Raw genomic sequence first — 56,948 nt, 5'->3', positions numbered from 1 at the left:
GAATTCTTCGTCGGCGGCGGGGCTGCGGGTCTCGACTGCAATGGCGACCGCAAGACGGATCTCTTCATCGCCGGCGGAAAGAACCCGGCAGGCCTTTACGTCAACCGCTCGGCGACCGGCGGCGAACTCAAGTTCGAGAAGGTCGACACCGGGCTCGATGATACCGTGATGACCAATGTCACCGGCGCCTATCCGATCGATCTCGACAATGACGGCCACAAGGATCTCGTCGTCCTTCGCGTCGGCCGCAATGCGATCCTGAAAGGCGGACCGGGCTGCACGTTCACCAATGCCTCGCGGCAGTTCGCCTTTGACGGCGGGCGGGAATGGACGACGGCCTTTGCCGCCACCTTCGAGGCAGGCGCCACCTTTCCGACGCTCGCCTTCGGCAATTATGTCGACCGCTCGGCGCCGGGATCGCCCTGGGGGACCTGCCACGACAACGACTTCTTCCGTTCGCAGACCCAGGAGACGGACAGCGCGCCCGACTATTCGCTGCGCACCGCGCTTTCGCCGGGCTATTGCGCGCTCTCGATGCTGTTTACCGACTGGGACCGGAGCGGCAAGGCCGATCTGAGGTTCACGAATGACCGGCAATATTATCGCGGCGGCGAGGAGCAGCTCTGGAAGATGGATCCCGATCGTCCCCCGCGCCTCTACCGGTCGTCGGAAGGCTGGCGGCACGTTACGATCTGGGGCATGGGAATCGCGGAAGCCGATCTCAACGCCGACGGTTATCCCGAATACGCCCTGACCTCGATGGGCGACACCAAGCTGCAGACACTCGACGAGGATGCCGAGGAAGGCCGCCCGGTCTATCGCGACGTCGCCTTCGAGAAAGGCGCGACCGCCCAGCGTCCCTATGTCGGCGAAGCCATCCGCCCATCGACCGGGTGGCATGCGGAATTCGACGATTTCAACAATGACGGCAATCTCGATCTCTTCATCGCCAAGGGCAATGTCGAGCAGATGCCGGATTTCGCGTCCTTCGACCCGGACAACCTGCTGCTCGGCACATTCGACGGCAAGTTCGTCGAAGCGGGCGATCTCGCCGGCGTCGACAAGCCGACCAAGGGACGCGGCGCCGTTGTCGCCGACTTCAACAATGACGGAATGCTCGACCTGCTGGTGGTCAATCGCGGCGGTCCGGCAAGCCTTTTCCGCAACACCGGGGGCCGCGCTCCCGACGGTGGCGCGGCGCGGCAAATGGGCAACTGGCTCGAAATCGAATTGAAGCAGAAAGGCGCGAACCAGGACGCGATCGGCGCGCGGGTTTCGGTCAAGAGCGGCAACGAGACGCGGGTTCGCACCATCGCCGTGGGCGGCGGTCACGCTTCGGGACGGCTCGGCTTCGTCCATGTCGGGCTGGGTGTCGCCGAACGCGCGCAGATCCGCGTGCAATGGCCGGACGGGGAATGGAGCGCACCCTATCGCGTTTTCGCCAACCAGTTCGTCCGCATCGACCGGGATGCGCCACAGGCCAGGTACTGGCTTCCCGAATAGGGCGCCCCATATGCGCAGAGACGTATTCTCCAGCGGCGACAGTCAGGACCGGCATGCCCCAGACGAGACTTTCCATTTCGACGCGCGGACAGGGCCTTTACGAATTCACCCGCGCAGCCGAGGATTTTGTCGCGGGCCACGGAAGCGGGGACGGGCTATTGACCGTCTTCGTGCGCCACACCTCCTGCTCTCTGCTGATCCAGGAAAACGCCGATCCCGACGTGCAACGCGACCTGAACGGCTTCTTCTCGCGGCTCGTGCCGCCGAGCGATGACCCCTCGATGAACTGGATCGTCCATACGATGGAGGGCCCGGATGACATGCCAGCCCACATCAAGGCGGCACTCACCCAGGTGTCGCTGTCCGTCCCGGTGACCGGCGGGCGTCTCGCGCTCGGGACCTGGCAGGGGATCTATCTCTTCGAGCACCGCGACCGGCCGCACCGGCGCGAGATCGTGCTTCATCTGTCAAACTGAGAATGACGCCTAGCGCCGATGCGCGGCGAAATGGGTGAGCTTCGCGCCCAATTCGTAATAGGCCGCTTTCGCACCGGTCAGACGTTCCTGATGGCGCCTTACGGGCGCCACCGGCAAGCCGCTTTCCTCGCCGCGCAGAAGCGCTTCGGCCGTGGCCGCGCCGAACACCGTTCCCGGCGAGATGCCGCGGCCCGAGTAGCCGAAACAGGCATAGGCATTGGGCCCGAAGGAAACGATCTTCGGAATGTGGTCGCCGGTCATGGCGATGCGCCCGCTCCAGACATGCTGGAAACCGATCTCTCCCAGTGCGGGATAGAGGGCGCGCAGCTTTCGCCGCGCCCAGGCCTCGTGCAGGCCCGCGCCGGCATCCTCGACGCTGCCGACACCGCCGACGATCAACCGGCCGGCCCGGTCCAGCCGGATCGACGACATGACCATCGCCGTGTCCCAGCATCCTTCACCGCCGGGCAGGAGCTTTTCGCGCTGGCTTTCACTCAAGGGTTCGGTGGCGAACTGACAGTAGTTGAAGCGGACGAATTCGGGGCGGAAGGGATCCTCGAAGCCCGCATGATAGGCGTTGGTCGCAATCAGCAGCCTCTTCGCCCTGACCACCTGGCCGTTTGCGCGCGCAGCCCAGACGCCATTGTCGTGGCGCAGTTCGGCGACGGGCGTGTTCTCGCAGATCATGGCGCCAGCCGCCTGCGCCGCACGGGCCAGGCCGCGGCAATAGGCCAGTGGCTGGATGGTACCGGCACGCGGATCGAAGAGCGCGCCGTGGAAGGCGTCTGTCCCGGTGCGCCGGGCCGTTTCATCGGAGTTGAGGAGGCTCAGGGGCGCGCCATGACGATTGCCCTGGCGGTAACGGTCCTCGATGTCCCTGAGCCCGTCCGGCGAATGGGCGAGATGGAGCGTTCCCCTGCGCGTCGCCTCGCACTCGATCCCTTCCCGCTCGATGATCTCGAAAACTCTCGCGGGCCCGGCCCCGAGTGCATCGACGAGCTTGAGACCGGCCGCCTCCCCCATCGCCTCGATCACCTTGTCGGGTGGCAACCACAGACCGGCATTGACCAGGCCGACATTGCGGCCCGAACCGCCATGGCCGATCGTTTCGGCCTCCAGCACGACGACCGAGGCCCCCTCGCGGGCCGCGTGCAATGCCGCAGAATTGCCCGTGAACCCTCCGCCGATCACGAGAAGATCGACATCGAGATCAGCGGTCAGCGGCGGGGCGGCAAATGTTTCCTCCGCACTGTGGTGCCAGAGATTGGAAGTATGAATGGCATTCATTGCAAGGCAGGTCCGGGCTGATTTCCCGAGAGTTGTAACCGGTTTGTCGTGCCGACGCACTCGGCAAAACGTGATCGCGGCATAAGCGGCCCTGTCCGCAGTCATCTCGACCGACAGGCAAGCCGTTGCCCTTGCAGTTCGGGGCGATCACGGGTCGGAGCCGGAAGCTGCGGCCGGCCGTCACCGCGGAGCCCCCCGTTCAAGAAGGAGCCCCCAGTATCCAAAGGGATGATTGCATCAGCCGGCTGGCAGGAGCGGGCGATTGGTCCCGAGCCGGAACCTTCACCTGAGCGACGTCCATGTACATGCCTCGGGTGGAACAGGCACAAGCACGAGCCCGACACCCAAAGGCTCGGCAACTTCATCTTTTCGATTGAGAAAAAGTGGTGCCCGGAGGCGGATTCGAACCACCGACACGCGGATTTTCAATCCGCTGCTCTACCAACTGAGCTATCCGGGCATCCCGCGGCGAGAGCCGCTTTCAGCGTTTTCCGAGGGGTCGCCCCGTCGGAAGCGAGCGCGTTATACCATCTTGTCCGGCGGTGGCAAGCACCCTGCAAAACCTTTTTCGCCGTCGCCCGGGATAAGGCCAATTTTCTTTGTCGCGCCATAGGCTTGGAACGGCGCGAGGCGGCGCGAAGCGTTCAGCCGCGATCGTCCGGGTCGTCCTCTGTGTTCTCGCCCGTCTCGGACACCGGAATAGCGTAGCTGCCGGTGAACCAGCGATTGAGATCGAGCGACCGGCAGCGTTCGGAGCAGAAGGGATAGCTGTCGCGCGTCGACGGCTTGCCGCATTCCGGGCAAGGCTGCGGCTTGCGCAGCGGCGTGACGTTGTTCTCGGACGTCATGTCAGCGCGCGCCTTCCGCCCACTTGAAGTGGACGTCGTAGCCCTCGCCGGTCAACAGCGAGATGGTTTCGTAGAGCGGCAGGCCCACCACGTTCGAGTAGGAGCCGACCATCTTGACGACGAAGCTGCCGGCAATGCCCTGGATGCCGTAACCACCCGCCTTGCCGCGCCATTCGCCGGAGGCGAGATAGCTTTCGATCTCGGCCCGCGAAAGACGCTTGAAGCGGACGCGGGTCTCCACGATCTTCTGGCGGAACTTGCGGTCGGGGGTGACCAGACACACGCCGGTGAAGACGCGGTGCGAGCGGCCCGAAAGCAGATAAAGCCCGTTGGAGGCTTCGTCGACCAGTTCGGCCTTGGGCAGGATGCGGCGCCCGACGGAAACGACGGTATCGGCCGAAAGCACGTAGGCGCCCGACCAGCCGTAATCGCCCTTGAGGGCTTTGACCGCAGCCTCGGCCTTCTCGTGGCTCAACCGGCGGGCAAGCGAGCGGGGATGCTCGTTCTTGCCGGGTGTCTCGTCGATATCCATCGGCATCAGGCGGTCGGGCTCGATCGCCGCCTGCGCGAGAAGTTCGACGCGGCGCGGAGAGCCCGAGGCCAGAATCAGTTTTTGCGATTTCGCCATATCCGGAAACGGTCTGCCTGGCTGTTGGATAAGGGGTCGGACGACAGGCCTAGCGGAAGCGGTAGGTGATGCGGCCCTTAGTCAGGTCGTAGGGGGTCATTTCCACCTGGACCTTGTCGCCGGCGAGAACGCGGATGCGGTTCTTGCGCATGCGGCCGGCGGTGTGAGCGATGATTTCGTGGTCGTTTTCAAGCTTCACGCGGAAAGTCGCGTTGGGAAGCAATTCAACGACAGTACCCGGGAATTCGAGAACTTCTTCTTTTGCCATGTGCGTGTCTATCGTCCTTGAGATAAGCGGCGTCGGCAGTTTGCCGCGCCAAAAATTGCGCGGAACCTACACAAAACGCATTCAATTGTGAACACAGGAGGTTCGCTGGTCAGTGGTTTAATATAGCATCTAGTCTGTCGGCGGCTCAATTGCAAAGAGCTTGCGCAGCCGGAGGGCAAGCATGTCGCGCACGTCCCTGTAGGATGCGAGGATCTGCTCGCGGGTTCCGGCAGCCACGGAAGGGTCGGGCGTGGGCCAGTAGACGATGTCGACGGCATTCCCCCGGTTCATGTCGAGAGCCCTGTGGTGGGCCTCGGGCGCCAGCGTGACGATGAGATCGAAGAAGTCGTCCTCCAGTTCATCGAGCGATTGCGGCTCGCGATTGCCGAGATCGAGCCCGACCTCCGAGAGCACCGCATCCACGAAGGGATCGCGCTCGCCGTGACGCACGCCCGCCGATGCGATGTAGGTGCCCTTGCGGGCCAGCCCCCGGGCGATCGCCTCGGCCATCGGCGAACGTATCGCGTTCATGCCGCAGACGAAGAGAACCGAGCCCGGCGGGCCGTTCCCCTCTTCCCCGGTGCGTGTTTTGGCCTCCCCGGACACGTCGCCTCCGCCTAACCGCGCCAGTGCAGCACGCAGACGAGAGTGAACAAGCGGCGGGCGGTGTCGAAGTCGATATCGATCTTCCCCTCGAGCCGGTCCTTGAGCGTCTGCGAGCCCTCATTGTGGACCCCGCGGCGGCCCATGTCGATTGCTTCGATCTGGCTCGGCGAGGACGAGCGGATGGCCTCGTAATAGCTCTCGCAGATCATGAAGTAGTCCTTCACGATGCGCCGGAACGGGGTGAGCGACAGAATATGCGTGGCAACCGGCTCCCCCTTCTCGCCGGTGATCGAGAAGACCAGCTTGGAATCGACGAGCGACAGGGCGAGCTTGTAGGGTCCCTTGTCGTGGCCGACGGGGGCGAAGGAGTTTTCCTCCAGCAGATCGAAGATCGCCACCGCGCGCTCATGTTCGACATCGGGCGTGGCCCGGCCGATCGTTTCGTCCAGGACGACGTCACACAGGCGCTTGGTGGCGTCGGCCGTCATCCACCCGCTCCGCCGGTGTCGCCCTGGTTCAGGCGAATGCCGACCGAGCGCGCATGGGCCGTCAGCCCTTCGGCTTCAGCCAGCGTGATGGCCGCAGGCGCCAGCTGGCGCAACTGTTCGGCACCCAACTTCAGAACGGAAGTCCGCTTGACGTAATCGAGCACCGACAGTCCGGAGGAGAAGCGGGCCGAGCGGGCCGTCGGCAGGACGTGGTTGGAGCCGCCGACATAATCGCCGATCACTTCCGGCGTATGACGGCCGAGAAAGATCGCGCCGGCATTGCGGATGCGGTCAGCGAGCGCCTCGGGGTCCCCGGTGGCGATTTCCAGGTGCTCGGCGGCAATACGGTTGGCAAGCGGAACCGCGGCGTCCCAGTCCGGCACCAGGATGACGGCGCCGAAATCGCGCCAGCTCCGGCGCGCGGTGTCCGACCGCGAGAGCGTATCGAGCTGGCGCTCGACGGCCTCGACCACGGCATCAGCAAATCCCGCGTCGTCAGTCACCAGGATCGACTGCGCGCCGGTGTCGTGCTCGGCCTGGGCCAGAAGGTCGGCGGCCACCCAGTCGGGATTGTTGTCGCCATCCGCGATGACCAGAACCTCGGAAGGGCCGGCGATCATGTCGATGCCAACGATGCCGAAAACCTGGCGCTTGGCGGCAGCCACCCAGGCATTGCCCGGGCCGACGATCTTGGAGACGGGCTCGATCGTTTCTGTCCCGTAAGCCAGCGCCGCCACGGCCTGCGCACCGCCGATGCGGTAGATCTCGTCGATGCCTGCGATCCTGGCGGCAGCAAGTACGGCCGGGTTGAGTTCACCTTCGCGCGCCGGCACCACCATGACGATGCGTTCGACGCCCGCGACCTTGGCCGGCACAGCATTCATCAGCACCGAACTCGGATAGCTCGCGGTGCCGCCCGGCACGTAGAGACCCACCGCCTCGACCGCGGTCCAGCGCGACCCGAGACCCACGCCGAGCGCATCCTCGTAAAAATCGTCCTTCGGCATCTGGCGGGCGTGGTGAGAGGCAATACGGTCGTGGGCGAGCTGCAGGGCCGCGATCACCTTCGGATCGGTGGCCTCATAGGCTGCGGCAATCTCGGCCTCGGTCACGCGCAGGCCGGCGGCACGGGTATCGAGCCGGTCGAATTTCAGTGTGAGATCGTGAAGCGCCTCGTCGCCGCGCCGGCGCACCTCGTCGATGATCGCGGCAACGTCGGCGTTCACATCGGCGGAGACTTCGCGTTTCGTCTTCAGAAACGCGTCGAAGCGGGATGCGAAATCCTCACTGGAATGATCGAGCCTGAGAACCAATCCTGTCTCCCTCGGGGTGCACGTATCAGGTCAGAGGGTGACGGGGCTTGAATTCCGTGCCCCATGAGCCGCTGACGTCGGTCAGTTGTACCTCGATGCATTCGACATCGAGAAGAATGGAGGCCTCTCCGGAGAGAACAAGTTCGAGCGTGCCCGCAGGTTCCTCGGTTTCGGCCTGAAAGCGGATCGCCAGAAGCGAAAGCACTTCGTCGGTCCTGGAGCGATCAAAACCGCGCGACTTCACCGCGGTCGCCCGCTTGACCGCGAGCACCGCGCGGCGGCGCTCCCAATCCTTGTTGCGGTCGCGCTTCCTGTCACCGGCTTCCCAGACGAAACGGTTGAGCTCGAGGGTCAGCACCCCGGCCTGTCCCTTCCAGGATATGTCGCCCACCTTGAAGACCGCATCCTGCAGATAGGCGGAAATAACCGAGAGATCCTCCTCGTCGAGGGCCATCAGTTTGAGCCTGTCCATGAAACCTCCAGTCAGCCGCGCCGGGATTGGCGGATCGCGCGGCCTGTGCTGCACCGCAAAATAGGATGCCGTGCCAGCCCATGCAATGATCCGATGGTCATAGCATGGGCTGGCACGTGTCTCATCCTACTCGCTGACACGCTCGACAATGGCGCCGCAGCGGGTGAGCTTTTCCTCGAGACGCTCGAAACCACGGTCGAGATGATAGACGCGGTTGACCACCGTTTCGCCCGAAGCGGCGAGCCCGGCGATCACCAGGGACACAGAAGCGCGAAGATCGGTCGCCATGACCTGCGCGCCCTTGAGCTTCTCGACACCCGTGATTTTCGCCATCTGGCCGGACAGCGAGATGTTCGCTCCGAGACGGGCGAGTTCCTGGACGTGCATGAAGCGGTTTTCGAAGATCGTCTCGGTGATGTGCGAGACGCCGTCGGCGCGGGTCATCAGCGCCATGAACTGCGCCTGAAGGTCTGTCGGGAAACCCGGGAACGGATCGGTGACCACATCGACAGGACGGATGCGCTCGTCGCCGTTCATGCGGATGCGGATGCCATTCTCGACCTCGGCCACATGCGCGCCGGCATTGCTGACTGCCGTCAGCGCATTCTCCAGCAGGTGCAACGAGGTGTTTTCCAGCACCACGTCGCCACCGGTCATGGCGACCGCCATGGCATAGGTGCCGGTCTCGATGCGGTCGGGCAGGACACGATGGCGCGCGCCCGAAAGCGAGCTCACCCCCTCGATCCGGATGGTGGGCGTGCCCGCGCCGGTGATCCTGGCGCCCATGGCCGTCAGGCAGGCCGCCAGATCGCTGACTTCCGGCTCGCAGGCCGCATTCTCGATAATGGTCTCCCCCTTGGCCAGCGTGGCCGCCATCAAGAGGACGTGGGTCGCGCCGACCGACACCTTCGGGAAGACGAAATGAGCCCCCTTGAGCCCCTTCGGCGCCCTTGCGTTGGCATAGCCGCCATCGATTTCGATCTCGGCGCCGAGCGCGCGCAGACCGTCGATGAACAGGTCCACCGGCCGGGTGCCGATGGCGCAGCCGCCCGGCAGCGAGACCTTGGCCTCGCCCATGCGCGCCAGGAGCGGACCGATGACCCAGAAACTCGCACGCATGCGCGAGACCAGTTCATAAGGCGCGGTGGTGTCGACGATGGTGCGGGCGGTGAAATGGAGCGTGCGGGCATAGCCGGCATCCTGGCGCTCGCGACGGCCGACCACGGAAATGTCGACGCCGTGATTGCCGAGGATGCGCTGCAGCTGCTCGACGTCGGCCAGATGCGGCACGTTTTCGAGCGTCAGCGTGTCATCGGTCAGAAGCGATGCGATCATCAGCGGCAGGGCCGCGTTCTTCGCGCCCGAAATAGGAATGGTGCCGTTGAGCTGGTTGCCCCCGACGATCCTGATGCGATCCATGAAGTCCTCGCAAGGTTGCTGCGATTGGTAAGCGGTGCGTGAATGCAGCCGGTGACCGGCCGGAATGCCGATGCTTTGTGGCGCTGTTTAGACGATACGCGCGGCGGCGGCAACTCGGCAGGAAGACCACGCGAAAGCAAGCCCGTTTCAGCTCTCGGACTTTGCTTCCCCGGATGGCCCCTCTTTCGGCGGCCCCTCTTTTGGCAGCGACGCAGGCAGCCCCTCGGTTTCGTCGGCCTCGCCCGAACGGCGCGCCCGCACCTGCGCCTTGCGGCGCTGGAGGTTGGCACGCAACTGCTCGGCCAGCCGTCGCTCCCGCGCGTCCTTGCCGTCGTTTTTCTTTTCCTCGGTCATCCGGTTTTCTTTTTCGCGGTGAACGTCTCAGGCATCCCGGCCAGATAGCGCAGAAAGATGCGCACGAAAAGCGCGAATGCCGGGCGGCCAAGCCCTTGCAGGGAATTGCCGGCAAACCATGTTTTCCCCACCCCGGGAGAAATTGGCCGCGTCGACGCGAAAAGCGCGACAGGCGGGCTTGCGCTTGCGGAAAACCTATGGCAATAGCGGGCCGCCTTCAGCAGGTCAGCGGTCTTCCATGTCACCGATCGCAAGCGGAACGCGAAAAGCGCCCGCCAACCGGCTAAACGCAAGGGCTGCCGTAGCTCAGGGGTAGAGCACTCCCTTGGTAAGGGAGAGGTCGAGAGTTCAAATCTCTCCGGCAGCACCAGAACAACCCACTGAAATAATTTGAAAACTGACAGCAAGATTTTGCCGGGCCCGGGCAAATTCGTGACAGTCATGGAGCATTCGCTCCATGCGGCAGTATTTTCGTGGGATGGGACCGGCGGCGCTCGACAAAGGACCGCGTCAAATTGAAAGCGCTGCTCCGAAAGCTCATCGGAACAGCGCAAAAGGCTTAGCCAAACCCGGCCGGACGGATCAATGAACCGCCGCGCCGGTCAATCAGAAGCGCCGGTTCAGGCCGACACGGGCGATACCGATATCCTTGGTGGATACATTGACCGGAATACCAGATTGATAGGCAAAATCGTCCAGATCGACATACAGGCCTTCGAGTTTGGCGGATATCTTGTCGGACAAGGCCATTTCGATACCCGCCCCGACCGTCCAGCCGGCAACCCAGTCCCGGCTCCCGACCTTAATGCCAGCCTGTCCGCCTTCCATCTCCGCAAACGCCAGGCCTCCGGTGGCATAGGGCATCACTCGATCATAGGCGTAGCCCAGCCGCGCACGCAGGGTGCCGAAATTATCGATATTGGTGAAGCAAGACGAACAGTTGATTTCCGTATTGCCGGCGATGTCGGCGAGGGAAAAGTCACCTTCCACACCATATGTTACGGAACCCCATTGCCAGTTGTAACCGACGGTTCCGCCAACCATCGCGCCTTCGATATCGTAAGGGCCTGTGGTGTTAAGAAAAGTATCCGTGTGATCACTTTCCCCCCGGAGATAGCCTGCGACGAAGCCGACATAGGCTCCGCTCCAGTCATAGGCGGTCGCGACCGGGCCATATGAGGGGGAGGCAGGCGCCAGGTCGGCCGCGAAAGCGGTGGACGACAACAGGCCGGCGACCGCTGCGCCCATGATCATTCTCATCATCTGCAAGTTTCCTGACTTCGCGGGCTTATGCATCCGAACGTCACCTTATTTTAGTTGAATCTATGTTAGAGATATCTCATCTATATGTGATTGCTCGGCATCTGTCATGTCATCTCTTGCTGCTCACGACGATCATTGACCATGAGAAGCGAAAGCGTCAGACGCCCTATCCGACACGCGCCGGCGGATGGATGCAAAGGCCCCGCCAAGCGGTAGCGAAAGGTCAATCAGAAACGCCGGTTCAGGCCGACACGGACAACACCGACACCCTCAGTGGTGACATCGATCGGGTTACCCAACGAGGTATAGGTTATATCGCCCAGATCGACATAAAGGCCTTCGAGCTTGAAGGTGACCTTGTCGGACAAGGCCGTTTCGACCCCCGCCCCGAGCGTCCATCCGGCAACCCAGTCACGGGTGACCGACAGGGTGCCAAATTGCCCGGCATGAATGTCCGCGAATGCAACGCCGCCGGTGACATAGGGCATGACCCGATCATAGGTGTAGCCCATCCGCGCGCGCAGCGTGCCGAAATTACGGATATCGGTGCGGAAATTTGCAGGGAGAACCACATTGCCGCTCATGTCGGCCAGGGAAAAATCACCTTCCACACCGTATATGATGGACCCCTTTTGCCAATTGTAACCGACGGTTCCACCCACCATCGCGCCGTCGACATCATAAGGGGGGCGTGTCCCAAAACCGGGAGGGGCCTGGTGTTCACCCTCTGCCAAGAGATAGCCTGCGACGAAGCCGACATAGGCTCCGCTCCAGTCATAGGCGGTCGCGGCCGGGTCATATGAGGGGGAGGTTGGTGTCAGGTCGGCCGCAAAAGCGGTGGACGACAACAGGCCGGCGACTGCGGCGGCCATGATCATTCTCATCATATGCAAGTTTCCTGACTTCAATTCAATTTCGACACGCATTCGGTGACGTTTTAGAGATTTCTACATTATAGGCTACTCACTCGCCCAGCGCTGTTGCACAATTACCACGCATTTCCTTTTTATTTAGTAAAATATAATTTTATGTCATAATTCCTCGGTAAGGACGACTGTTCGAACGCTCAAACCGCCTGCTTGCGCCGCAGCGCTGCCTGCGCCTCGGAGGCGCGGATTGCCTCGCCGAGCGTCGATACGCCGGCAGCGGCCAACGGACCGAGGAGAGCCAGAAATACCCTTGCCGTGGCGAGTGAATCGCCAAGCGCGGTGTGACGGACCTCTTCGGGCAGGTCCACACGGTAGATTTCGGCCAGGTGGTCCAGTGTGAGGCTGTCGGCGGCCCCGTGGACATGGGCGGCCAGCAGCACGGTATCGAGCACGGGATTGTGCCAGGTCTGCCCCGTTTCGGATCCGGCCATAGTCAGAAACCGCATGTCGAAGGGCGCATTGTGCGCAACGAGCACCGCATTCTCGGCAAAGCGCGCAAAACGGCGGACCACGTCGCCTGCCGGCGCGGCGCCTGCGACCATCTCGTCGGTGATGCCGTGCACCTCGGTCGAGCGGCGCGGAATGGCGCGGCCGGGATCGACGAATTCGTCAAAAATCTCGTTGTCCAGAAGCCGTCCGTTGACGATGCGCACGCCCGCGATCGAAATCATCCTGTCGCCGCGGGAGGGCTCGAGGCCGGTCGTCTCGGTATCGAAGACCACCATTGTGAGGTTCCTGAGCGGCGTGTCAGCCAGTTCAGCCGGCGGCTTTTCATCGAATATGTCGAAGTCGTAGACCGGCATACGCTCGATCTGGCGCGCGGTGATCACCGGCAGGCGCGACATGTCGCGCATCTGCAGCGGAATGCGGAAGCGGGCGCGCCCCGGCGCATCGGGCACCCTGTCCGACCAGATGTCGGAACCGTGCCGGGCAAGCACGTCGGCGGCGGTCACCGGCCCGAGATCATGATCGAGCGCCGAACGCAGCCATCGGTCAATCGAACGGATGGAGACGGGTTCGCCGGACCATTCGATATCGAGAAAGCCGGTCTCCTCGCCCGGATCGGCCTTCAGCAGCAAAGCCTCGCCACCGCGCTTGGCCACCCATTCGCACAGCCGTGCCGAGAGCGCCGCGATGGCGGCGCTGTCGCACAGGATGGCGATCTGCTTCGGGCAGCGGGTTTCCGGCGGGAGCTTCATGCGGACGCGATCGCGAACAAGGGCGAACAGCGTGGTGCCGAGCACCGGCCCCATCGGCCAGGTGCGCGAAAGCTCCTCCACGGCGAGACGGTCGAGTTCGTCGCTGGTTTCGGCGAGCAGCCGGATCTCGTCCATGATCGCGGCGGTCAGATCGCGGGCGCGGCCGTCGAGCGCCGGATCGGCGGCAAGCATCTCGCCGACCAGATGAAGCGAACCGGCATGTTCGCGGATACGTTCGGCAAGGGCAATCACCTTGCGTTCGGCTTCCGCCGAAGCTGCCAGCATTTCCGTCTCGTCGCTGAAGGCCAGGACATAGCCTTGCGGCTCCTGGCTCCCCGGCACCAGCGTCAGCGTCATCGTCGCCTCGAGCATGGTCCTGCCGTCCGCGCCGAGCGCGGCGAAGGGTTGGGACAGGCCCAGATCATGCGTGTCGTGGCGACCGTCGCGAACCCGCTTTTCCAGCCGCGCAAGATTGTGGCGGACGGGCTCCGGGGCGAGAACCTCGAAGACCGAGCGCCGAAGCCCGATCCGGCCGATACCGGAAAGAATTTCAACGGCGGCTGGATTGTAGAGCAGAACCTCGTGTTCGCGATTGCAGATGAGGATACCGTCGGAAAGATCCTGCAGGATGAATTCGAGACGGGCCTTCTGTCGCTCGGCCCGGGCGGTCGCTTCCTCGACTGCCGCCTCGCGCTCTCCGCGCGCCTTTTCGAGGGACCGGGAAAGATCGCCGAGGGCGGGCGCCAGATAGCCCAGAAAGCGCGCCTCGGGCATGGCGGCCTCCGACAGCCCATCGCCATGGGCCGTGGCGCGTGCATAGCGCCCCAGCCGCTCGATGGGCCGGGCGACATGGCTGTCGAACTGATACCAGATCGCGGTCAGGATACCGAGAATCCCGAAGCCCGAAACGATGCCGGCGCGAAGCACGAACGGGCGGTCTTCCACTTGCGTCGCCGTCAGCGCGAAATAGCCGGCCACCCCGATCAGCGCGATCGAGGCAAGGGCTGCGAGAGCAAAGAAGAGAAAGATCCGGAGCCGCAGCGAGAGTTTTCCGGCAAGCCGGTCGACGAGGCTCATGACGCCTCGCATCTTGCATTGATGAGATCATCCAGGTCAGCCAGCCTGAAGGGCTTGGCTATATAGGCATCGGCGCCGGCGGCAAGCGCCTTGAGACGGGCGACGTTTCCGGCGCGGGCCGAGGCGCAGACGATAAGGATGCCCGGCAGCTGCTTGCGGATATCCTGGATCAGCGCGAAGCCGTCACCCTCGCCCAGAACGGCATCGACGATCGCCGCATCCGGCGGGGTCTCGGTCGTCGCATCGAGGCAGGCCAGCGCGGCCGCCTCGTCGCCGGCGTGGGTCACGTTCCAGCCGGCCGCTTCGAGATGGCCAGGCAGCCAGGCGGCCATCACCGCTTCATCGACGACAACGAGAATTCGCCTTTCCATCACACTCCTCCCGCGGACCGGCGACGGCGACATGGCGAGCGAGGGTCCATCGGATCAGCCGTCCGCCCGGCAGAGGGAGGCGTAGAGCGGCTCGTTTGGACCGACATCGGACCAGCTCAGGTCTTCGGGCAGGCCATCCTCGGCGAACCTGGTATCGGGCGCCAGCGCGGCGATGCGGCCACTCTCGCAATCCGCCACCTGGAGAATGCGCGCCGTCGGCGTATGGCGCTGGAACAGCAGGATCTCGCCGATCTTCATACCCGGCAGCGACGGATTGGTCTGGACCGAATTGCGGTCGATTGCCGCAAAGCGGACGATCTTCGGCACCGCGAGCGTCCACGGTTCGAGAACGTTTTTCGAGGTGCCGGTCTGGATCACCTCCACGCCTTGCGGCAGGCGCGAGACGAAACGGTCGAACCATGTGTATTCATTGTAGAGGTGAGCGGCCAGTATGCCGATTGCGGCACCGGCCGGCAGCGCCCAGCGGGGCAGCGGCACGCGCAGCACTCGCTTGGCGAACAGCAGCATGCCGGCAATGGCGATTCCGAAAAGTACCGGGCCGAGAAGGTTGAGGATATTTGCCATTCAGATTGTCCGTTACGCGAATTACAATGTGATCAGACGCGGCCGTAGCCGAGGCTGGACTGCAAAGATTTGACGACGGCGAAGGCGTCGCGGAGATGGTTGCGCTCGAGTGCGGAAAACGTCGAGGGGACCAGGAAATTGTCCGGCGCCGCACCGTCACGCACCTGCCGGGCCTGGTGCTGCAGGCGCACCATGGAGATCAGGTCGAATGCATCGAGAAGGTCCGCTCCGCCTGATTCCGAGAGAACGCCGCGACGGGTCGCCTCCATCAGCCGCTTGCGTGTATTGACGACCTCGATGGCGCCCTTGAGGGCATAGACGCGCCCGAGATCGACGATCGGCACGACACCCGAATGCTTCATGTCGATGGTGTTCTTGTGCTCGCCGCCCCGGATCAGCGCGAAACCGCGAAACAGGCCCAGGGGCGGCTGGTGCTTCAGCGAATTTCCGATCATGTGCGACTGGAAAATCGAATCCTGCCGGGCCGCTTCGAGCGTCTGGCCCTGAAGCCCCTCGTAAAGGGTGAAGTCGCCGTCGATGGGCCTGAGATCGAACATGACGCTGGCCAGCATCTGCGCCATCGGCTCGGGCACTCGGATCCACTTCTCGAAATAGCCGCGCCAGACGGATACCGGCTGCCGCCAGCGCGGATTGGTCGCCATCATGTCGCCGGGACAATAGACATAGCCGGCGGCGTTCAGTCCGTCGGACACATAGTGCGCGAATTCGGAGAAATACGCGCCATGCCTGCCCTCGTCATAGGCGTCCGAGAGAAAGAGGCAGTTGTCCTGGTCGGAGACGCCGGTCTGCTCCTGGCGCCCCTGGCTGCCGCAGGCGAGCCACAGCCACGGCACCGGCGCAGGGCCGAGTTTTTCGGTCGCCATCGCGATGAGACGGCGGGTCACCGCATCGGCGATCGAGGTGATCATGTGTCCCACCTGATGGGCGGGCACCCCCGCCCCCACCAGATGCGCAAGCAGGCTCGGGATGTTTGCGGTGACTTCGGCCAACCCCTCATAGTCGGCCTTGTGGGCTATATCGCGAATGAGGAAGACCGCCGAGACCGAGTGCCTTCGAACGAGATCGGTCTGGGTGAGAATGCCGACCGGCCTGCCATCCACGACGACCGGCAGATGTCCGAAGCCGCGCTCGCTCATGGCGACGACGGCGTCGAAACCAGTCTGATCAGGGGACAGCGCGAAAGGATCGCGCGTCATGACCGCAGAGACGAGCGCATCGCCGGACCGGCCCGCGGCCACGATCCGGGTCATGTCGCGCGCCGTCAGAATGCCTTCGAGCACTCCGCCGGGGCCGACTGCGAGAACACAGGAAAAGCCGCGCTCGTCCATGAGGGCCGCAGCTTCGCGCACCGGCATGTCGACCGGGCAGGTAAAGGCCGGCGTCGACATCAGGGCGGCAAGGGGACGAGCCAGCCAGCCTTCCGCCGCAGCCGGCGCACCCGTCGCGGTGGCGCGGCGCTTGCCGGCACGATTGTAATAGGCGTCCACGACCGGGTGATCGCGCACCAGCCGCAGGAACGTCTCACCGGGAATATCGAAGAGAACGAGATCGCTCGCCGCCTCCACCGAGTGAACGGCATGGCCGTCGCCGAGCAGCGCCAGCGCGCCGAAATAATCGCCTTCCCGAAGCTGCGAGATCAGGGTTCCCTCGCGGGAAACCAGATCGACCGTGCCTTCGACAATGAGTGAGAAATCCGCAACCCGCTCGCCGGAGGCCAGCAAGGTGGTCCCATTCTCCACCTCGCGCCGGGTCACGACATCGGCGAGCTGGTCAATCGCCTCCTCACCGAGCGCATCGAAAGGATGGAGCCGGCGGACGAATCCGGTGAACGCTTCTCGCATCGAATACTCCCCCCTTTGTTGCGGCCATCCTCTCCAGAAACAATGAACCCCGGCAAGGCCGGGGTCCATCTTTTTCGAGTTCGGCCCACATGTGGTCCCGGGAAGGGACTTCAGTGGGTCGTGGCGGTACCCGCACCGCGCGGCACGCGGACCGATTCCACGAGGTCCCTGATCTCCGCCGGCGGCTCTTCGGTCGCATTGGAAACGAAGTAGGCGACTGCGAAGTTGATGACCGCGCCGATCGCGCCGAACGAGGTCGACTTGATCGAGAGCAGAAGCGGGTCGGCATCGGTGAAGGAGTTGGTCTCAGGAATGAAGAACCAGCCCTTGTGCAGGAAGATGTAGATCACGGTGATCAACAGACCTGACAGCATGCCGGCCACGGCCCCCTTGTTGTTGATGCGCGTCGAGAAGATGCCCATCATCAGTGCGGGGAAGATCGATGCCGCAGCGATACCGAATGCCAGTGCCACCGTCTGCGCTGCAAATCCCGGAGGATTGAGGCCCAGATAGGTCGCCACCGCGATCGCCACGCCCATCGAGATACGTGCGGCCATCAGCTCGCCCGCCTCGGAGATGTTCGGGTTGATCGCCCCCTTGATGAGGTCGTGACTGATCGCCGAGGAAATGGCGAGCAGAAGTCCCGCGGCGGTCGACAGTGCGGCGGCAAGACCGCCGGCTGCGACAAGCGCGATGACCCAGCCCGGAAGGTTGGCGATTTCCGGGTTGGCCAGAACGAGAATGTCCTGGTTGAAGGTGGTCAGCTCGTTACCCTGCCAGCCCCGTTCGGTTGCGGTCTGCATCACCGGCGAATCTGCCGGGGACTTGTCGTTGTAGAACTGGATCTTGCCGTCGCCGTTCTTGTCTTCGACGGCGAGAAGTCCGGTCACCTGCCAGTTGGCGAACCACTGCGGAAGGTCGGCTTCCGAGATGGCTTCCCCCTGAACGCCGTTCGGCCACATGGTGGTCATGATGTTCAGGCGAGCCATCGCACCCACTGCCGGAGCGGTGAGATAGAGGACTGCGATGAACACCAGCGCCCAGCCGGCGGAGGTGCGGGCGTCGGCCACGCGCGGCACGGTGAAGAAGCGCACGATCACGTGCGGCAGGCCGGCCGTACCGATCATCAGCGACATGGTGAACAGGAACATGTTCAGCATGGAATCGTGACGCTCGGTGTAGGTCGTGAAACCGAGGTCGCGGAGCGTTGCTTCGAGCGTCGCCAGGATCGGCTGACCGCTGCCCACATGGTCGGAGAACAGGCCGAGCGGCGGGATCGGATTGCCGGTCAGCTGCAGCGAGATGAAGATCGCCGGGATGGTGTAGGCGAAGATCAGCACGCAGTACTGGGCGACCTGGGTGTAGGTGATGCCCTTCATGCCGCCCAGAACGGCGTAGACGAAGACGATCGCCGCGCCGATATAGAGGCCTGTCGCCGAATCGACTTCCAGGAAGCGCGAGAAGGCCACGCCGACACCGGTCATCTGACCGATAACGTAGGTGACCGAAGCGACGATGAGGCAGACCACCGCCACCATGCGCGCCGACGACGAGTAGAACCGATCGCCGATGAACTCGGGAACGGTGAACTTGCCGAACTTGCGAAGATAGGGTGCAAGCATCATGGCGAGCAGCACGTAGCCGCCGGTCCAGCCCATCAGATAGGCCGAAGCGTCATAGCCGCCGAAGGCGATGATGCCGGCCATGGAAATGAACGATGCAGCCGACATCCAGTCGGCAGCCGTTGCCATGCCGTTCATCACCGGGTGAACGCCGCGACCGGCGGCGTAGAATTCGCTCGTCGAACCCGCACGGGCCCAGATGGCGATGCCGATGTAGAGCGCGAACGACGCGCCGATCACCAGCAGGTTCAGGGTATATTGGTCCATGTCTCCCCCCTATTGCTCGTCGACGCCGTATTCCCGGTCCATCTTGTTCATGCGGAACGCATAGAAGAAGATCAGAACCAGGAAGACCAGGATCGAGCCCTGCTGGGCGAACCAGAATCCGAGATCGGTTCCACCGATCGAAATTCCGGCCAGAAGCGGCCGCAGCACGATGCCGAAGCCGAACGATACGAGCGCCCAGATGATCAGTAGCGTGATCATCAGGCGCACATTGGCCTTCCAGTAGGCCTCACCATTACCGTTATTCATGTGTTCCTCCTCAACACTCCGATGGCGGCAGGAAGCCACCTGGAGCGAAGTTCCAAAAAAGATGCGGAATGGGCATGAGACCCGAAATTCACGGAGAACCCGACGGTGCTCCAGCGCGGAATGCCGCGCCTGTCCTCCCCACATCTCCCCCGGCTGCCAGGCTCTTCGAACAAGCGCTCCGATTTCGTCGCCCGGGTCCTCATCCGGTTCGATTGCGACGTCGTCAGGGCGCCCGAGCCCATTCAACCGTAGCGAAAGGTATCCCAATCGCAGCTGATCTCAAACGGGATATTAGGGAAATCCCATGATAACTTCGGAGTACAACTAAAGTCGTAAAAGTGCTTCTTCAGGCTATACTTTGCCCGACGGAGGAAGCGTTCGGACTTTTCTCAGAGGCTGGAAATGTAGGCCGACAAACGACCTGCAGCTTCCTCGACCTGACCGATGCGGCGCAGGAAACAGGCGCGCATGAATTCCTCACCGCCGGGGCCGAAGGCCGTACCGGGCGCAAGCCCGACATTGGCGCGATCGACGATGTCGATGGCTGCGGGACGGGTATCGGTCAGCCCGTCGATCCTGAAGAAGGCGTAAAAGGCGCCGGCCGGCTTCTCGATCACCACGCGATTGGTGGATTGAAGGATGTCGCAGAACAGATCGCGCGCCCGCTTGGCGAGGGCCACCTGTTCGTCAACGAAAGCGTCGCCCTCCGTTATCGCCTTCAGGGCGCCCTTCTGCATGAACTGCGCAACGCCGGAGGTGGAATACTGCACGAGATTTTCGAGCGCCTGCCCGATAGCCGGCGGAGCGACGATCCAGCCGACGCGCCAGCCGGTCATGGCCCAGTTCTTGGAGAAGGAATTGACGTAGAGGATGAGATCGTTGTCCTCGGACACGTCGAGGAAGGAGGGCGCGCGGGCTCCCTCATAGAAGAACCGCGAATAGATCTCGTCGGCAATGATCCAGAGATTGTGCTTGCGGGCGATAGCGAGGATCGCCTTGAGATCGTCGATTGCAGCGACCCAGCCCGTCGGGTTCGACGGAGTATTGATGAACAGCGCGCGGGTGCGCGGGGTTACCGCCGCCTCGAAACGCTGCATGTCGATCGACCAGCGACCGTCCTCGACATCCATGACGAAGGGCACGGGCTTGCCGCCCGACAATGCGAAAGCCGCCGGCAGATTCGGCCAGGAGGGGGAAAGGTACAGGATCTCGTCGCCCGGGCCGGAGACGGCCTCGATGGCGAGCTTGATCGCCTGCATCCCGGATCCGGTCACGGTGAAGGCATCGACGGGACGCGTGACGCCGAACTGGCGGCGATAATAGTCCGCGAGCCCCTGGCGCAATTCCGTGATGCCGCGCTGCTGCGTGTAGAAGGTTTCCCCCGCCATCAGCGCATCGGCGCCGGCCTGACGGATGAAATCCGGCGTCGGACGGTCGCCCTCGCCGGCCCAGAGCGGAATGAGCCCCTGCTTGCCCCAACCGTGATTGAGCACCTCGACGATGCCACTCTCAGGCGAGAGCCGGGTCCGTTCGGACAGGTGATCGAATGCAGACGAAACGGTGGACATGGGCAAACTCCTTCGCCTCATCGCGATAACGGAATTTGCCGCGCTGTCCAGCCGTTCCGATCGATGGATCAATCGATTTTCCTGATGGATGCCAGTTTCCTCATGGATACCCGGCCGGGCTCACTTCTTCAGGATATCGCGGATCTCGGTGAGCAGGCGCACATCGGCGGGCGGCTCGGCCGGCGTGGTATCCGGTTTGGCCTTCTCTTCCGCACGGATGCGGTTGACCGCCTTGACCATGAGGAAAATGATCCAGGCAAGGATGAGGAAGTTGAGCACCACGGTGATGAAGTTGCCGTAGGCGAAGACCGCGCCCTGCTCGCGGGCAGCTTCGAGCGTGTCCGCGGTCACCGACGAGGACAAAGGCAGGAAGTAGTTCGAGAAATCGAAGCCTCCGAAGATCGCCCCCACGATCGGCATGATGATGTCGTCGGTCAGCGACTTGACGATGAGCCCGAAAGCCCCGCCGATGATGACGCCGACGGCCAGATCCATGACATTGCCCTTGGCGATGAACGCCTTGAATTCTTCGATCATGATGAAATGTCTCCCTCGGGTGCCTGACAGCGGCGAGCGGTTGGCGCACCCCGTCTCTCCAACCGGTCGCGTCACGATGAATTACGGGTGGGCTTTTAGCAATCCGCTCCGTGCCCGATTACCCACCTAAATGCCGAGACGAATCCATTTGGGCGATACCCGTCGCCTCGTGTAAAACGGCCTTTGGGGACGCGAAAGGGCCGGAGGGAGGACACGCAATGCTGCCTGGCTGGCTGATCTTCGGATCGGCGCTGTCGTACATGCTGCTTCTGTTCGTGATCGCCGCCTATGGCGACCGCGCCGGAACACGGCGACTGCGGCAGAGTGTCGGGCGGCCGATCATCTATTCGCTCAGCCTGGCGATCTACTGCACCTCGTGGACCTATTACGGCGGCGTGGGGCTCGCCGCGAGCCAGGGCTGGGAGTTCATCGGCATCTATATCGGCCCGGTCCTGATGTTCACCCTGGGCATGCCGCTGATCACCCGCATCGTGACCCTCGCCAAGGCCGAGCGCATTACCTCGATCGCCGACTTCATGGCCGCCCGCTACGGCAAGAACCCGACGGTGGCGGCCATCGTGGCGCTGATTGCGGTGATCGGCTCGGTTCCCTATATCGCGCTGCAGCTGAAGGCGGTGTCGAGCTCGGTTTCCACGATGATCAACATCGAGGCCTTCGAGCTTCTTACCGACAATTTCCTGTTCGCCGACATCTCGCTTTTCGTGACCTTCCTGCTGGCGATCTTCGCAATGATCTTCGGCACGCGGCATACGGACGCCACCGAGCATCAGGACGGGCTCATCCTGGCAGTGGCAATGGAATCGCTCATCAAGCTCGTCGCCTTCACGGCAATCGGGCTGGCGGTGGTCTTCATCCTGTTCGACGGGCCGATGGATCTTCTCACCGCCGCACGCAGCAATGCCGACGTTCAGCGCTCGCTGGCCTACGAGACCGGGCCGACGCGATGGGCGCTGCTGATCGGATTGTCGGCGGTGGCGATCATTCTCCTGCCGCGCCAGTTCCACGTGATGGTGGTCGAAAACCGAACTGCGGCGGAACTCAAGCTCGCACGCTGGTTGCTGCCGCTCTATCTCGTCGCGATCAACCTCTTCGTGCTGCCGGTCGCCATGGCCGGCCTGATGCAGTTCGGGCCCGAAGGCACGAGCGATCTCTTCGTATTGTCGCTGCCGCTCAACAACGACATGCCGCTTCTAGCGCTCGCGACCTTCCTGGGCGGGTTTTCGGCAGCCACGGCGATGGTCATCGTCGCCTCGGTCGCCGTCGCCATCATGGCGTCCAACGACCTGATCGTGCCGCTGGTGCTGCGAAACCGCGACAAGCGCATGCCGGGCGGCGATTTCCCGCGGACGATCCTGTGGATCAGGCGGACCGCCATCGCCGGCATCCTGTTTCTGGGCTTCGCCTATTACCGTTCCATCGACACCAATGCGGGGCTTGCCTCCATCGGTCTGCTTTCGTTTGCCGCCATCGCACAACTCGCGCCGGCCTTTTTCGGCGGGCTTTTCTGGCGGCAGGCGAATGCGCGCGGGGCGATTGCGGGCCTCATCAGCGGCATTCTGGTCTGGGGCTACATCCTGCTTCTGCCGAGTCTCGGCGGGCCGGACAATTCTCACATCGCGGATGCGGTCCTTTCCTTCCTGATCCCCGGCATCGACAATACCGGCATCAGCGGCGACCCGCTGTTCACCGCAGTGCTACTCAGCCTGATCGTCAATACCGTCTGCTACATCGTCGGGTCGCTGTCGCGCCGCGCGCGGTCGATCGAGCGCGTGCAGGCTGCCGTGTTCATCCCCGAAGGCCGCAGGCAGAAACTGCCGCGGTCTGGCTGGAAGACCAAGGTCACTGTCGGCAATCTCAAGCAGACGATCGGGCGCTATCTCGGCCCCGAACGCACCGAGCGCTCCTTTCACTCCTACGAGCTTTCCCTCGGCCACTGGATCCGCGACGAGGACCCGGCCGACATGGGGCTGTTGCGCTTCGCCGAACAATTGCTCGCCAGCGCCATCGGCTCGTCATCGGCGCGGCTCGTTCTCACCCTCCTCTTCCAGCGCGCCGACGAACTGCCCGGCGACGCCGCCCGGCTTCTCGACGAGGCATCCGACGCGCTGCAGTACAATCGCGACCTCCTGCAGACCGCGCTCGGCCAGCTCGACCAGGGCATTACGGTCTTCGACAGTTCGAACCGCCTCACCGTCTGGAACAGGCGCTTCCGCGCGCTCTTCGACCTGCCCGAGCAGGTCGGCCAGGTCGGCACCTCGCTCGAAAGCATCCTGCGCATTCTGGCTGACCGCGGCGACATCGAGGAAGGATCGGAAAGCGAGACGCTCAGGCAGTTCCTGACCATGGACACGCCCTTCACGATCACTGCGGGCAATCCGCAGCGGATCATCGAAATCCGCTCGAACCCGATGCCCGACAACGGCTTCGTGACGACCTATGCCGACATCACCGAGCGGGTCGCCGCGGACATCGCCCTCAAGCAGGCGAACGAGACACTGGAACAGCGGGTGGCGGAACGCACCGGCGAACTGACGCGCGTGAACAAGGAGCTGGAAAAGGCTCAGCAGGCCGCAGAAGATGCCAATATCGGCAAGACCCGTTTCCTGGCGGCCGCGGGCCACGACATTCTCCAGCCGCTCAATGCCGCGCGGCTCTATTCTTCGACGCTCGTCGAGCGGCTCGGCGATTCGGCCAATCAGGACGTGGTGCGCAATATCGATTCCTCGCTGGAATCTGTGGAGACCATTCTCGGCGCGGTGCTCGACATTTCCCGCCTCGATACCGGCGCCATGAAGCCGAGGATCGCGAGCTTTCCGCTGCAGGACGTGCTCAACCGCGTGCTGACGGATTTCGCCCCCGTCGCGCGCGAGAAGAACCTGAGCTTCACGGTGGTGCCGACCAGCGCCTATATCCGCACGGATCCCAACCTGTTGCGGCGGCTGATCCAGAACCTCGTCTCCAACGCCATCAAATATACCCGCGAAGGCCGCGTGCTCATTGGCGTGAGGCGACGCGGCAAGACCGCGGTGCTGCAAGTCCTCGACACCGGGATCGGCATCCCCTCGACCAAGTTCCGCACCGTGTTCCGCGAATTCGCGCGGCTGGACGAAGGCGCACGCACCGCCTCGGGCCTGGGCTTGGGCCTTTCGATCGTCGATCGCATTGCACGCGTGCTCAATCTCAACGTCGAGATCTCCTCGGAACCCGGACGGGGCACGCAATTCCGGGTCGCCCTGCCGATCGAGACCAACGTCAAGCGGCTTCAGGCCATCGCACAGCCTGCCGACGCGCAGCCGATCAAACCGCTCGACGGGATGCGGGTGCTCTGCATCGACAACGAGCCGAAAATCCTCGAAGGCATGGCATTGCTGCTGACCGGCTGGGGCTGCAGCGTATCGGCCGCCGCCTCAATCGAAGAGGCGCTCAAATGCGAAACCCTGCCTGACGCGATCCTGGCCGACTATCATCTCGACGAAGGCTTCGGCACCGATGCGATCATGGCGGTCCGCGCGAGCTTCGGCGCGGACATTCCCGCGCTTCTCCTGACAGCCGACAGGACGCCGGAGGTTCGCGCGCTCGCGGAGGCCGAACGGATCGCGATCCAGAACAAGCCGGTCAAGCCGGCCGCACTCAGGGCATTTCTCAATCAGGTCGCCGCCGTCAGGAAGGCCGCGGCAGAGTAGCCAGGACCAGACCCTATTCGCCGGTTGCGAGAACTTCCGCGCCGATCTTCTGCAGCTGGATAACGGCCTGGGTCCTGCTGTCGACGCCGAGCTTCTGCAGCACCGCCGAGACATGCGCCTTGATGGTGGCTTCCGACACCGACAGCTCGTAGGCGATCTGCTTGTTCAAAAGCCCCTCGGCGAGCATGTTGAGCACCCTGCCCTGTTGCGGCGTGAGCGTATTGAGGCGGTTGATCAACGCGGTGATCTCCGGATCGTGCTCGGCACCCAGGTCAATTCCATACGGGGTGTAGACGTCGCCGTCCATGACGGCACGGACACCGGTGCGGATTTCCTCGATACTGGCGGACTTGGAGATGAAGCCTGAAGCGCCCAATTCCAGGGCACGGCGGATGGTGGCGGAATCGTCGGTGGCGGAAACCACGACCACCGGCAGGCTCGGGAATTCCGCGCGAAAGGCGATCAGGCCGGACAGGCCGGAGACGCCGGGCATGGCGAGATCGAGCAGGATGAGATCGCAGTCGGGATGATCGGCGGCAGCCTTGCGGGCGTTGTCGAGATCGCCTGCCTCTATGATGGCCGGTTCCTCGCCCGTTCCTTCCAGCGCCTGTCGCATTGCGCCGCGGAAAAGCGGATGATCGTCGGCGATAATGAACGTCTGTTGCGTCATGTCTCGCATTCCCCCCAAGAGTTCCGAATAGTCCGGAAATACAGGCTTGGCAAGAAATTGCTTCGACATGCTGGCGGAGCATGGCCCCGTAAATGTGACTAAGTGCGCCCTAGCCGGCGGGCCATTTCCGGCAGCCGCAGGACGAACCAGACGGCCGTCCAGACATTGCCGAGAAAGGGTATCGGAAAGATCCACAGGGCCGCCACCCACCATCTGCGCTCGAAGAAGAAGATCACGGTCGAGGACAGCAGAAAGCCGAGATAGAGATCGGCCATGCTGACCAGTCCCCACGGCTCGCTCACCAGCCAGGCTCCGGCTTCCGAGAAGGTTCCCGTCCCGATCGCCCAGACGATGAGGACGGCAAAGGCGAGTGCGAGAACGGCGATGAGAAGGCGCAACGGGGTCATTCATTTTCTCCGGATCAATCCATGACCACCCAACGGCGCCAGGAGGCTTGGAGTTGCACCGCTCAGGTCTTGCGCGGGAGATCGTCGCCTTGCGGATCGAGCGGCCCGGGCTCTGCCGGCCTCTCCTTGCGTTCGTCGAGGTCCTTGAAGACATCGAAGAAGCGGTAGATGAACTTCTCCATCATGTTGAAGGCCTCATCGAGCTCCTCGTCGCTCGGCAGCGTGTTCTTCCCATCTTGCTCGCCGGGTCCCGTCCCGAGTGCAGCTACCCGTTTTTCGAGACGCTCGATCCTGGCTTCCAGTTCGGCGATATGCTCGTTGACCGCGCGACGTTCGTCGGCGGGCAGCTTGCAGACCACCTGTTCCGATTTCTGTTCGCAGACGGACATTTCTCCCGTCAGCGTATCGAGACGGACGAGACCTTCATCGGTCCGTTCGAGAACATAACGGCCTGAAGCAGTATCGGCACTGTCCTGCGCGCTGACAGGCGCAGAGCCGCAGGCAAGCATCGCGCCCGCAAACAGCATGGGGACAAAAGACCTGTTCATGGCAACCTCCCTTTCAAATCGCCTCACCCTCGCATGCAATCCTGCCGGAAATCGGGTAAGGCCCATTACCGAATACATAGCAGGCAATAACGGGCGGACAAATGAACCCCATCATCTACAAGATCGCGACACGCGATCTCTGGCGCGAGGCCGAGGAAAAAGGCGTATTCGAAGGCGCACCGATCGACCATGCCGACGGCTATATCCACTTCTCGACCGCCGAGCAGGCGGAAGAAACCGCAGCCAGGCATTTCAAGGGCCAGGACGATCTCCTGCTGGTCGCGATCAATGCCGACCAGCTGGGCGAGGAACTGGTCTATGAACCCTCGCGCGGGGGACAGTTGTTTCCGCATCTCTACGCGGCGCTTCCGCTTTCCGCGGTCCGCTGGATCAAGCCGCTTCCGATGAACGAGGACGGCAGCCACACTTTCCCGGAGTTCGACGCGTGAGCAATTCATTCTACGATTTCGGTCGCGACCTTCTCTTCGCCCTGCCGCCAGAACAGGCTCACAACCTTGCCATCAAGGCCCTTTCCTCCGGCTACGGGCCGCGGCCCGACATCCCTTCGGGTGCCGGTCTGGCGACGACGGTCGCAGGCCTCCAGTTCGCCAATCCTCTCGGCATGGCCGCAGGCTTCGACAAGAACGCCAAGGCCGTCTCCGGCCTCTTCCGGCTGGGTTTCGGTGCGGTCGAGATCGGCTCGGTGACGCCAAAGGCGCAGGACGGCAATCCCGCACCGCGGATCTTCCGCTTGCCCGGTCATCGCGGCATCATCAACCGCATGGGGTTCAACAATGACGGCCATGCGGAAGTGCTCTCGCGGCTCAACGGCCGCAGCTTCAAGGGCGTGCTCGGCGTCAATATCGGAGCCAACAAGGACAGTGACGACCGGATCGGCGACTACGTTGCCGGCATTACCGCCTTCAACGAGGTGGCCGACTATTTCACCGCCAACATCTCCTCGCCCAACACACCGGGGCTCAGGAGCCTGCAGACCCGCGAGAGCCTCAAGGAGCTTTTCGAGCGTGTGCTGGAGGAACGCGATCGCCAGTCCGTCCGCCGGCCCGTCTTCCTGAAGATCGCGCCGGACCTCGGCGAGGAGGAGATCGATGCCATCGCCGAGGAATGTGCGGCTCACACGATCGACGGCATCGTGATCTCCAACACCACCCTGTCGCGCCGGGACGTGGAAGGGGCTCGCAATGCCGACCAGGCCGGAGGGCTGTCAGGCCGCCCGGTCTTTCTGCGGTCGACCATCGTGCTCGCAAAGATGCGCCAGCGTGTCGGCCCCGACATGCCGCTGATCGGCGTCGGCGGCATCGAGAATGCGGAGACGGCAGCCGAAAAGATCCGTGCGGGCGCGGACCTCGTCCAGATCTATTCGGGCTTCATCTATGGCGGGCCGCTGCTGGCGGTGCGCATCCTCGAAGGATTGAAGGATCTGTGCGCAGCCGAGGGGCTCGACAACATTTCGGAGCTTCGCGACAGGAAGACTGCCGATTACGCCAGCCGCTCGCTGCCCGCGTGACATGCAACGAACGTCTCCCGCGTACGGCGCGGGAGCACGATCATCAGAAAGACGCCCCGGCCAGCCAGGAAGATGTTGAGCGCCGCCCATAGTCCGTGATTGCCGAAGGCCTGGCCCAGGAAATGGGCGGCCAGAACGAAGAACGGCAGCACGATCAGCATCATGTTGCGCATGTCGCGCGACCAGGTTGCCCCGATGAACACGCCGTCCATCTCGAAGGCCAGCGCTCCGGTGAGTGCGGTGAGCGCCGCCCATGGCAGATAGACGCTCGCCAGCTCGCGGACTTCCGGGACCGTGGTCAGCATCGTGATCACCCGGTCACCGAAAACCAGAAAGAGAAGCGTGGTGACACCGGCGCAGACGAAGCTCCAGAGCGTGGTCAGCTTGATGGCACGGATGAATGCCGGTCGATGATTTGCACCGACGGCACGACCGACGATCTGTTCGGCCGCGTTCGCAAGTCCGTCGAGATAGTAGCTTGCGACCATGAAGACGTTCATCAGGATTGCGTTGGCGGCCAGCTGCAGTTCGCCGAGCGCCGCACCAAGCCGGGTGAACCAGACGAAGGCGAACATCAGGCCGAGGCTGCGGATCATGATGTCGGTGTTGAGCGACAGAAGGCGCTTGAGCGCGGCGGCATCCAGGATCTTGCTCCAGGCCGGACGTGCCACGGCACGAAAGCCGGAGATGACGATCAGCAGACCAGCAGCGCAGCCGATGATTTCCGATATCACCGTAGCCCATGCGACCCCCGGCAGGCCCCAGCCGAGATACAGGCCGAACAGGATCGAAAGCACGATATTGGTGCCGTAGATCACCGTCTGGAGAAGCAGTCCGAGACCGGAACGCCCCTGTCCGAGCACGAAGCCGAGAACCACGTAATTGGCAAGAGCGACGGGTGCCGAGAGGACACGGATTGCGAGATAGGTCTGAGCCGCGGCGCCCACGTTTTCGCCGGGACTCATGAAGATCAGTCCCGCCCAGATCAGCACCGGACTCGCAACGACGACGAGTGCGCCGACGACTGCGGACGTGATCAGAGCGCGCCAGAAGATGGCCTGCTGTTCCACCCAGTCCTCGCGGCCCATCGCCTGGGCGGCGAGTCCCGTGGTCGACGAGCGGAGAAAATTGAAAGCGGTGAAAACGATGTCGAACAGCATCGCACCGACGGCCAGTCCACCGATCAGCGCGGCATCGCCGAGCCGACCGACGACGGCGGTATCCACCAGGCCGAGAAGCGGTGTCGTCAGGAAGGCAAGCGTCATCGGCAACGCAATGGCAAAGACCATGCGATGGGTGACGGCGAAGGGCTTGCTGGCCGTGCGGGGCGCTGATGTCTGTTGATCCAAGGTCGAATACCCGGGCGGGAGAAGTCAGACGTCTACCTGCGCCTTTCACCGATTGCTGTAAAGAGCAAGCAGAGCGCGGGCGTGAGCGGTACCGGCAGATCTCGACGCGCAGATGCCAAAGCCCCATATTCACCGCACCATGCCAAAGCCGCCCATCGTCCACATCCCCCAATACGACGCGCAGTTCGATCCCGAACATCGCTTTCCGATGAGCAAGTACAGCCGTGTTTTCGAGCTGATCGTCGATCGCGGACTGGCGCTGCCCGAAACGGTGATCCGTCCGGCGCCTGCGCCCGCAGCCTGGCTGTCGCTCGCCCACAGCCCGACCTATGTCGACCAGGTGCTCTCCCTCAACGTGCCGCGCGAGATCGAGCGGGAGATCGGCTTCGAGGTGTCCGAACGCGTTTCGTTGCGCGCGCAACTCGCCTCCGCAGGAACCGTGATGGCCGCCCGGCTGGCGCTCGAAACCGGCGTCGCATGCAACACGGCGGGCGGCAGTCATCACGCACGCCGGGAATCAGGCGCGGGCTTCTGCACGTTCAACGATGTTGCAGTGGCAGCCAAGGTTCTTCTGGCAGACGGTTCCATCGACCGCGCGCTGGTGATCGATCTCGATGTTCATCAGGGCGACGGGACGGCACGGATCTGCGCCGATGATCCACGAATCCGGACGGTCTCGATGCATTCGGCGAAGAACTACCCGGTGCACAAGCCTGCCTCGTCCATCGACGTCGAGTTGCCCGATGGCGTGCGGGACGAGGCCTATCTCGAAATGCTCGACTGGCTGCTGCCTCGGACATTGGAGGATTTCGCGCCCGATATCGTCTTCTACAATGCCGGGGTCGATCCGCATTGCGAGGACCGCCTGGGCAGGCTGGCGCTGACCGATCAGGGACTGCGGGGGCGCGACCGGGCGGTATTTTCCTTTTTCCGGGAAAGGGAAATTCCCGTCGTCTCGGTGATGGGCGGCGGTTACTCGCGCGACGTGGATGCGGTCGCCCGCCGCCATCTCATCACGTTCGAGACCGCGGCGGAATTCGCCTGAGCCTCAGCGGCGATAGTTCAGGAGCCGAATGATGATGAAGGCCGGGATGACGATCGTCGCTCCGAGCACGAGGTAGCTGCCGAACCGGCCGAGTGCGGCAAAGCCCATGTTCCACAGGTTGACCACGGAATCGCGGATCCAGTAGAGCACATCCTCAGGGTACCAGTTGAAGGCACTCATGATCACGCCGACGATGAAGGACACCACCAGAAGCTTGAGGATCGTGCGCAGCACTGAATCACCCAGAAAGCGGTTTGCCCGGTCGGCCATCATTGTCACTCCGTTGATCGTGCCCTCCAGATAAGGATTCGCGCGACCGGGAGCAAGCCTCGTCCGTCAGGCGTCCACCGCGGGGCCGGTGATCAGCGCTTCCACGGCTTCCAGCGTATCGGCTTCCGAGGGGGGCTTGTCCCAGCGCAGCCGGCTGATGCGCGGGAACCGCATTGCCACGCCCGACTTGTGGCGCGTGGAGCGGTTCACACCCTCGAAGGCCACTTCCAGCACCAGCCCCTTCTCCGCATCCGCGCGCACGGAGCGAACCGGGCCGAACCGCTCGATCGTGTTGTTTCGCACGTAACGGTCGATCTTCTTCAATTCCTCGTCGGTGAAGCCGAAATAGGCCTTGCCGACGGGAACGAGCTCGCGCGCGCTCCCCTCCTCTCGCCAGACGCCGAATGTATAGTCCGAATAAAAGCCGGAGCGCTTGCCGTGGCCGCGCTGTGCGTAGAGCAGCACCGCATCGATGAGGAAGGGATCGCGCTTCCACTTGAACCATTCACCGCGCGGGCGGCCAGCCAGATAGGGCGCGTCCCAGCGCTTGATCATCACGCCCTCGATCATCGGCAAGGGCGGCTCGGCACGGTGTGCGGCGAGCGACTCCCAGCTCGGGAACTCCACCAGCGGCGAGAGATCGAAGCGGCGCGGATCGAATTGCTTCACACGCTTTTCCAGTCGCTGACGGCGCTCGCGGAAGGACAGCGCGCGCACGTCTTCCCGGCCGTCGAACAGCACATCGTAGACACGCATGAAAGCCGGATGGTCCTTCAGCATCTTGGCCGTCAGCCGCTTGCGGTTGAGTCGCTGCTGCAGGTCCGAGAAGGTACCGATCTCGATGCCGCTTGCATCCGCCAGGGGGCGCGCAATCAGCAATTCGCCGTCAACGGTTCCCTCGAAGGTCAGCGCATCGACGAGATCGGGAAACGCACCGGAGATGTCGTCGCCCGTGCGGGAGTATAGTCGTTTGACGCCCTGATCGACCGTCGCCTGTACCCGGATGCCGTCCCATTTCCATTCGCCCGCGAAATCGGCCGGATCGAGCCTGGTGAAATCCGCGTCCTCGACCGGATGGGACAGCATGACCGGTCGGAACGGGGCGAGTGCCGCGCTTTCCGGCTTTTCCGCGTCACCCTCCAGCCAGGCGAACAGGCTTTCATAGGGCGGTTCGAGCCCGTGCCAGAGCTCCTCGATCTCTTCGATCGGGACTTCGCCGAATTCGGCGAGCGCCTGTTTGGCAAGTCGCGACGAGACGCCGATGCGGAAGCCGCCGGTAACCAGCTTGATCAGTGCATAGCGTCCGGAAGGATCGAGACGGTCGAGCCAGCCTTTGACCAGCGCGGGGCCTTCCCGGCGGGACGCGGCCAGCAATTCCGCCACCACTTCGGAAAGCGTCGGCACGTCGTTGCGGCCCTCCCGCTCCCCGCCCTTCACAGGCCAGATGAGCGCGATCGTTTCAGCCAGGTCGCCGACATAGTCGTAGGAAAGGCGGAAGAGCTCCTCGTCGACCCGGACGGATACAAGTTGCCTGAGGAGTGCGGGCTTGACCGACGGAATGTCGAGTTCACGGGTGATGGCGGCCAGCGCCAGACCGCGTTCCGGATCGTTGACCGAGCGGAAGTAGTCGACCATCAGCCGGATCTTGCCGTTGCGGGACGGGGTCAGAACCAGTGTTTCGAGGAGTTCTGCGAAGCGGCGCATCAGTCTGCCTCGTCCTCGTAGCCGACCATGTGTAGGGGGCGGGCGAGGATGTCGTTCATCGCGCACCAGCGCACCAGAGCCTCCTCCCGGCCGTGGGTGACCCAGACCTCCTGCGGTGAAATCCGTTCGATGGTCTCGATCAACTCGTCCCAGTCGGCATGGTCGGAGATGATCAGCGGCAGCTCGACACCCCGTTGGCGTGCGCGTTGCCTGATACTCATCCAGCCGGAAGCAAACGAGATCAGCGGATCGGGAAACCGCCGCACCCAGGCCTCGCCAAAGGCCGATGGCGGACCGAGAACCACGGCGCCGGCGAACTGCCCCTTCTCCCCGTTCGCCACGGTCGCGGGCTTCAGCTCCCCCAGGTCGATGCCTTCGGACTGGTAATAGGTGCAGAGCTTCTCCAGCGCGCCGTGGATGTAGATCGGTTCCGAATAGCCGGCATCCCGCAACAGCCGTATCACCCGTTGCGCCTTGCCGAGCGAATAGGCGCCGATCATGTGGGCGCGATCGGGATTACGTCTGAGCGAGGCGAGCAATCGGGCGATTTCGCTTGCCGCTTCCGGATGCCTGAAGACCGGCAGCGCGAAGGTTGCCTCGGTGATGAAGACGTCGCAGTCGACCGGCTCGAAGGCCGCGCATGTGGGATCCGGTCGCGGCTTGTAGTCGCCCGAGGCGACGATCCGCATGCCCTGCCACTCGACTGCGATCTGGGCCGAGCCGAGAACGTGGCCGGCGGGATGGAAGCGGACCGAGACGTCGCCGATGTCGATGATCTCGCCATACTCGGCAGGCTGGGTTGTCCTGGCATGGTCGGCGCCATAGCGGATCGCCATGATGTCGAGCGTCTGGCCGGTCGCCATCACATGGCTGTGGCCGGGCCGGGCGTGATCGGCATGGCCATGGGTAATCAGCGCCCTTTCGACCGGACGCACCGGGTCGATATAAAAATCGCCCGGAGGGCAGTAGAGCCCTTCCGGACGGGGATGGAGGAGATCTTCGAAACGCGACGCCATGCGGAATAGCTAAGGCGGCGGCTGCCCGACGGGTAGTGGCATGGTAAAAGTCGCTTGCGTTTTTTACGCGACCGGCTATCAGGCGCTATCCCATTCTTCCGGAAAATCGAGATGGCACCGACCCAGTTGTCCTCCGGCGATCTGATCGCCGATCGCCGCGCCGATTATGCGCGCATGCTTGCCGAATCCGGCAACCCGGCGGCAGCAGCCGACCTGCAATCCCAAGCGCTCGAACTCGCGCCGGGCTGGGCCGCGGGCTGGCACGAACTCGGCGGCTATCTGGAGGCCGCAGGCGACATGACGGCGGCCGCGGATGCCTGGCGGAAGGTCCTGACGCTCTCCCCCACGGATGTGTTCGGTGCGGGCCTGAAGCTTGCGCTGGCCGGGCAGTCGGCCATGCCCGAAGCGCCACCCGCCGAATATGTCGCCCAGCTCTTCGATGACTATTCCGACCGGTTCGACACCGCACTCGTCGAAAAGCTCGGCTATTCGGTTCCCGAGCAACTCTCGGCCATGGTCGCGCAGGCCGCGGGCACGGATTTCGCCTTTGCCCGCGCCATCGATCTGGGCTGCGGAACCGGCCTCTTCGGCGAACGCATCCGACCGCATGTCTCCTGGCTCGAAGGCTATGACCTCTCGACCGGGATGCTGGCCAAGGCACGGGCCAAGGGGCTCTACGACGCGCTCGACCAGGCCGACATCCGCTTCGGCCTGCCGACGAGTGGCCAGCATCGTGAAAAGGCCGATCTGGTGGCCGCCGCCGACGTGTTCGGCTATTTCGGCGAATTGCGTCCCCTCTTCGAGCTGGCGGCCGGCCTGACCGCGACCGATGGCCTGCTTGCCTTCTCGCTGGAAGCCGGCGGGGATGATTGCGAATGGCAGTTGCAGACCTCGCTGCGCTACCGCCACGGCGAGCCCTATGTCCGTCGCCTTCTCGATGAGACCGGCTTCGAGGTCATCGAGATACGACGCGAGACCATCCGGCGTGACGGGAATGATCTCATCGGCGGCTTGCTTGTCACCGCGCGCAGAATGGCAGGCGATCCTTCTGAGCAGGCCGCCGATACCGCCGGGGCGGAATTCTCGCCGGTCACGCTGCACGGTTAGGAAGCCGCGACGCAATTTCCAGACTTGGAGAACACAGCAGGAACGACTAGGTTCTCGCCATGTCCGATGCGCTGTCGAGTCCTCCCACCTCGTTCGCTCCATTGCCCGAACCTTTCGCGGGATGGTTTGCCGCGCGCGGATGGCAGCCGCGGCCGCATCAGCTCGGCCTGCTGGACGCATCGAACGAGCGCCGCTCCACGCTGCTGATCGCCCCGACCGGCGCCGGCAAGACGCTTGCCGGCTTCCTGCCTGCGCTTACAGAACTGGCGGGGCGCGGAAGGCCAAAACCGGGCGAAGTGCGCCGTGGACTGCACACGCTCTACATTTCGCCGCTCAAGGCACTCGCCGTCGACATCGAACGCAATCTCGGCCGCCCCGTCGAGGAAATGGGCTTGCCGATCCGCATCGAGACGCGAACCGGCGACACACCCCAGCACAAGCGCCAGCGCCAGCGCACCGATCCGCCGGACATTCTGCTGACCACGCCCGAACAGGTCTCCCTGCTGATTGCGAATGGGGAGGCCGAGCGCTTCTTCCGCGACCTGCGCTTCGTGATCTTCGACGAGCTTCATTCCCTGGTCACCTCCAAGCGCGGGCATCTTCTGTCACTGGCGCTGTCGCGACTGAGGCGTCTCGCGCCCGATCTCGTCACCATCGGCCTTTCGGCGACCGTCGCCGATCCGGAGGAATTGCAGCGCTGGCTTGTCGCCCAGCCCGAGGAGGGAGAGGCGCTGGCGGGGCGGATCGAGGTCGATGGCGGGGCCAAGCCGGTCATCACGCTCCTGGAGAGCGAGCAGCGCGTGCCGTGGCAGGGACACACGACGCGATACGCGGTGCCGGCGATCTACGAGCAAATCAAGCAGCACGGCACCACCCTTCTGTTCGTCAATACGCGCAGCCAGGCGGAGCTTCTGTTTCAGGAACTCTGGCGCATCAACGACGAAACGCTGCCGATCGCGCTTCATCACGGCTCGCTCGATGCCGGTCAGCGCCGCAAGGTGGAAGCGGCAATGGCGCGCAATGCGCTCAGGGCCGTCGTCGCGACCTCGACGCTCGATCTCGGCATCGACTGGGGTGACATCGACCTCGTCATCCATGTCGGCGCGCCGAAGGGAGCGAGCCGGCTTGCACAGCGCATCGGCCGCGCCAACCACCGGATGGACGAGCCAAGCCGGGCGATCCTCGTGCCCTCCAACCGGTTCGAGGTGCTCGAATGCGAAGCCGCGATCGAAGCGAGTGACGAAGGCGCACAGGATACGCCGCCGGGCGGCGAAGGCGCGCTCGACGTTCTCTCCCAGCATGTGCTTGGCGTTGCCTGCGCGGCCCCCTTCTATGCCGACGACCTTTTCGCGGAAGTCCGAAGCGCGGCGCCCTACACCTATCTCGACCGCCCCACCTTCGACCGGATCGTCGATTTCGTCGCCACCGGCGGCTATGCGCTGCAGAGCTACGAGCGCTACGCCCGCATCCGCAAGCGGCCGGACGGATTGTGGCGCGTGGCCAATCCGCAGGTCGCCCAGCAATACCGGCTCAACATCGGGACGATCATCGAAAGCCCGATGCTCAATGTCCGCATGACCAGCCGCAAGAACGGCAGCGTCGGTCGCGGCGGCCCGGTCCTGGGACAGGTCGAGGAGTATTTCCTCGAGCAACTGACCCAGGGCGACACCTTCGTCTTTGCGGGAAAGGTGCTGCGCTTCGAGGGCATCCGCGAGAATGAATGCATGGTTTCGAAGGCATGGACCGAGGATCCGCGTGTGCCGGCCTATGCCGGCGGCAAGTTTCCGCTGTCGACCTATCTCGCCGAACGGGTGCGCCGCATGCTGGCCGACCCTGCAAGCTGGAAGGCGCTGCCCGGGCAGGTCAGCGAATGGCTGGAACTGCAGAAGGCCGCTTCCATGCTGCCGCGACGCGACGAACTTCTGATCGAGACCTTTCCCGAGGGCCAGCGCTTCTACATGGTCGCCTATCCGTTCGAGGGACGGCTTGCGCACCAGACGCTCGGCATGCTGCTGACCCGCCGGCTGGAACGGGCGCGCGCCAAGCCGCTCGGCTTCGTGGCAACGGAATATTCGCTGGCCATCTGGTCGCTCGAGGATATCGGGGCGATGATCGGTTCCGGCAAGCTCGACCTCGTCGACCTTTTCGACGAGGACATGCTGGGCGACGATCTCGACGCCTGGCTCGACGATTCCTGGATGCTCAAGCGCACCTTCCGCAATTGCGCCGTAATCGCCGGCTTGATCGAACGCCGGCATCCCGGCAAGGTAAAGACCGGCCGGCAGGTGACGGTTTCCGCGGACCTCATCTACGATGTCCTGCGCACCCACGAGCCCGATCACGTGCTGCTTCAGGCGACCCGTCAGGATGCGGCAACCGGGCTTTTGGATATCCGGCGCCTGGGCGATATGCTGAAGCGAATCAAGGGCCACCTCGTTCACCGCCCGCTCGACCGCGTCTCCCCGCTCGCCATTCCGGTGATGCTGGAAATCGGACGCGAGCCGGTGCCGGGCGAGGCCCAGGACACAATCCTTGCCGAAGCGGCCGATGAACTGCTTGCTGTGGCCACCATGGGACTGGACGGAAATCGGGAATGAACCAGGCCGCGCGGCAGATCACCGGGGGCGACATGCGCGAAGCAGACATCTCTCTCAACGGGACGGCGGCGGTCTGTGCCTGCGAGGGCGTGCTCTATCTGCCGGATTCGCAATTGCTCGCCGTCTCCGATCTCCACCTTGAAAAAGGTGCCGCCTTCGCGCGCCGCGGCATGCTGCTGCCCCCCTATGACACGGCGGCGACGCTTGCGCGGCTGCAGGCGGCGATCGGGCGTTACAATCCGAAGACGATCCTGAGCCTCGGCGACAGTTTTCACGATCGCAAGGGTTCGGCACACATGCCGCCCGCCTATCGCCAAGCACTGACCGCCATCCAGCAGGGGCGCGACTGGATCTGGATCGAAGGCAACCACGATCCCGAGGCCCCTGTCGGAGTGTCCGGCGCGTGGTACGCGGAATTCCACACCGAATCGCTCGTCTTCCGACATGAGCCGTCGCGCCAGCCGACGGCCGGAGAAGTGGCCGGTCACTATCACCCGGTTGCCCGGGTCGTGCGTCGCGGCAAGGGCGTTCGGCGCGCATGTTTTGCGACGGATGGCGACAGGCTGCTGATGCCCGCCTTCGGTTCGACGACCGGAGGCCTTCCGCTCGACCATCCGGCGATCAAGCCGCTGTTCGACACCGGCCGCCTTGCCGCCCACCTTATCGGTCCCGAACGGATCTATTCGATCGCCTATTCGCGACTTCAGGCCTGACCCTAGTCCTTGCGGAAAACGATGCTCGAGAGCCAGCCGGTGAAGAGGGCGAAACCCACGGCGAGAAGTCCGTATATCAGCGAATGCTGGTGCGCGAGATTGTAGGTGAACTGTTCGAGACCCGTCTTGACCACGCGCAGGCGGATCCTGGTCTGGGTCACGTACTGGCCATTGCGGTAGAGCTCGGCCCGCACGGTGTGCTCACCGACCGGGATATTGGCAGGCAGCCGCACGGCCGCCTTGAACAGGTTCTTGGACACGAATTTCACGCCGGAAGGGTCGCGCTGGTACAGCCCGGCCTGCTGCATGATCCTGAGCATCGCCTGACGGAAATCGCCGACCTGGCTGGCATCGCCCAATCCGCCGGTCGGGATCAGCCTGATGTTCTGGATGCCGACATCGTTGGCCGAAAGCACGATCTGCTTGGCGATGGAATCGAGCGGACGCGTCGAGGAGATCGAGTAGGAAGCCGGAACCGGTTCGAAGCGGACGGAATGCCGGTTGACCCAGATGCCGGCCACGCGCTCCTTTCGGCGGACAGTCGCGGGACGGAGCGGCCCCTCAAGCGCCACGATGATGTCGTAGGCGCCGATCGCGAGAAGGAAATCGTCCTGCTCGGCGATGGTCCCGAAGACGAAAATGTCGGCCCCGGAAAAATTCGGCGAGATGGCGATCTCGTTCGTCGAAATTCCTATGTCGAGCTGTTCGGGGAAGCTCCAGACGCCGCCTTCCTCCGCAGCATCGGACTGCGCCGAAGCAGGCGCGGTCAGTCCCAGCGTCAGTGCCGACGCCAGAAGGCAGACCGCCAGCGATGCCGAGATGCGAGCCGTCATCCGAAACTCCCGGTGACGATGGAATAGATCTCGTCTGGCGGCAGAATGAGGTTGAGTCCGAGGCGGATGCCGACGGCCAGAACCAGGATCGCAAGCCCCGCACGCAGCTGTTCGCCACGCATGCGCTGGCCGACGCGAACGCCATACTGCGCGCCGATGACGCCCGCGATCATCAGGAGACCGGCGAGAACGATGTCGACAGCGTAGTTTGTCGTCGCCTGGACGATGGTGGTGAAGGCGGTGACGAAAATGATCTGGAACAGCGAGGTGCCGATGACGACATTGGTCGGCACGCGCAGAAGATAGATCATGGCGGGAACCATGATGAAGCCGCCGCCCACGCCCATCACCGACGTCAGAACGCCGATTGCGAAACCGAGCACGAGGATCGGGATCACGCTCAGATAGAGCTTGGAGCGTTTGAACCGCATCTTCAGCGGCAGACGGTGGATCCAGTTGTGCTGGCCCGGACGGCGCGCACTGACCGGTTCGTTCCGCGCCGCGCGGCGGATCGAATTGACGCTCTCCCACAACATCAGCCCGCCGACAGTGCCGAGAAAGACGACGTAGAGCAGGGAAATGATCAGGTCGAGCTGTCCCATGCGCCTGAGCATGAGGAAAAGCTGCACACCGGCCGTCGCGCCCACCAGGCCGCCGATCAGCAGCATGCACCCGAGCTTGATATCCACGGTGCCGCGCCTGAAATGGGCGAGCGCGCCTGAGACCGACGAGGCCACGACCTGGTTGGCGCCCGTCGCGACCGCCACCGCAGGCGGGATATTGTAGAAGATGAGAAGCGGCGTGATGAGGAAGCCACCACCGACGCCGAACATGCCCGACAGAAATCCCACGGCCGCACCCATCCCCAGAATGATGAAGATGTTGACCGACAGCTCGGCGATCGGAAGATAAATGCTCACATCGGGCTCACGAAAAAAAGCGGTAACCCGGTGCCGTACCTGGAGGTCGGAACGTTGGGCCGCCACAAGCGGTTCTGCGCATTTCAGCGGCCCAAGTCAAATCAAAGCGCGCCCCTAAAAACAAGGGCGAAACGTCCCTTGCCGGAAAAGTTTTACCGGGCTCTAGTTGTTGCGCTCGAGAAGCTTGCGGACCAGCTGATCGGTGACCTCGCCGTCGGGCTCCATGCCCTCGGCCTTCTGGAATTCCTTGATGGCGGCAACGGTCTTCCGGCCCATGATGCCGTCCGGCTTGCCTGCATCATAGCCGTTGTTGAGCAGGATCGCCTGGATGTTGCGGATCGCCTTGGACATGTCGACCGTTGCGGTGACCGTCTCGGTGCCACCCCAGGTGGCCGGCACATCAACCGCATTCGCAGCCTCGTTCAGCGGCGCCACCTTCCAGGCGGCAACCAGCTCACGGGCCCGCTCGGTCTGTTCCGGACGCAGCGCGTTGAAGACTTCGTCGCGCTTGGATGCCGCATCCTTGTCGCCCTCGCTCGCGGCGATCGCGAACCACTTGTAGGACTGTTCGAGGTCGCGGGTCACGCCGTCGCCGCGCGCATAGAGGATGGCGAGGTTGACCTGGCTGTCGCGAACGCCGAGATCGGCAGCCTTCTCGAACCAGTTCGCCGCAGAATCGAAGTCCGGCGCAGCTCCGGCCGTGGCGTAGAGGACGGCGAGGTTGTGCATGGCGCTGGCGTTACCCTGCTCGGCTGCAAGCTGATACCACTTCTTGGCGGCATCGAGATCGCGCGGCACGCCGCTGCCTTTCTCGTAGAAATTCGCCAGACGATACTGCGACGGCGCATGGCCGAGATCGGCGGCGCGCTCGTACCAGGTCACGGCCTTGGCCAGATCGATCGCCGCACCGCGGCCTTCGGTGAAGCGGGCACCGATTTCAAAGAAAGCGACCGGATTGACCTCTTCGGCGGCCCTGCGCAATTCCGGCGACAGAATTCCCTGCGGCAGCGCGTCGAGATCGGCCTTGAGTTCGGGATCGATCTCGATGACAGGATCCGCGATATCGGCGCCATCCTGGCCCAAAGTCTGCCCCAGCGAGGCCATCTCGGTCTCGCCGCCTGCGGCGGAAGGGTTGCTGCCAAGGGCCGGATCACTCGACACATGCTCGATGACGAGCGGCTCACTGTTCATGTCGGACATGACCGGCGCATCGGCAGGAAGACCGGAATCACGGTCGTCCACGACACGCACATTCGACCCATCGGCTGCGGCAATCTGGCTTTCATCGCCGGCAAGCGTTTTCAGCGACTGGTTCCCCGCGACATAGCCCATGGCCGGGTCGGCCTGAACGATTGCCGGTGCCTGGGCAACAACCGGTCCCTGGTTCCGGTCGCCGCCGCCCAGCAGATCCGTGAGCAACGGCACGCTCATGACCACCAGCAGCACCGCGCCGACGGCCATCAGGATCGGGCGGCGCCTGGAGGAAATGCCGGCCTTGGCCGACTTGCCCGATTTGCCGGCCTTGGTTTTCGTAAGCGTTTCGGCTTCGGCCGCGGCTGCCATTGCGGCGCGGCGGGCGGATGCCAGGAACTGCGACTTGTCGCCATCGGTGTCGCCGGCTTCCTTGCCGCGTGCCTGGGTCTCGCGCACCTTCTGGAGAATGCGGTTGATGTCTGGCGCGCCGGAACCGGGCTCGAGCGGCATGTTTGCCGTTTCCTCGTCGAGCTCCAGGGAGGGCTCGAGCGGTGGGGTCTGATCTTCGGTGAAGCGCGGCTCGGCGGAGGTCTCTTCACCGCCCGTCTTTCGCGAGCGGATACGCGAGGTCAGGCCAGCAAGGAAGGATTTGCCACCTTCTTCGTCCTCATCGGACTGCACGTTGCCGGTCTTGCGCCCGGCGGCGAATGCCGCGGCCATGGCCGCGGCTTCGGCCGGCGACCTATCAGCTTCGACCCGGCGACGACCCTGGCCCTCGGCCGGGGTTTCCCACTCGGGCTCCTCGACCGACATCTGGTCGAGAATCCTGGTGTCGGCGCGCGGCATTGCGGGAGCGGCCTTCGCCGAGACCGCCTCGACTGCCTGCCTGGTGGCGCGTTCCGAGGTCTGCAGGGCTTCCATGCGCTCGGCGATCTTCAGAAGCGTTTCCTGGACGCCCTGGAAAGCGCGAAGATTGCGCTCGTCGCTCTTGCGGCTGAGATTTTCGAGCGCCTTGAGGTCGTCAGCCAGCGCGGTGATGATTTCCATGTTGCCGGCGGCCTGACCACCGGCGAGATCGGCGCGGCTCGAATAGGCGGCAATCGCAGCCTCTGCTGCCTGCCGCGCGGCCTCGATCACATATTCGTCGTTGGTGGAGAGCTGCTCTTCGATAACACCGAGGCGGCTGTCGATCCGCTCCATGCCTTCGACGCCCGGAACGGACGCGATCTGCCGGGAGAGGCTGGCAATCTGCTGCTCGAGATTGCGCAGGGCCTCGTCGCCGTCGAAACCGCTGGGAGCCGCGCCGGCCCGGTCGAGCTTGGCGGAAATATCGCTCAGGCGGGCCTCGAGATCGTCGAAGCCCGGGAAATGCATCTCCGCGATCGCGGGTGCGGACTGGCTATCGAGACGAGCGGCGATCTCCGACAGACGGGCGTCGAACGTTTCGAAACCGGGAAGCGGATCAATGGGGCGCGACGCCTTCTCCTCGACACGCCCGATCAGGGCCTCGAGGCGGCCGATGACCGCATCCGGCACTTCAGCTGCGGGCTGCGGGGCAGCCTGCTGCTGTTGCAGCGCGTCGATGCGGGCGACGAGGTCGTCAAGGCGGTCGGCGAGCTGCTCGCCGACATTGCTGTCGGCGGAGCGGCCGACGCGGTCGAGCTTGCCCGAAAGGACCGCAATGTTTTCAGACAGCGCTGGGAAGATCGAACTGTCGGCATGCGGCGATCCATCTTCGAGCATGGACTGCAGATGAGCCAGCCGCTGGTCGAGACGCCCGACCGCGTCCTCGTCGGCCAGCCTGTCGAGACGGCTTGCGACCTGATCGAGGCGGCCACCCATCTCGGATGCCAGATTGTTGACTTCGAGGCTGCCGAGCTTCTGGGTGATGGCATTGATGCGCTCTTCGAGAACCGAGAAGCTCTCGGGATCGAACGAGTAGGCCTGCTGCTGTTCCTGAAGGTGGCTGACGGAAGCGGTGATGCCGTCGAGGCGATCGCCGATCGCGGTGAAATACTGCCGCAGTTGGTCGGCGGGAATTTCCGAACGGTGGGCGAGCTCCTCGATGGCGCGGGAAATCTCGACGATGCGGTTTTCAAGTTCGCCGGGGACGGCGGATGCGGGAATGGAAGACAGCGCCTCGCGCACGTCGTCGATCCGGTAGGCGAGCTTGACGAGATCGTCGCGCACGCCGCCCATGTCGATGGCGGAGACCTGATCCTCGACCGACTGCCAGCGGCTTTCCAGAGAGCGAATGCTGTCTTCGCGTGCCAGACCCTCGATCATCGAGCGCATCGAATCGAGCTCGAGACGCAGGCTGTCGACCTGACCGCTGTCGCCCAGCCGCTCGATGCGGGCGGAGAGGCTGGCGATTTCGGTGTTGAGATCGTCGGGGAGGCCGATGTCGCGGGAACTGGATGTCAGGTCGCGCACTTCATGGCGGATGGCGCCGAGTTCGCGGGAGAGGCTGTCCTGGATTTCGTTCTTGAGGTCGCGGCGCATCTCGGCAATCGCCTCGGCGAGATGGCGCAGGCCTTCATTCTGCGGTGCTTGCTGCGACGAGGACCGGGGCGCGTAGCGATGATCGGCATACTGATTGGATGCGGCGTGGGAACGCTGCGGACCCGGACGGCCCTGACGCGGCGCGTAAGGCTTCGTGGGACGGCCGGAAAGCTGCTCCTGGCGGGCCCGGATCTCCGCGAGCGGATCGCCGCGGCCGGCATCCGGCGCGGTGCGCCAAGGTGCGGGCTGCTGTTCGCCGCGCCCGAGCAATCCCTCAATCCGCGCCTCGAGCCCCTCGATGGTGCGGTTGAGCGTGTCGAGCGTTGCGTCCCGTCCGCCGGTCTCGTAGCTGTTCTTGCGCGATCCGTACATAATCTATGTCCGCTCCGCCCTTGTGGCGGATATCCGCCACGGGCACTCCGGTTTCTCGTACGATAGCTCCAGCCCCCGCTGGAACGTATCGCAGTTCTTGCACCTCGGTTTTCCGGGAAATGACGCTGTACTTGACGATCCGGTCGTACCGTTCTAGGCGGCACAATCGGTTAAACGTGGTAAACAACCCGTTAACCAAGGTTACTTTTTCGGTTTGCCTCTGGAATTATTCGGGACCAAAAGGTCGATTGAACATCCCTTTTCCGGTAATCGTGCGTTGAGCATTTCCGGATCGAACCAAGCGACGCAGGCATTACGGCATGAACGACACCAGCCATGAACAGGACGATGCCAGCTATCGCATCGGCGATCTGGCGCGCGAATTCGACGTAACCCTGCGAACACTCCGCTTCTATGAGGACAAGGGTTTGCTGCGTCCCACCCGCAACGGGGTGACGCGGATCTACTCGAAACGGGATCGCGCCCGCCTCAAGCTTATCCTGCTCGGCAAGCGGCTCGGCTTCTCGCTGACCGAGGTCAAGCGGATGATCGAGCTCTACGATCCCCACGGCAAGAACGAGACGCAGCTCCGCGTGGCGCTTGAAAAGGGCAAGGCGCAGATGCGCATCCTCGAAGAGCAGCGCGCCCATCTCGAAACGGCCATCCAGGAACTGCAGCGCACCATCGACGTGGTTCGCGAAATGCTCTCCGAGTCCTGATTCTCCGTCAACCTGAACGTCAGCGACCGGCCGGCATATGGCGTCCGGGCTCCTCGGCATGGCTCGGAGACGGGCGAACCGCGCTGATTTCGCTTGGCTTTGCCCTGACTTCGGGCCAACATCCATATCAATGGAACTCCGCATTTTTCGGCACGACTTGTTTGAAAAAGGCCGATTTTTGCCCGATTTCCGCAGTGCACTCACCAAAATCGACACAGGTGGGTGATTTTTTACGTTTACGCAAACGTCAAAAAACAGTATGAACACTCCCGAGGAGCGCTTTGTGCGCAACGGTGCCCCGCAGGCCCCTAAAAACTGGTGAGGAAAACATGCCCGTCTTCAAGGCCCCCGTCGACGATACCCTTTTCATTCTCAACGACGTGCTCGGCATCGAGCGCTACTCCAACCTCGCAGGCTTCGCCGATGCGTCTCCCGATGTGGTCGAGGCGATCGTGCAGGAAGCGGCGAAGTTCAGCGAGGAAGTCCTCTTCCCGCTCAACCAGGTTGGCGATCAACAGGGCTGCAAGCGCGCCGACGACGGCTCGGTGACGACGCCCGAGGGTTTCAAGGCGGCCTACAAGCAGTATTGCGAAAGCGGCTGGCTGGGCCTTGCGGCCGATCCCGAATATGGCGGCCAGGGCCTGCCCTACACGCTGCACACGGCCATCGGCGAATATATGAGCTCGGCCAACATGGCCCTGATGATGTATCCGGGCCTGACCCAGGGTGCGATCGCGGCAATCCAGGTACACGGCGACGACGCGCAGAAGTCGAAATACCTGCCGAAGATGATCGAGGGCACCTGGACGGGCACGATGAACCTAACCGAGCCCCATTGCGGCACCGATCTCGGCATGCTGCGCACCAAGGCGGTTCCGAACGGCGACGGCTCCTACAGGATTTCCGGTCAGAAGATCTTCATCTCCGCCGGCGAACACGACATGTCCGACAACATCATCCATCTGGTGCTTGCCCGCATCGAGGGTGCGCCGGAAGGCACAAAGGGCATTTCCCTGTTCATCGTGCCGAAGTTCATGGTCGGCGAGGACGGTTCGGTCGGCAAGCGCAACGCCGTCTCCTGCGGTTCGCTCGAGGAGAAGATGGGCATCCACGGCAACTCGACCTGCGTGATGAATTATGACGAGGCGACGGGCTACCTGATCGGCGGCGAGAATGCCGGACTGAAGGCCATGTTCGTGATGATGAACGAAGCCCGCCTGGGCGTCGGCCTGCAGGGTCAGTCGATTGCGGAGGTCGCCTACCAGAATGCCGCCGATTACGCGCGCGAACGCATTCAGGGCCGCGCGCTGACCGGTCCGAAATATCCGGACAAGAAGGCCGATCCGCTGATCGTGCATCCGGACATCCGCCGCACGCTGATGACCATCAAGTCGTTCAACGAAGCCGGCCGCGCCTTCGTCATCTGGACGGCGCTGAAATCCGACATCGCCCATCGCTCGGAAGTAGAAGCCGACGCGACCGCCGCCTCCGACATTCTCGGCCTGGTGACGCCGGTCGTCAAAGGCGTGCTCACCGACCGCGGCTTCGACCACGCCGTGATGGCCCAGCAGGTCTATGGCGGTCACGGCTACATCGAGGAATGGGGCATGAGCCAGTATGTGCGCGACGCGCGCATCGCCATGATCTACGAGGGCGCCAACGGCATCCAGGCGCTCGACCTCGTGGGCCGCAAGCTCGGCATGAACAATGGCCGCGCGGTCATGGCCTTTTTCAAGGAAGTCGGCGATTTCTGCGAGGACAACCGCTCCGACGAAAAGATGGCGCCCTACACCAAGGCGATCAAGAAGGGTCTCAACGACATGCAGGCCGCCTCGATGTGGCTGATGCAGAACGGCATGAAGGACCCAAACAACGCGGGCGCCGCCTCGACCGACTACATGCATCTCTTCGGCCTGGTCGTTCTGGGCTACATGTGGGGCCTGATGGCCAAGGCCGCGCAGCAGAAGCTCGCCGACGGCGCCGACAACGCCGCATTCTACGAAACCAAGCTTGCCACAGCGCGCTTCTTCATGGAGCGTGTGATGCCTGAAACCGCGATGCGCAAGGCCCGGATCGAAACGGGCGCGGAAACGCTCATGGCACTCGACGCGGAGGCGTTCTGATCCATCTGCCGGGCCAGCAGGAAAGCCAAGGGAGGACAGCATGGTGACGCGACCGCAGGACATTCTCGGTGTTCCCCATCCGGCATGGATGGAAGAGGACGTCGTCATGCTCTCCGACATGGCCAATCGCTGGCTGGAGACCGAAGTGCTTCCCGATTACGAGCGCTTCGAGAAACAGGAAAAGGTGGATCGCGAAACATGGGAGAAGGCGGGCGAGGCCGGGCTTCTGTGTGCCTCCATGCCGGAAACCTATGGCGGCTCGGGCGGCACCTATGCCCATGAGGCGGCGATTGCCGACGCGCTCGGCCATGTCGGCGTCGACGGTTTCGGCATCGCGCTCCACAACGCCATCGTCGCGCCCTACATCCTGCATTTCGGCTCCGAGGAACAGAAGCGCAGATGGCTGCCGCGGATGGCGACCGGCGAACTGATCGGCGCCATCGCCATGACCGAACCCGGCGCGGGCTCCGACCTGCAGGGCATCAAGACGACGGCCAGGAAGGACGGCAACCATTATGTCGTCAACGGCTCGAAGACCTTCATCACCAACGGCCAGCACGCCAACCTGATCATCGTGGTCACGAAAACCGATCCGTCGAAGGGCGCCAAGGGCACCTCGCTGATGGTGATCGAGACGGACGAGGTGGAAGGCTTCCGGCGCGGACGCAATCTCGACAAGGTGGGCCTGAAGGCAAACGACACGTCCGAACTGTTCTTCGACGATGTGCGCATTCCGACGTCGAACATGCTGGGCACGGAGGAAGGTCAGGGCTTCGTCCAGCTGATGACCGAACTGCCGCAGGAGCGCCTCCTGATCGGCAACCAGGCAATTTCCATGGTCGAGCGCGCGCTCGCCGTCACCATCGACTATGTCAGGGAACGCAAGGCCTTCGGCAAGGCGGTGATCGAGTTTCAGAACACCCAGTTCAAGCTCGCCGAACTGAAGAGCGAAGCCTATATGGCCCGCGTTCTCGTCAATCACTGCATCGAACTGCACCTGAAGGGCGAACTCGACGCCACCAAGGCCTCGATGGTCAAGTATCTGACCTCCGACCTGCAGTGCAAGGTCGTCGACGAGTGCCTGCAGCTGCATGGCGGATACGGCTACATGAACGAATACCCGATCGCCCGGATGTTCCGCGACGCCCGCGTCCAGCGCATCTACGGCGGAACCAACGAGATCATGAAACTGCTCATTGCGCGAAGCCTGTAAGGGCACAACCGCCCCTTCGCCAGTGAGCCGGACAAGACCGTGAAAACGGAAATAAGAACGGGAGGCCCCGATGACCGACGCATTCATATATGACCATGTCCGCACCCCCAGAGGGCGCGGCAAGAAGGATGGCAGCCTGCACGAGGTTCCCTCGGTAAGGCTCGCCTCGCACATGCTGGAAGCCCTGCGTGACCGCAATGGGCTGGACACCGCCAAGGTCGATGACATCGTCATGGGCTGCGTCGACGCCATCGGCGAAGCCGGTGGCGACATCGCGCGTGCGGCCACTTTCGAAGCCGGCTACGCGACCGAGGCACCGGGCATGCAGATCAACCGCTTCTGCGCCTCCGGTCTCGACGCCGTCAATCTCGGCGCCGCCAAGATCGCCCAGGGCGCGGACGACATCGTGATCGCCGGCGGCGTGGAATCGATGTCGCGCATCGGCATCGGCGCACAGGGCGGCGCCTGGTTCATGGATCCATCCGTCAACCTGCCGTCCTATTTCATGCCGCAGGGCGTGTCCGCCGACCTGATCGCCACCAAATACGGCTTCTCGCGCGACGACGTGGACGCCTATGCGGTGGAAAGCCAGAAGCGCGCCGCCAATTCCTGGGAAAAGGGCTACTTCAAGAAGTCGGTCGTACCGGTCAAGGACATCAACGGCCTGACCATTCTCGACCGTGACGAGCACATGCGTCCCGGCACCGACATGCAGAGCCTTGCAGGCCTCAACGCCTCGTTCCAGATGCCGGCGGAAATGGGCGGCTTCGGAGCGGTGGCCATCCAGGCCCACCCGGAAGTGGAATCCGTCAACTTCGTCCACCATGCCGGCAATTCGTCGGGCATCGTCGATGGTGCCGGTCTCGTGCTTCTGGGCTCCAAGCGCGGCGGCAAGGCCATGGGCCTCGAGCCCCGCGCCAGGATCAAGGCATTCGCCAATATCGGCTCCGACCCGGCGCTGATGCTGACCGGCCCGGTCGACGTGACCGAGAAGCTTCTCAAGCGTGCCAGGATGAAGCTCGAGGACATCGACCTGTTCGAACTCAACGAGGCGTTTGCGGCCGTGGTCCTGCGCTACATGCAGGCCTTCGACATTCCCCACGACAAGATCAACGTCAATGGCGGCGCGATCGCCATGGGCCATCCGCTCGGCGCCACCGGCGCCATGATCCTCGGAACCGTGCTCGACGAACTCGAGCGGCGCGATCTCAACACCGCGCTTGTCACGCTCTGCATCGGAGCGGGCATGGGCACGGCAACGATCATCGAGCGCGTTTGAGCCAGGGAGGACGACAATGACCGATTACAGGAACTTCAAGATCGACACCGACAAGGACGGCATCGCCCTCATCACCTGGGACATGCCCGACAAGTCGATGAACGTGTTCAACGAGGAGGTGCTCGTCGAACTCGACAAGATCGTCGACCAGCTCGTGGCTGACGATGCCGTCAAGGGCGTGGTCTTCACCTCCGGCAAGTCGAGCTTTTCCGGCGGCGCCGACCTGACCATGATCACCGGCATGTTCTCGACCGTCAAAGCCGAGACCGCCAGGAACCCGGATACCGCACAGCAGGTCATCTTCGACCTCGTCGGCAAGATGAGCTGGCTGTGGCGCAAGATCGAAACCTGCGGCAAGCCCTGGGTTTCGGCGATCAACGGGACCTGCATGGGCGGCGCGTTCGAACTGTCGCTCGCCTGCCACGGCCGCGTGGCCGCCGACGCACCATCGGTGAAGATGGCCCTGCCCGAGGTCAAGGTCGGCATCTTCCCCGGCGCCGGCGGAACCCAGCGCGTTCCGCGCCTGACCAATGCCCAGGACGCGCTGCAGATGATGACCACCGGTCAGAATCTCGACCCCAAGCGCGCCAAGGCCATGGGCCTCATCCACGAGGTCGCCGAACCCAAGAAGCTAATCCCCACCGCCAAGGCGATGATCAAAAACGGTCTCAAGCCGGTTCAGCCGTGGGACGAGAAAGGCTTCAAGGCTCCCGGCGGACCGGTCTGGTCGGCTCAGGGCGCTCAGCTCTGGCCGGCGGCCTCGGCCATTCTGCGCCGCGAGACGCAGGGCAACTATCCGGCAGCCGCAGCGATCCTCAAATGCGTCTTCGAGGGGCTTCAAGTTCCCTTTGAAACCGGCCTGAAGATCGAGCAGCGCTACTTCACCCACATTCTGCAGACCCCGCAGGCGCGCGCGATGATCCGCTCGCTCTTCATCTCGCTGCAGGAACTCAACAAGGGCGCCCGACGCCCCGAGGGCATCAAGCCGGTCAAGCTCAAGAAGGTTGGCGTCGTCGGCGCCGGCTTCATGGGCGCGGGCATTGCCTATGTGACGGCCAAGGCCGGCATTCCTGTCGTCCTCATCGACAAGGACATGGATGCCGCCAACAAGGGCAAGGCGCATTCGGAAAGCATCGTCCAGAAGGGCGTCCAGCGCGGCAAGACCACCAAGGAAGCCGGCGAGAAGCTTCTGTCGCTGATCACGCCGTCATCGGACTACGCGGATCTTTCCGACGCCGATCTCGTCATCGAGGCCGTCTTCGAGGACCGCGAGGTCAAGAAGACCGTGACCGAGGCCATCGAGGCGCATATCAAGCCCTCCGCGATCTTCGCCTCGAACACGTCGACGCTGCCGATCACCGGGCTTGCGAAGAACTCGAGGCGTCCGAAGAACTTCATCGGCATCCACTTCTTCTCGCCGGTCGACAAGATGATGCTGACCGAAATCATTCTCGGCCGGAAGACCTCGGACAAGGCGCTTGCGGTGGCGCTCGACTATGTCGCGGCCATCAAGAAGACCCCCATCGTCGTCAACGACACCCGCGGCTTCTTCGTCAATCGCTGCGTGCTGCGCTACATGAACGAGAGCTACAACATGCTCATCGAAGGCGTGCCGCCGGCGATGATCGAGAACTCGGCCAAGATGGCCGGCATGCCGGTCGGTCCCCTTTCGCTCAACGACGAGGTGGCCATCGACCTGTCGCTCAAGATCATTCGCGCAGCGATTGCCGACATGGGCGAGAAGGCGGTCGATCCGCGCCATCTCGAACTCGTCGAGCGCATGGTCGAGACGGAGGGCCGGCTGGGCCGCAAGAACGGCAAGGGGTTCTACGACTATCCCGCAAAGCCGGGCAAGAAGCACCTCTGGCCCGAACTCAAGACGCTCTACGACCAGCAGGACGCCAGCAAGATCGACGTGCAGGAGCTGAAGAACCGCTTCCTCGCCACGATTGCGCTCGAAGCGGCCCGCACCATGGAAGAAGGCATCGTGACCGATCCCCGGGAAGCCGATATCGGCACCATTCTGGGCTTCGGCTTCGCTCCACACACCGGTGGCGCGCTCTCCTACATCGACGAAATGGGCGCTGCCGAGTTCGTCGCCATGTGCAAGAGCCTGCAGCGCAAATACGGCAAGCAGTTCAAGGCCCCCAAGCTGCTCGTCGAAATGGCGGAGAAGGGCGAGACCTTCTATGGCCGTTTCGGTTCGTCGGAAAGTGCGGCCACCAGGGCGGCTGCCTGAGGGCAAATGTCATCGCCGGGATGCAGGAACGGGCCTTCGGGCCCGTTTTCATTCGTAGCGATCTCGTTCAACATGTTCTGGATCGTTTGCCGGGCCGTCTTGCCAGTCGGTCTGCGCAAGCGCACTCTCCGCCTTGCTGATCCGCGGCGCGGATCGATTGCAAGGGGAAACCATGGCGGCAACCATCGACTACTACTTCACCTGCGCTTCGCCGTTCTGCTATCTCGGTCACCGGCTGTTCTGCGACATTGCGGAAAAGCACAAGGCGACCGTCAATTTCAAGGCGGTCAACCTCAAGGACGTCTGGGCCATTTCCGGTGCCGTTCCTCCCGGCGAACGCCCGCCTGTCCGCCAGCGCATGCGGCTGGTGGAACTCCAGCGCCAGGCCCATTATCGCAAGCTCCCGATCAAGATCGAGCCCAAGTTCTGGCCGACGGATCCGGGTTTCGCCGATCGTGTGGCCGTCGGGCTTGTGGAGAACGGCCACGACCCCCGCTACTTCATCAACAAGGTGCTCGGCGGGCTCTGGGCCTATGATGACGACATTCGCCAGGAGCAGGTGCTGGCCTCCTATCTTTCCCAGTGCGGCCTCGACCCGCTGCCTGCTCTGACCGACGCAAAGACCGATTGGGCCGAGGAAATCCGCAAGAACAATGCGCGCGCCGCAATCGAGGCCGACGTCGTGGGCGTTCCTACCTACGTCTACAACGGCGAGGCCTTCTTCGGGCAGGACCGGCTTGAGCATCTTGATCAGGCGCTCAGCGAAGGCCGCTCCCCGTTCGTCGCTCCGCGCTGACACATCGGCCGGCATGCGGGAGAGGATATTTTTCCTATTCCCCCTTATCATGAGTGGGGTTTTGGGCTAGAAAGCTCCTGTTGGATGACGGCTGACGGAAAGACAGAATGCTCTCTCACGACCGTATCTGGACGGCGATCGACGAACTGGCCGAGCGGCACGGGCTGACGGCTTCCGGACTGGCGCGCCGTGCCGGCCTCGATCCGACCTCCTTCAACAAATCCAAGCGCCAGGGGGCGGATGGCCGCGACCGCTGGCCGTCGACCGAATCGCTGTCGAAAGTGCTTCAGGCGACAGGCTCGTCGGTGGAGGATTTCCTTTCCCTCATGGGAGGCAAGGCTCCGCTAGCGCGCGGCGACTTGCCGGACAGCGCTTTTCTTCCCCAACACGGGTCGATCCCGCTTCTCGGTTTTGCCCAGGCCGGCGCGGGCGGGTTCTTCGACGATGGCGGATTTCCGGCCGGTCAGGGCTGGGACCTTGTCGACTTCCCGGCCAACCCGGCTGCCGGCGGAAACGTGTATGCGCTTGAAGTCCAGGGCGATTCCATGATGCCTCTCTACCGCGACGGCGACATCGTGATCGTCGAGCCGGGCGCCCAACTGAGGCGCGGCGACCGGGTGGTGGTCAGGACACGCGATGGCGAGGTGATGGCCAAGGTCCTCTCTCGTCAGACACCCAAGGCCGTTGACCTCGCTTCCCTCAATCCGGAGCACCCGAACAGGACGTTCGGGACGGAGGAGATCGACTGGATGGCGCGGATCATCTGGGCGAGCCAGTAATCCGGCCGACAGGCAGGCAAGGTCCCTCTTGTATGGCGGTTTCCAGATTCCTATTCTCCAAGGGACCGTCAACTGGAGACCCGGACAGAACCATGCCAAAGGCCATTTCCTCGCAAGAAGCCCTGATCTATCTCATGGTCGTCATGTCGGCCGTCGATACCGCCATGAACGACGCCGAGATGGCCCGTATCGGACGCCTGGTCCGCTTCCTTCCGGTATTCTCCAGCTTCGATGACAACCGCATCGTCGATGTCAGCCGCGACTGTGCCGAGATACTGAAGGGCCCCGAGGGGCTCGACATCGTGCTCGAGGTCATCCGTGACGCCGTGCCCGCCCGGCTCTACGACACGGCCTATGCGATCGCGGTCGAAATCGCCTCGGCCGACTACAACATCCAGGAGGAGGAAATCCGGCTCCTGCAGATGCTGCGCGACCGGCTCGGCCTCGACAAGCTCACCTGCGCGGCGATCGAGCGCGGCGCCATCGCCCGTTTCCGCTCGGCGTAAACGGCCGCCCTCACGGCAAATTGTCTGGCGGGTGAGCCGCACACCGGGCGACAAGAGCGCCTGACGGCAGACCGGGAGGATCCATGAACGAGGCCTATCAGTTCACCGAAAGCGAACCTTTGCTGCGGCTCGGCGCCTTCGGCCTGATCTTTCTCGTCATGGCGATCACCGAGCTTGTCGCCCCGCGTCTGGAACGGCCGGAGCTGGCGGGCGCCTACAAGTCCCGTCGCTGGGTCACCAATATCGCCATCGTGCTGATCTCCTCGCTGGCGCTGCGGCTGGTCTTCCCGCTTGCCGCCGTCGGGACCGCGATCTGGGCGCAATCGAAGGGCTACGGCCTGTTTCCGCTGCTGGGACTGCCGATCTGGCTCGCCGGCATCCTGGCTTTCATCATCCTCGATTTCGCCGTCTGGCTCGAACATCTTGTCAGCCACAAATGGCCGCTCCTGTGGCGCATTCACCGCATGCACCACGCCGATACCGGCGTCGACCTGACGACGGCCCTCAGGTTCCATCCGCTCGAGATCGTTCTTTCGATGGTCTGGAAGGCGGCGATCGTGGTGGCGATGGGCGCACCGGCCGCGGCCGTGCTGGCCTTCGAGATCGTGCTCAACGGGGCGGCGATGTTCAACCACGCCAATATCCGCCTGCCGAAGCCGGTCGACCGTGTCCTGCGCCGGCTGATCGTGACACCCGACATGCACCGCATCCATCACTCCACCGATCCGCGCGAGACCGATTCCAATTACGGCTTCAACCTGTCGGTATGGGACCGGCTGTTTGCGACCTATACCCGAGATCCCCGACGCGGCGACACGGATATCGAGATCGGCCTGGCCGAATGGCGGGGCCGCGAAACCTCGCAACTCGGCTGGTCGCTCGCCCTGCCCTTTCGCAATCCGTCAAACAACCGGAAACGTGCTCAGTAGACGCCTTTGGGGAACCAGCGCAGATAGAGTTCGGCGAAACGACCGTTCCGGTTGAGAACGGAGATCGCGTGATCGAAGGCGAGCGCAAGATCCGCATCTTCCGGCGTGACGGCAATCGCCAGTCCCTCGCCGAGATAATAGGACGACAGATACGGTCCGCCGTAGAATGTGCAGCAGTTCGCGGCACTCGCGCTTTGCAGCCAGAAGGACAGCTGCACGCCATCGCCGTAGAGCGCTTCGACCTCCTTGCCCATCAGCGCCGCGTGGGCAGCGGCCGCGTCGTCAAACGACACCTCCTCCATATCGGCGAACCAGGCCTTGAGCATCGCCTCGTGGGCCGAGCCCTTCACCACCCCCACCTTCCTGCCTGAAAGCTCGGCGGCGACGTTCTCGCCGAGCCCGGACTCCCGGCGCACCACAAAACGGGCGGGAAGTTCCATGTAGGGCCGGCTGAAACGATAGTTCTTCAACGTCTCAGGCGTCTGGGACAGACCTGCGATGATCGCCTCGCCCTGTCCGTTCAGAAGGGCATGATCGAGCTCTTCCCACGGAAGAGCCTGGATCTGGCAGCGGTCCACCACATTCAGCACCTCGCAGATGGCGCGCGCCAAGTCGACGTTGAAGCCGGCGAGACGCTGAGACTGGTCGAGGAAGTTGAAGGGCGGGAAATCAACCGTGGTGAGAAAGCGGATCCGGTTGCGGCGCGAAATATCCGGCGCCGCTATACGTTCACGCGGATCAACATAATTCGGGGAATCCTGCGCCTGTACAGGATAGGCTTCGGGATATATTACAAATATCGCAAGTATAGCGCAAGAAACGCGCAAAAAATTACAAAAAGATGTAAAGACTCGATTTACAACCTTTGGCACCATGGCGCGTGCAACTCCTCCCCGACGGTTCTTGTGTGTAACAGAGTCATGGCGCCGAGCAAGACAGTTGAAGCCACAGAGATGATCGCTTTTCCGGGGAGGCGCAGCCGAACGGAGCTCGTCGGAGCAGCTCCTCGCTTCACGCCCCCGGACCCGATGGAGGCCGAAGCGAGCTTTTTCCGGTCCTGCGGCATAGGCAAGCCGCACCTCGCGCGCGCGACGGAGGACGCGGAGAGGAACGGCACCACCATCGAGGCCGAACTGATCGCCGCACGCCACATCAGGCCGGATATCTATTATCGCTGGCTCGCGGAACGCCTCGGCCTCCACTTTTTCGAGAGAATCGACCCGAAATCGGTGCTGACACCGGCTTCGATCGACATCCTTCTCGTGCGCGACGGTCCGCTGCGCGTCAACGACCGGAACCGCATCCTCACCGTCATCGTTCCCAGCGCCCGCACCCTGTCGGACGAGCAGCAACGCCTGAGCAGACAACCGGAATTGCGTTCGCGACTTGCCGTAGCCTCACCGGCTTCGATCCGCGCGGCTGTCTGGGCGGCGAACGAAACCGCACGGGCGCGCCTCACGACATCGGCGCTCGACGAGCGATACAGAGAGATGAGCGCGCGCACCGTCCTGACCGGCACGCAGGGCTTTGCCCTGGCGCTGACATTCTGCGCCCTCATCGCAGCCTTCGTCACCTCGCCCACTCCCGCGCTTGTGCTCACCCATATTGTGCTGACCCTGCTTTTCCTGTCTTCCAGTCTTCTGAGATTATGCGCCGCCGCGCTGGGAAAGCGGCCGCCGCCGCCCGTCCTCCCGCATCTCGACAAACTGCCGATCTACACGGTTCTCGTTGCGCTGAAGGACGAGGAGGTAGTCGTCGGACAACTCGTCCGGTCGCTGCATCGGCTCGACTGGCCGAAATCACGCCTCGACATCAAGTTCATCTGCGAGCAGGACGACTTGAAGACCATGCGTGCCCTTCGCGCCGCCAATCCGGGGCCGCACTGTGAAATCGTCCGCGTGCCCGCCCTCGGGCCGAAGACGAAACCCAAGGCGCTCTCCTACGCGATGGCAGGCGCCAAAGGCGACTATGTGGTGCTCTACGATGCCGAAGACATTCCCGCGCCGGGCCAGCTTCGCGAAGCCTATGGCATTTTCCGGACGTCCGATGGACGCACCGGCTGCGTCCAGTCCCCGCTGGTCATCGCGAACTACCGCAAGAACTGGGTAACCGCGCTGTTTGCCATCGAATATGCCGGCCTCTTCCGTTCTCTCATTCCCTTCATGGGGCGGTTCGGACTGCCGGTGCCGCTTGGCGGCACCTCCAACCATTTTCCACGCAAGGTGCTGGAGGAGGTCGGAGGATGGGATCCCTACAATGTGACGGAGGATGCGGATCTCGGCATGCGGCTCTACCGTGCCGGCTACCGCACCGTCGCCGCCTATCATGCCACGATCGAAACCGCGCCGGAAACCCTCACCGTCTGGACCCGCCAGCGCACCCGCTGGCTCAAGGGCTGGGCGCAAACCTGGCTGATCCTGATGCGCAGCCCCTGGCGGACACTCAGCGAGATGGGGCCATACGGCTTCATGGCGTCGCAGGTTCTCATCGCCGGCATGCTGCTTTCCACACTGGCCCACCCGCTCATGTATGTGCTGATCGGCAACTATCTTGCGAACTCGGCGCTCGGCACCTTCTCCGCGCACGAGCCACTCCATTCCGGCCTCTTCATCCTGGATGTCGCAAGCGTGGCGAGCAGCTACATCGCCTTCGCCGTCATGGGACTGATGCACATGAC

Annotated in this window: 50 protein-coding genes and 2 tRNA genes (2 of these 52 cut by a window edge); 20 read left to right on the top strand and 32 right to left on the bottom strand. The window is 63.4% G+C overall.

The genetic code is table 11. The features are described 5' to 3' along the window. Both E2A64_RS03690 and E2A64_RS03685 read left to right on the top strand, forming a co-directional pair. Positions 1 to 1,503: the 3' portion of a CRTAC1 family protein gene (locus E2A64_RS03690; RefSeq protein WP_133283066.1), read on the top strand. It extends 177 nt beyond the left edge of the window; 1,503 of the gene's 1,680 nt are visible here — the last part of the coding sequence; the start codon falls outside the window, past its left edge; it ends in the stop codon at positions 1,501 to 1,503. A 53-nt stretch (positions 1,504 to 1,556) separates the two neighbouring features. Then, positions 1,557 to 1,979 (top strand): secondary thiamine-phosphate synthase enzyme YjbQ, encoded by a 423-nt coding sequence (locus tag E2A64_RS03685; RefSeq protein ID WP_133283065.1) that lies wholly within the window; start codon positions 1,557 to 1,559, stop codon positions 1,977 to 1,979. Positions 1,980 to 1,988: 9 nt separating this feature from the next. Here the strand turns inward: E2A64_RS03685 and E2A64_RS03680 are convergent, their stop codons facing one another. The 11 genes from E2A64_RS03680 to E2A64_RS03630 all read right to left on the bottom strand — a co-directional run bounded on the left by E2A64_RS03680 (position 1,989) and on the right by E2A64_RS03630 (position 9,662). After that, a complete protein-coding gene (locus E2A64_RS03680) occupies positions 1,989 to 3,266 on the bottom strand; it encodes an NAD(P)/FAD-dependent oxidoreductase (protein ID WP_133283064.1) in 1,278 nt (425 codons plus the stop codon). A gap of 384 nt (positions 3,267 to 3,650) precedes the next feature. Then, positions 3,651 to 3,726, bottom strand: a tRNA-Phe gene (locus E2A64_RS03675). 184 nt (positions 3,727 to 3,910) lie between these two features. Further along, positions 3,911 to 4,114 (bottom strand): DNA gyrase inhibitor YacG, encoded by a 204-nt coding sequence (gene yacG / locus E2A64_RS03670; RefSeq protein WP_133283063.1) that lies wholly within the window; start codon positions 4,112 to 4,114, stop codon positions 3,911 to 3,913. A gap of 1 nt (position 4,115) precedes the next feature. Continuing rightward, positions 4,116 to 4,742, bottom strand: a complete 627-nt coding sequence (locus E2A64_RS03665) for a Maf-like protein (protein WP_133283062.1) — start codon at positions 4,740 to 4,742, stop codon at positions 4,116 to 4,118. A 49-nt stretch (positions 4,743 to 4,791) separates the two neighbouring features. After that, complete coding sequence (infA, locus tag E2A64_RS03660) at positions 4,792 to 5,010, bottom strand: translation initiation factor IF-1 (protein ID WP_133283061.1); 219 nt, start codon at positions 5,008 to 5,010, stop codon at positions 4,792 to 4,794. A gap of 129 nt (positions 5,011 to 5,139) precedes the next feature. Then, positions 5,140 to 5,616 carry an arsenate-mycothiol transferase ArsC gene (locus E2A64_RS03655; protein WP_280177522.1) on the bottom strand — a complete coding sequence of 159 codons (477 nt, stop codon included), beginning with the start codon at positions 5,614 to 5,616 and terminating at the stop codon, positions 5,140 to 5,142. Between the two features lie 11 nt (positions 5,617 to 5,627). Then, positions 5,628 to 6,104 carry a UPF0262 family protein gene (locus tag E2A64_RS03650; RefSeq protein WP_133283060.1) on the bottom strand — a complete coding sequence of 159 codons (477 nt, stop codon included), beginning with the start codon at positions 6,102 to 6,104 and terminating at the stop codon, positions 5,628 to 5,630. Continuing rightward, positions 6,101 to 7,417, bottom strand: a complete 1,317-nt coding sequence (hisD, locus tag E2A64_RS03645; protein ID WP_133283059.1) for a histidinol dehydrogenase — start codon at positions 7,415 to 7,417, stop codon at positions 6,101 to 6,103. Before hisD ends, E2A64_RS03650 begins: the two co-directional genes overlap by 4 nt. A gap of 25 nt (positions 7,418 to 7,442) precedes the next feature. Beyond that, on the bottom strand, positions 7,443 to 7,889 hold the full coding sequence (locus E2A64_RS03640) for a DUF2948 family protein (RefSeq protein ID WP_133283058.1): 447 nt from the start codon (positions 7,887 to 7,889) through the stop codon (positions 7,443 to 7,445). Between the two features lie 126 nt (positions 7,890 to 8,015). Then, positions 8,016 to 9,308 carry a UDP-N-acetylglucosamine 1-carboxyvinyltransferase gene (gene murA, locus E2A64_RS03635; RefSeq protein ID WP_133283057.1) on the bottom strand — a complete coding sequence of 431 codons (1,293 nt, stop codon included), beginning with the start codon at positions 9,306 to 9,308 and terminating at the stop codon, positions 8,016 to 8,018. A gap of 147 nt (positions 9,309 to 9,455) precedes the next feature. Beyond that, positions 9,456 to 9,662: a hypothetical protein gene (locus E2A64_RS03630; protein ID WP_133283056.1), complete on the bottom strand. Its 207-nt coding sequence runs from the start codon at positions 9,660 to 9,662 to the stop codon at positions 9,456 to 9,458. Between the two features lie 295 nt (positions 9,663 to 9,957). Between E2A64_RS03630 and E2A64_RS03625 the strand changes: the two genes are divergently transcribed. Beyond that, a tRNA-Thr gene (locus E2A64_RS03625) sits at positions 9,958 to 10,032 on the top strand. 236 nt (positions 10,033 to 10,268) lie between these two features. On the opposite strand, the gene E2A64_RS03620 is transcribed toward E2A64_RS03625, so the two are convergent. The 10 genes from E2A64_RS03620 to mscL form a co-directional block, all read right to left on the bottom strand. Continuing rightward, complete coding sequence (locus E2A64_RS03620; RefSeq protein ID WP_158285674.1) at positions 10,269 to 10,925, bottom strand: outer membrane protein; 657 nt, start codon at positions 10,923 to 10,925, stop codon at positions 10,269 to 10,271. A gap of 227 nt (positions 10,926 to 11,152) precedes the next feature. Beyond that, positions 11,153 to 11,851, bottom strand: coding sequence for an outer membrane protein (locus tag E2A64_RS03615; protein ID WP_133283054.1), 699 nt, complete (start codon positions 11,849 to 11,851; stop codon positions 11,153 to 11,155). Between the two features lie 140 nt (positions 11,852 to 11,991). Further along, complete coding sequence (locus tag E2A64_RS03610) at positions 11,992 to 14,130, bottom strand: 3'-5' exonuclease (RefSeq protein WP_158285673.1); 2,139 nt, start codon at positions 14,128 to 14,130, stop codon at positions 11,992 to 11,994. Further along, positions 14,127 to 14,501, bottom strand: coding sequence for a response regulator transcription factor (locus tag E2A64_RS03605; protein WP_158285672.1), 375 nt, complete (start codon positions 14,499 to 14,501; stop codon positions 14,127 to 14,129). The genes E2A64_RS03610 and E2A64_RS03605 overlap by 4 nt, the downstream gene beginning before the upstream one ends. A gap of 54 nt (positions 14,502 to 14,555) precedes the next feature. Beyond that, entirely contained in the window at positions 14,556 to 15,086 is a 531-nt protein-coding gene (locus tag E2A64_RS03600; protein ID WP_133283051.1) for a hypothetical protein, read from the bottom strand. A gap of 32 nt (positions 15,087 to 15,118) precedes the next feature. Beyond that, positions 15,119 to 16,948, bottom strand: a complete 1,830-nt coding sequence (locus E2A64_RS03595; protein ID WP_133283050.1) for a DUF294 nucleotidyltransferase-like domain-containing protein — start codon at positions 16,946 to 16,948, stop codon at positions 15,119 to 15,121. A gap of 110 nt (positions 16,949 to 17,058) precedes the next feature. Continuing rightward, positions 17,059 to 18,837, bottom strand: a complete 1,779-nt coding sequence (locus tag E2A64_RS03590) for a sodium:solute symporter family protein (protein WP_133283049.1) — start codon at positions 18,835 to 18,837, stop codon at positions 17,059 to 17,061. A 9-nt stretch (positions 18,838 to 18,846) separates the two neighbouring features. Next, positions 18,847 to 19,104, bottom strand: a complete 258-nt coding sequence (locus E2A64_RS03585) for a DUF4212 domain-containing protein (RefSeq protein ID WP_133283048.1) — start codon at positions 19,102 to 19,104, stop codon at positions 18,847 to 18,849. 389 nt (positions 19,105 to 19,493) lie between these two features. Next, positions 19,494 to 20,672, bottom strand: coding sequence for a pyridoxal phosphate-dependent aminotransferase (locus E2A64_RS03580; protein ID WP_133283047.1), 1,179 nt, complete (start codon positions 20,670 to 20,672; stop codon positions 19,494 to 19,496). A 120-nt stretch (positions 20,673 to 20,792) separates the two neighbouring features. Continuing rightward, entirely contained in the window at positions 20,793 to 21,209 is a 417-nt protein-coding gene (gene mscL / locus E2A64_RS03575) for a large conductance mechanosensitive channel protein MscL (RefSeq protein ID WP_133283046.1), read from the bottom strand. Positions 21,210 to 21,427: 218 nt separating this feature from the next. On the opposite strand from mscL, the gene E2A64_RS03570 reads away from it, so the two are divergent. Beyond that, positions 21,428 to 24,913, top strand: coding sequence for a PAS domain-containing hybrid sensor histidine kinase/response regulator (locus tag E2A64_RS03570; RefSeq protein WP_133283045.1), 3,486 nt, complete (start codon positions 21,428 to 21,430; stop codon positions 24,911 to 24,913). Between the two features lie 13 nt (positions 24,914 to 24,926). Here E2A64_RS03570 and E2A64_RS03565 read toward each other — a convergent pair whose 3' ends face one another. The 3 genes from E2A64_RS03565 to E2A64_RS03555 all read right to left on the bottom strand — a co-directional run bounded on the left by E2A64_RS03565 (position 24,927) and on the right by E2A64_RS03555 (position 26,538). Continuing rightward, on the bottom strand, positions 24,927 to 25,583 hold the full coding sequence (locus E2A64_RS03565; RefSeq protein ID WP_133283044.1) for a response regulator: 657 nt from the start codon (positions 25,581 to 25,583) through the stop codon (positions 24,927 to 24,929). Between the two features lie 98 nt (positions 25,584 to 25,681). Further along, positions 25,682 to 25,990, bottom strand: a complete 309-nt coding sequence (locus E2A64_RS03560) for a hypothetical protein (RefSeq protein ID WP_133283043.1) — start codon at positions 25,988 to 25,990, stop codon at positions 25,682 to 25,684. A 62-nt stretch (positions 25,991 to 26,052) separates the two neighbouring features. Next, the gene (locus E2A64_RS03555; RefSeq protein WP_133283042.1) at positions 26,053 to 26,538 is read right to left on the bottom strand and encodes a hypothetical protein; all 486 of its coding nucleotides are present in this window, start codon (positions 26,536 to 26,538) and stop codon (positions 26,053 to 26,055) included. Positions 26,539 to 26,639: 101 nt separating this feature from the next. Between E2A64_RS03555 and E2A64_RS03550 the strand changes: the two genes are divergently transcribed. Continuing rightward, positions 26,640 to 26,987 (top strand): DUF952 domain-containing protein, encoded by a 348-nt coding sequence (locus E2A64_RS03550; RefSeq protein ID WP_133283041.1) that lies wholly within the window; start codon positions 26,640 to 26,642, stop codon positions 26,985 to 26,987. Then, on the top strand, positions 26,984 to 28,066 hold the full coding sequence (locus E2A64_RS03545) for a quinone-dependent dihydroorotate dehydrogenase (protein ID WP_133283040.1): 1,083 nt from the start codon (positions 26,984 to 26,986) through the stop codon (positions 28,064 to 28,066). The genes E2A64_RS03550 and E2A64_RS03545 overlap by 4 nt, the downstream gene beginning before the upstream one ends. On the opposite strand, the gene E2A64_RS03540 is transcribed toward E2A64_RS03545, so the two are convergent. Beyond that, entirely contained in the window at positions 28,039 to 29,415 is a 1,377-nt protein-coding gene (locus E2A64_RS03540) for an MATE family efflux transporter (RefSeq protein WP_428977443.1), read from the bottom strand. The two genes, E2A64_RS03545 and E2A64_RS03540, sit on opposite strands and share 28 nt — an antisense overlap. Before the next feature lie 112 nt (positions 29,416 to 29,527). Here E2A64_RS03540 and E2A64_RS03535 point away from each other — a divergent pair, with 112 nt between their 5' ends. Continuing rightward, positions 29,528 to 30,460, top strand: coding sequence for a histone deacetylase family protein (locus tag E2A64_RS03535; protein ID WP_428977442.1), 933 nt, complete (start codon positions 29,528 to 29,530; stop codon positions 30,458 to 30,460). A 3-nt stretch (positions 30,461 to 30,463) separates the two neighbouring features. On the opposite strand, the gene E2A64_RS03530 is transcribed toward E2A64_RS03535, so the two are convergent. From E2A64_RS03530 to E2A64_RS03520, 3 genes are all read right to left on the bottom strand, one after another. Further along, entirely contained in the window at positions 30,464 to 30,730 is a 267-nt protein-coding gene (locus E2A64_RS03530; RefSeq protein ID WP_133283039.1) for a DUF6460 domain-containing protein, read from the bottom strand. Positions 30,731 to 30,796: 66 nt separating this feature from the next. Further along, a complete protein-coding gene (locus E2A64_RS03525; protein WP_133283038.1) occupies positions 30,797 to 32,434 on the bottom strand; it encodes a cisplatin damage response ATP-dependent DNA ligase in 1,638 nt (545 codons plus the stop codon). Next, positions 32,434 to 33,450, bottom strand: a complete 1,017-nt coding sequence (locus E2A64_RS03520; protein ID WP_133283037.1) for a ligase-associated DNA damage response exonuclease — start codon at positions 33,448 to 33,450, stop codon at positions 32,434 to 32,436. The genes E2A64_RS03525 and E2A64_RS03520 overlap by 1 nt, the downstream gene beginning before the upstream one ends. 111 nt (positions 33,451 to 33,561) lie before the next feature. Between E2A64_RS03520 and E2A64_RS03515 the strand changes: the two genes are divergently transcribed. From E2A64_RS03515 to pdeM, 3 genes are read left to right on the top strand one after another with little or no spacing between them, the layout of a single operon-like run. Next, the gene (locus tag E2A64_RS03515) at positions 33,562 to 34,557 is read left to right on the top strand and encodes a class I SAM-dependent methyltransferase (RefSeq protein ID WP_133283036.1); all 996 of its coding nucleotides are present in this window, start codon (positions 33,562 to 33,564) and stop codon (positions 34,555 to 34,557) included. Positions 34,558 to 34,616: 59 nt separating this feature from the next. Next, positions 34,617 to 37,154, top strand: a complete 2,538-nt coding sequence (locus tag E2A64_RS03510; RefSeq protein WP_133283035.1) for a ligase-associated DNA damage response DEXH box helicase — start codon at positions 34,617 to 34,619, stop codon at positions 37,152 to 37,154. Next, positions 37,151 to 37,867, top strand: a complete 717-nt coding sequence (gene pdeM / locus E2A64_RS03505; RefSeq protein WP_133283034.1) for a ligase-associated DNA damage response endonuclease PdeM — start codon at positions 37,151 to 37,153, stop codon at positions 37,865 to 37,867. The genes E2A64_RS03510 and pdeM overlap by 4 nt, the downstream gene beginning before the upstream one ends. 2 nt (positions 37,868 to 37,869) lie before the next feature. Here pdeM and E2A64_RS03500 read toward each other — a convergent pair whose 3' ends face one another. The 3 genes from E2A64_RS03500 to E2A64_RS03490 form a co-directional block, all read right to left on the bottom strand. Beyond that, complete coding sequence (locus E2A64_RS03500) at positions 37,870 to 38,700, bottom strand: TIGR02186 family protein (protein WP_133283033.1); 831 nt, start codon at positions 38,698 to 38,700, stop codon at positions 37,870 to 37,872. Beyond that, on the bottom strand, positions 38,697 to 39,620 hold the full coding sequence (locus tag E2A64_RS03495; protein WP_133283032.1) for a sulfite exporter TauE/SafE family protein: 924 nt from the start codon (positions 39,618 to 39,620) through the stop codon (positions 38,697 to 38,699). Before E2A64_RS03495 ends, E2A64_RS03500 begins: the two co-directional genes overlap by 4 nt. A 162-nt stretch (positions 39,621 to 39,782) precedes the next feature. Then, entirely contained in the window at positions 39,783 to 43,688 is a 3,906-nt protein-coding gene (locus E2A64_RS03490; RefSeq protein WP_133283031.1) for an SEL1-like repeat protein, read from the bottom strand. Between the two features lie 320 nt (positions 43,689 to 44,008). Here E2A64_RS03490 and E2A64_RS03485 point away from each other — a divergent pair, with 320 nt between their 5' ends. The 9 genes from E2A64_RS03485 to E2A64_RS03445 all read left to right on the top strand — a co-directional run bounded on the left by E2A64_RS03485 (position 44,009) and on the right by E2A64_RS03445 (position 54,271). Next, positions 44,009 to 44,407 carry a MerR family transcriptional regulator gene (locus E2A64_RS03485; protein ID WP_133283030.1) on the top strand — a complete coding sequence of 133 codons (399 nt, stop codon included), beginning with the start codon at positions 44,009 to 44,011 and terminating at the stop codon, positions 44,405 to 44,407. 329 nt (positions 44,408 to 44,736) lie between these two features. After that, positions 44,737 to 46,530, top strand: a complete 1,794-nt coding sequence (locus E2A64_RS03480; RefSeq protein ID WP_133283029.1) for an acyl-CoA dehydrogenase C-terminal domain-containing protein — start codon at positions 44,737 to 44,739, stop codon at positions 46,528 to 46,530. A gap of 40 nt (positions 46,531 to 46,570) precedes the next feature. Continuing rightward, positions 46,571 to 47,743 carry an acyl-CoA dehydrogenase family protein gene (locus E2A64_RS03475; RefSeq protein WP_133283028.1) on the top strand — a complete coding sequence of 391 codons (1,173 nt, stop codon included), beginning with the start codon at positions 46,571 to 46,573 and terminating at the stop codon, positions 47,741 to 47,743. 70 nt (positions 47,744 to 47,813) lie between these two features. Next, entirely contained in the window at positions 47,814 to 49,022 is a 1,209-nt protein-coding gene (locus E2A64_RS03470) for an acetyl-CoA C-acetyltransferase (RefSeq protein WP_133283027.1), read from the top strand. Positions 49,023 to 49,038: 16 nt separating this feature from the next. Continuing rightward, on the top strand, positions 49,039 to 51,261 hold the full coding sequence (locus E2A64_RS03465; RefSeq protein ID WP_133283026.1) for a 3-hydroxyacyl-CoA dehydrogenase NAD-binding domain-containing protein: 2,223 nt from the start codon (positions 49,039 to 49,041) through the stop codon (positions 51,259 to 51,261). A 172-nt stretch (positions 51,262 to 51,433) separates the two neighbouring features. Further along, a complete protein-coding gene (locus tag E2A64_RS03460; RefSeq protein WP_133283025.1) occupies positions 51,434 to 52,057 on the top strand; it encodes a 2-hydroxychromene-2-carboxylate isomerase in 624 nt (207 codons plus the stop codon). 107 nt (positions 52,058 to 52,164) lie between these two features. After that, entirely contained in the window at positions 52,165 to 52,836 is a 672-nt protein-coding gene (locus E2A64_RS03455) for a LexA family transcriptional regulator (protein ID WP_133283024.1), read from the top strand. 92 nt (positions 52,837 to 52,928) lie between these two features. After that, on the top strand, positions 52,929 to 53,342 hold the full coding sequence (locus tag E2A64_RS03450) for a tellurite resistance TerB family protein (RefSeq protein ID WP_133283023.1): 414 nt from the start codon (positions 52,929 to 52,931) through the stop codon (positions 53,340 to 53,342). Between the two features lie 83 nt (positions 53,343 to 53,425). Continuing rightward, positions 53,426 to 54,271: a sterol desaturase family protein gene (locus E2A64_RS03445; RefSeq protein ID WP_133283022.1), complete on the top strand. Its 846-nt coding sequence runs from the start codon at positions 53,426 to 53,428 to the stop codon at positions 54,269 to 54,271. Here E2A64_RS03445 and E2A64_RS03440 read toward each other — a convergent pair. After that, a complete protein-coding gene (locus tag E2A64_RS03440) occupies positions 54,265 to 55,146 on the bottom strand; it encodes a transporter substrate-binding domain-containing protein (protein ID WP_133283021.1) in 882 nt (293 codons plus the stop codon). The two genes, E2A64_RS03445 and E2A64_RS03440, sit on opposite strands and share 7 nt — an antisense overlap. Before the next feature lie 78 nt (positions 55,147 to 55,224). On the opposite strand from E2A64_RS03440, the gene E2A64_RS03435 reads away from it, so the two are divergent. Next, positions 55,225 to 56,948: the 5' portion of a glycosyltransferase gene (locus E2A64_RS03435; RefSeq protein ID WP_158285671.1), read on the top strand. It continues 193 nt past the right edge of the window; only the first 1,724 of its 1,917 coding nucleotides appear in the window; it begins with the start codon at positions 55,225 to 55,227; the stop codon falls past the right edge of the window.

The organism is Pseudohoeflea suaedae (assembly GCF_004354915.1).
GTDB lineage: Bacteria > Pseudomonadota > Alphaproteobacteria > Rhizobiales > Rhizobiaceae > Pseudohoeflea > Pseudohoeflea suaedae.
Note: the sequence above shows the minus strand (reverse complement) of the source record. Positions and strands in the feature narration are given on the sequence as shown.

What these genes read in the sequence shown, in the direction of transcription:
- E2A64_RS03590 (WP_133283049.1), bottom strand. Translation starts at nt 18,837, where the DNA reads ATGGACCAATATACCCTGAACCTGCTGGTGATCGGCGCGTCGTTCGCG.
- yacG (WP_133283063.1), bottom strand. Translation starts at nt 4,114, where the DNA reads ATGACGTCCGAGAACAACGTCACGCCGCTGCGCAAGCCGCAGCCTTGC.
- E2A64_RS03485 (WP_133283030.1), top strand. Translation starts at nt 44,009, where the DNA reads ATGAACGACACCAGCCATGAACAGGACGATGCCAGCTATCGCATCGGC.
- E2A64_RS03650 (WP_133283060.1), bottom strand. Translation starts at nt 6,104, where the DNA reads ATGACGGCCGACGCCACCAAGCGCCTGTGTGACGTCGTCCTGGACGAA.
- E2A64_RS03550 (WP_133283041.1), top strand. Translation starts at nt 26,640, where the DNA reads ATGAACCCCATCATCTACAAGATCGCGACACGCGATCTCTGGCGCGAG.
- E2A64_RS03470 (WP_133283027.1), top strand. Translation starts at nt 47,814, where the DNA reads ATGACCGACGCATTCATATATGACCATGTCCGCACCCCCAGAGGGCGC.
- mscL (WP_133283046.1), bottom strand. Translation starts at nt 21,209, where the DNA reads ATGATCGAAGAATTCAAGGCGTTCATCGCCAAGGGCAATGTCATGGAT.
- pdeM (WP_133283034.1), top strand. Translation starts at nt 37,151, where the DNA reads ATGAACCAGGCCGCGCGGCAGATCACCGGGGGCGACATGCGCGAAGCA.
- E2A64_RS03630 (WP_133283056.1), bottom strand. Translation starts at nt 9,662, where the DNA reads ATGACCGAGGAAAAGAAAAACGACGGCAAGGACGCGCGGGAGCGACGG.
- E2A64_RS03480 (WP_133283029.1), top strand. Translation starts at nt 44,737, where the DNA reads ATGCCCGTCTTCAAGGCCCCCGTCGACGATACCCTTTTCATTCTCAAC.
- E2A64_RS03680 (WP_133283064.1), bottom strand. Translation starts at nt 3,266, where the DNA reads ATGAATGCCATTCATACTTCCAATCTCTGGCACCACAGTGCGGAGGAA.
- E2A64_RS03585 (WP_133283048.1), bottom strand. Translation starts at nt 19,104, where the DNA reads ATGAATAACGGTAATGGTGAGGCCTACTGGAAGGCCAATGTGCGCCTG.
- E2A64_RS03570 (WP_133283045.1), top strand. Translation starts at nt 21,428, where the DNA reads ATGCTGCCTGGCTGGCTGATCTTCGGATCGGCGCTGTCGTACATGCTG.
- E2A64_RS03450 (WP_133283023.1), top strand. Translation starts at nt 52,929, where the DNA reads ATGCCAAAGGCCATTTCCTCGCAAGAAGCCCTGATCTATCTCATGGTC.
- E2A64_RS03640 (WP_133283058.1), bottom strand. Translation starts at nt 7,889, where the DNA reads ATGGACAGGCTCAAACTGATGGCCCTCGACGAGGAGGATCTCTCGGTT.
- murA (WP_133283057.1), bottom strand. Translation starts at nt 9,308, where the DNA reads ATGGATCGCATCAGGATCGTCGGGGGCAACCAGCTCAACGGCACCATT.
- E2A64_RS03535 (WP_428977442.1), top strand. Translation starts at nt 29,528, where the DNA reads ATGCCAAAGCCCCATATTCACCGCACCATGCCAAAGCCGCCCATCGTC.
- E2A64_RS03460 (WP_133283025.1), top strand. Translation starts at nt 51,434, where the DNA reads ATGGCGGCAACCATCGACTACTACTTCACCTGCGCTTCGCCGTTCTGC.
- E2A64_RS03600 (WP_133283051.1), bottom strand. Translation starts at nt 15,086, where the DNA reads ATGGCAAATATCCTCAACCTTCTCGGCCCGGTACTTTTCGGAATCGCC.
- E2A64_RS03620 (WP_158285674.1), bottom strand. Translation starts at nt 10,925, where the DNA reads ATGATGAGAATGATCATGGGCGCAGCGGTCGCCGGCCTGTTGTCGTCC.
- infA (WP_133283061.1), bottom strand. Translation starts at nt 5,010, where the DNA reads ATGGCAAAAGAAGAAGTTCTCGAATTCCCGGGTACTGTCGTTGAATTG.
- E2A64_RS03515 (WP_133283036.1), top strand. Translation starts at nt 33,562, where the DNA reads ATGGCACCGACCCAGTTGTCCTCCGGCGATCTGATCGCCGATCGCCGC.
- E2A64_RS03445 (WP_133283022.1), top strand. Translation starts at nt 53,426, where the DNA reads ATGAACGAGGCCTATCAGTTCACCGAAAGCGAACCTTTGCTGCGGCTC.
- E2A64_RS03560 (WP_133283043.1), bottom strand. Translation starts at nt 25,990, where the DNA reads ATGACCCCGTTGCGCCTTCTCATCGCCGTTCTCGCACTCGCCTTTGCC.
- E2A64_RS03525 (WP_133283038.1), bottom strand. Translation starts at nt 32,434, where the DNA reads ATGCGCCGCTTCGCAGAACTCCTCGAAACACTGGTTCTGACCCCGTCC.
- E2A64_RS03440 (WP_133283021.1), bottom strand. Translation starts at nt 55,146, where the DNA reads ATGGTGCCAAAGGTTGTAAATCGAGTCTTTACATCTTTTTGTAATTTT.
- E2A64_RS03490 (WP_133283031.1), bottom strand. Translation starts at nt 43,688, where the DNA reads ATGTACGGATCGCGCAAGAACAGCTACGAGACCGGCGGACGGGACGCA.
- E2A64_RS03510 (WP_133283035.1), top strand. Translation starts at nt 34,617, where the DNA reads ATGTCCGATGCGCTGTCGAGTCCTCCCACCTCGTTCGCTCCATTGCCC.
- E2A64_RS03565 (WP_133283044.1), bottom strand. Translation starts at nt 25,583, where the DNA reads ATGACGCAACAGACGTTCATTATCGCCGACGATCATCCGCTTTTCCGC.
- E2A64_RS03475 (WP_133283028.1), top strand. Translation starts at nt 46,571, where the DNA reads ATGGTGACGCGACCGCAGGACATTCTCGGTGTTCCCCATCCGGCATGG.
- E2A64_RS03615 (WP_133283054.1), bottom strand. Translation starts at nt 11,851, where the DNA reads ATGCGTGTCGAAATTGAATTGAAGTCAGGAAACTTGCATATGATGAGA.
- E2A64_RS03605 (WP_158285672.1), bottom strand. Translation starts at nt 14,501, where the DNA reads ATGGAAAGGCGAATTCTCGTTGTCGTCGATGAAGCGGTGATGGCCGCC.
- E2A64_RS03530 (WP_133283039.1), bottom strand. Translation starts at nt 30,730, where the DNA reads ATGGCCGACCGGGCAAACCGCTTTCTGGGTGATTCAGTGCTGCGCACG.
- E2A64_RS03665 (WP_133283062.1), bottom strand. Translation starts at nt 4,742, where the DNA reads ATGGCGAAATCGCAAAAACTGATTCTGGCCTCGGGCTCTCCGCGCCGC.
- E2A64_RS03595 (WP_133283050.1), bottom strand. Translation starts at nt 16,948, where the DNA reads ATGCGAGAAGCGTTCACCGGATTCGTCCGCCGGCTCCATCCTTTCGAT.
- E2A64_RS03685 (WP_133283065.1), top strand. Translation starts at nt 1,557, where the DNA reads ATGCCCCAGACGAGACTTTCCATTTCGACGCGCGGACAGGGCCTTTAC.
- E2A64_RS03610 (WP_158285673.1), bottom strand. Translation starts at nt 14,130, where the DNA reads ATGAGCCTCGTCGACCGGCTTGCCGGAAAACTCTCGCTGCGGCTCCGG.
- E2A64_RS03580 (WP_133283047.1), bottom strand. Translation starts at nt 20,672, where the DNA reads ATGTCCACCGTTTCGTCTGCATTCGATCACCTGTCCGAACGGACCCGG.
- E2A64_RS03465 (WP_133283026.1), top strand. Translation starts at nt 49,039, where the DNA reads ATGACCGATTACAGGAACTTCAAGATCGACACCGACAAGGACGGCATC.
- E2A64_RS03455 (WP_133283024.1), top strand. Translation starts at nt 52,165, where the DNA reads ATGCTCTCTCACGACCGTATCTGGACGGCGATCGACGAACTGGCCGAG.
- E2A64_RS03520 (WP_133283037.1), bottom strand. Translation starts at nt 33,450, where the DNA reads ATGGCGTCGCGTTTCGAAGATCTCCTCCATCCCCGTCCGGAAGGGCTC.
- E2A64_RS03555 (WP_133283042.1), bottom strand. Translation starts at nt 26,538, where the DNA reads ATGAACAGGTCTTTTGTCCCCATGCTGTTTGCGGGCGCGATGCTTGCC.
- E2A64_RS03500 (WP_133283033.1), bottom strand. Translation starts at nt 38,700, where the DNA reads ATGACGGCTCGCATCTCGGCATCGCTGGCGGTCTGCCTTCTGGCGTCG.